The 55728-nt window shown below is 72.3% G+C and carries 52 protein-coding genes, 5 tRNA genes, 1 other RNA gene and 1 pseudogene; 32 read left to right on the top strand and 27 right to left on the bottom strand.

From position 1 onward, the window contains the following. Positions 1–177 precede the first annotated feature (177 nt). Positions 178–426, top strand: coding sequence for a DUF3073 domain-containing protein (locus AB0N90_RS15775; RefSeq protein WP_085565502.1), 249 nt, complete (start codon positions 178–180; stop codon positions 424–426). Positions 427–519: 93 nt separating this feature from the next. Here the strand turns inward: AB0N90_RS15775 and purM are convergent, their stop codons facing one another. From purM to AB0N90_RS15755, 4 genes are all read right to left on the bottom strand, one after another. Continuing rightward, positions 520–1587 carry a phosphoribosylformylglycinamidine cyclo-ligase gene (gene purM / locus AB0N90_RS15770; RefSeq protein ID WP_086806504.1) on the bottom strand — a complete coding sequence of 356 codons (1068 nt, stop codon included), beginning with the start codon at positions 1585–1587 and terminating at the stop codon, positions 520–522. A gap of 34 nt (positions 1588–1621) precedes the next feature. Then, positions 1622–3151, bottom strand: a complete 1530-nt coding sequence (purF, locus tag AB0N90_RS15765; RefSeq protein WP_085565504.1) for an amidophosphoribosyltransferase — start codon at positions 3149–3151, stop codon at positions 1622–1624. 203 nt (positions 3152–3354) lie between these two features. Then, positions 3355–3801 carry an META domain-containing protein gene (locus AB0N90_RS15760; RefSeq protein ID WP_365196654.1) on the bottom strand — a complete coding sequence of 149 codons (447 nt, stop codon included), beginning with the start codon at positions 3799–3801 and terminating at the stop codon, positions 3355–3357. Positions 3802–3849: 48 nt separating this feature from the next. After that, positions 3850–4647 carry a sterol carrier family protein gene (locus AB0N90_RS15755; protein WP_365196653.1) on the bottom strand — a complete coding sequence of 266 codons (798 nt, stop codon included), beginning with the start codon at positions 4645–4647 and terminating at the stop codon, positions 3850–3852. Between the two features lie 105 nt (positions 4648–4752). Here AB0N90_RS15755 and AB0N90_RS15750 point away from each other — a divergent pair, with 105 nt between their 5' ends. Continuing rightward, positions 4753–5337, top strand: a complete 585-nt coding sequence (locus AB0N90_RS15750) for a Uma2 family endonuclease (RefSeq protein WP_365196650.1) — start codon at positions 4753–4755, stop codon at positions 5335–5337. 60 nt (positions 5338–5397) lie between these two features. On the opposite strand, the gene purL is transcribed toward AB0N90_RS15750, so the two are convergent. Genes purL through purS form a run of 3 tightly spaced genes read right to left on the bottom strand, consistent with a single transcriptional unit; the run spans position 5398 to position 8602 of the window. Next, entirely contained in the window at positions 5398–7656 is a 2259-nt protein-coding gene (purL, locus tag AB0N90_RS15745) for a phosphoribosylformylglycinamidine synthase subunit PurL (protein WP_365196649.1), read from the bottom strand. Next, positions 7653–8333: a phosphoribosylformylglycinamidine synthase subunit PurQ gene (gene purQ / locus AB0N90_RS15740; RefSeq protein WP_361671715.1), complete on the bottom strand. Its 681-nt coding sequence runs from the start codon at positions 8331–8333 to the stop codon at positions 7653–7655. The genes purL and purQ overlap by 4 nt, the downstream gene beginning before the upstream one ends. Continuing rightward, positions 8330–8602, bottom strand: a complete 273-nt coding sequence (gene purS / locus AB0N90_RS15735; protein ID WP_037650676.1) for a phosphoribosylformylglycinamidine synthase subunit PurS — start codon at positions 8600–8602, stop codon at positions 8330–8332. The genes purQ and purS overlap by 4 nt, the downstream gene beginning before the upstream one ends. A gap of 310 nt (positions 8603–8912) precedes the next feature. Here purS and AB0N90_RS15730 point away from each other — a divergent pair, with 310 nt between their 5' ends. The 8 genes from AB0N90_RS15730 (at position 8913) to AB0N90_RS15695 (ending at position 13632) form a co-directional block, all read left to right on the top strand. Next, positions 8913–9230 (top strand): Lsr2 family protein, encoded by a 318-nt coding sequence (locus AB0N90_RS15730; protein WP_145488531.1) that lies wholly within the window; start codon positions 8913–8915, stop codon positions 9228–9230. A 179-nt stretch (positions 9231–9409) separates the two neighbouring features. After that, positions 9410–9481, top strand: a tRNA-Gly gene (locus tag AB0N90_RS15725). An 82-nt stretch (positions 9482–9563) separates the two neighbouring features. Beyond that, positions 9564–9639, top strand: a tRNA-Gly gene (locus tag AB0N90_RS15720). A 135-nt stretch (positions 9640–9774) separates the two neighbouring features. Continuing rightward, positions 9775–10749 (top strand): ABC transporter ATP-binding protein, encoded by a 975-nt coding sequence (locus AB0N90_RS15715; protein WP_365196646.1) that lies wholly within the window; start codon positions 9775–9777, stop codon positions 10747–10749. A gap of 47 nt (positions 10750–10796) precedes the next feature. Continuing rightward, positions 10797–11600 (top strand): ABC transporter permease, encoded by an 804-nt coding sequence (locus AB0N90_RS15710; RefSeq protein WP_365196644.1) that lies wholly within the window; start codon positions 10797–10799, stop codon positions 11598–11600. An 8-nt stretch (positions 11601–11608) separates the two neighbouring features. Then, positions 11609–12922: a sensor histidine kinase gene (locus AB0N90_RS15705; protein ID WP_365196642.1), complete on the top strand. Its 1314-nt coding sequence runs from the start codon at positions 11609–11611 to the stop codon at positions 12920–12922. Next, a complete protein-coding gene (locus AB0N90_RS15700) occupies positions 12919–13533 on the top strand; it encodes a response regulator transcription factor (protein ID WP_365196639.1) in 615 nt (204 codons plus the stop codon). Before AB0N90_RS15705 ends, AB0N90_RS15700 begins: the two co-directional genes overlap by 4 nt. Before the next feature lie 23 nt (positions 13534–13556). Next, positions 13557–13632, top strand: a tRNA-Gly gene (locus AB0N90_RS15695). A 44-nt stretch (positions 13633–13676) separates the two neighbouring features. Here AB0N90_RS15695 and AB0N90_RS15690 read toward each other — a convergent pair. The 6 genes from AB0N90_RS15690 to ffs all read right to left on the bottom strand — a co-directional run bounded on the left by AB0N90_RS15690 (position 13677) and on the right by ffs (position 22787). Beyond that, a complete protein-coding gene (locus AB0N90_RS15690) occupies positions 13677–14576 on the bottom strand; it encodes a phosphoribosylaminoimidazolesuccinocarboxamide synthase (protein WP_361671727.1) in 900 nt (299 codons plus the stop codon). Between the two features lie 92 nt (positions 14577–14668). Next, positions 14669–16165, bottom strand: coding sequence for a N,N-dimethylformamidase beta subunit family domain-containing protein (locus AB0N90_RS15685; RefSeq protein WP_365196637.1), 1497 nt, complete (start codon positions 16163–16165; stop codon positions 14669–14671). A 202-nt stretch (positions 16166–16367) separates the two neighbouring features. Further along, positions 16368–18206, bottom strand: coding sequence for a hypothetical protein (locus AB0N90_RS15680; protein WP_365196635.1), 1839 nt, complete (start codon positions 18204–18206; stop codon positions 16368–16370). A 330-nt stretch (positions 18207–18536) separates the two neighbouring features. After that, complete coding sequence (gene purD, locus AB0N90_RS15675) at positions 18537–19793, bottom strand: phosphoribosylamine--glycine ligase (protein ID WP_365196632.1); 1257 nt, start codon at positions 19791–19793, stop codon at positions 18537–18539. Between the two features lie 511 nt (positions 19794–20304). Next, positions 20305–22635 carry a DNA polymerase III subunit gamma and tau gene (locus tag AB0N90_RS15670; RefSeq protein WP_365196629.1) on the bottom strand — a complete coding sequence of 777 codons (2331 nt, stop codon included), beginning with the start codon at positions 22633–22635 and terminating at the stop codon, positions 20305–20307. Positions 22636–22690: 55 nt separating this feature from the next. After that, an RNA gene (gene ffs, locus AB0N90_RS15665) (signal recognition particle sRNA small type) lies at positions 22691–22787 on the bottom strand. A gap of 72 nt (positions 22788–22859) precedes the next feature. Between ffs and AB0N90_RS15660 the strand changes: the two genes are divergently transcribed. Both AB0N90_RS15660 and AB0N90_RS15655 read left to right on the top strand, forming a co-directional pair. Further along, positions 22860–22947, top strand: a tRNA-Ser gene (locus AB0N90_RS15660). A 174-nt stretch (positions 22948–23121) separates the two neighbouring features. Next, positions 23122–24819, top strand: a complete 1698-nt coding sequence (locus AB0N90_RS15655) for a DUF4041 domain-containing protein (protein ID WP_365196626.1) — start codon at positions 23122–23124, stop codon at positions 24817–24819. On the opposite strand, the gene AB0N90_RS15650 is transcribed toward AB0N90_RS15655, so the two are convergent. The 4 genes from AB0N90_RS15650 to AB0N90_RS15635 are packed head-to-tail and all read right to left on the bottom strand — an operon-like array spanning position 24809 to position 28764. After that, complete coding sequence (locus tag AB0N90_RS15650; RefSeq protein ID WP_365196623.1) at positions 24809–25570, bottom strand: SDR family oxidoreductase; 762 nt, start codon at positions 25568–25570, stop codon at positions 24809–24811. The two genes, AB0N90_RS15655 and AB0N90_RS15650, sit on opposite strands and share 11 nt — an antisense overlap. Continuing rightward, entirely contained in the window at positions 25567–26043 is a 477-nt protein-coding gene (locus tag AB0N90_RS15645; protein WP_365196621.1) for a cupin domain-containing protein, read from the bottom strand. Before AB0N90_RS15645 ends, AB0N90_RS15650 begins: the two co-directional genes overlap by 4 nt. A gap of 43 nt (positions 26044–26086) precedes the next feature. After that, positions 26087–26674 carry a GNAT family N-acetyltransferase gene (locus AB0N90_RS15640; protein ID WP_365196619.1) on the bottom strand — a complete coding sequence of 196 codons (588 nt, stop codon included), beginning with the start codon at positions 26672–26674 and terminating at the stop codon, positions 26087–26089. Then, the gene (locus AB0N90_RS15635) at positions 26671–28764 is read right to left on the bottom strand and encodes a penicillin acylase family protein (protein WP_365196616.1); all 2094 of its coding nucleotides are present in this window, start codon (positions 28762–28764) and stop codon (positions 26671–26673) included. Before AB0N90_RS15635 ends, AB0N90_RS15640 begins: the two co-directional genes overlap by 4 nt. Before the next feature lie 96 nt (positions 28765–28860). On the opposite strand from AB0N90_RS15635, the gene AB0N90_RS15630 reads away from it, so the two are divergent. Together AB0N90_RS15630 and AB0N90_RS15625 are read left to right on the top strand one after the other, a co-directional pair. Then, positions 28861–29454: an HhH-GPD-type base excision DNA repair protein gene (locus AB0N90_RS15630; protein WP_365196614.1), complete on the top strand. Its 594-nt coding sequence runs from the start codon at positions 28861–28863 to the stop codon at positions 29452–29454. A gap of 89 nt (positions 29455–29543) precedes the next feature. Next, entirely contained in the window at positions 29544–30239 is a 696-nt protein-coding gene (locus AB0N90_RS15625; protein WP_365196611.1) for an HdeD family acid-resistance protein, read from the top strand. Positions 30240–30315: 76 nt separating this feature from the next. Here the strand turns inward: AB0N90_RS15625 and AB0N90_RS15620 are convergent, their stop codons facing one another. Continuing rightward, on the bottom strand, positions 30316–31923 hold the full coding sequence (locus AB0N90_RS15620; protein ID WP_365196608.1) for a helicase HerA-like domain-containing protein: 1608 nt from the start codon (positions 31921–31923) through the stop codon (positions 30316–30318). A gap of 132 nt (positions 31924–32055) precedes the next feature. Here AB0N90_RS15620 and AB0N90_RS15615 point away from each other — a divergent pair, with 132 nt between their 5' ends. Both AB0N90_RS15615 and AB0N90_RS15610 read left to right on the top strand, forming a co-directional pair. After that, positions 32056–32352 (top strand): type II toxin-antitoxin system VapB family antitoxin, encoded by a 297-nt coding sequence (locus AB0N90_RS15615; RefSeq protein ID WP_003986294.1) that lies wholly within the window; start codon positions 32056–32058, stop codon positions 32350–32352. A gap of 151 nt (positions 32353–32503) precedes the next feature. Next, positions 32504–33154, top strand: a complete 651-nt coding sequence (locus AB0N90_RS15610; protein WP_361671780.1) for a LytR C-terminal domain-containing protein — start codon at positions 32504–32506, stop codon at positions 33152–33154. 79 nt (positions 33155–33233) lie between these two features. On the opposite strand, the gene upp is transcribed toward AB0N90_RS15610, so the two are convergent. Further along, positions 33234–33869, bottom strand: coding sequence for a uracil phosphoribosyltransferase (gene upp, locus AB0N90_RS15605; RefSeq protein ID WP_361671782.1), 636 nt, complete (start codon positions 33867–33869; stop codon positions 33234–33236). A 94-nt stretch (positions 33870–33963) separates the two neighbouring features. On the opposite strand from upp, the gene AB0N90_RS15600 reads away from it, so the two are divergent. The 9 genes from AB0N90_RS15600 (at position 33964) to AB0N90_RS15560 (ending at position 39435) form a co-directional block, all read left to right on the top strand. Next, positions 33964–34167, top strand: a complete 204-nt coding sequence (locus AB0N90_RS15600; RefSeq protein WP_361671785.1) for a hypothetical protein — start codon at positions 33964–33966, stop codon at positions 34165–34167. A gap of 322 nt (positions 34168–34489) precedes the next feature. Then, positions 34490–35029 carry a hypothetical protein gene (locus tag AB0N90_RS15595; protein ID WP_361672654.1) on the top strand — a complete coding sequence of 180 codons (540 nt, stop codon included), beginning with the start codon at positions 34490–34492 and terminating at the stop codon, positions 35027–35029. 68 nt (positions 35030–35097) lie between these two features. Next, the gene (gene tadA / locus AB0N90_RS15590; RefSeq protein WP_361672657.1) at positions 35098–35529 is read left to right on the top strand and encodes a tRNA adenosine(34) deaminase TadA; all 432 of its coding nucleotides are present in this window, start codon (positions 35098–35100) and stop codon (positions 35527–35529) included. Between the two features lie 45 nt (positions 35530–35574). After that, a tRNA-Ser gene (locus AB0N90_RS15585) sits at positions 35575–35659 on the top strand. Positions 35660–35814: 155 nt separating this feature from the next. Beyond that, entirely contained in the window at positions 35815–35994 is a 180-nt protein-coding gene (locus AB0N90_RS15580; RefSeq protein WP_037650636.1) for a hypothetical protein, read from the top strand. A gap of 10 nt (positions 35995–36004) precedes the next feature. Beyond that, positions 36005–36298: a Dabb family protein gene (locus AB0N90_RS15575; protein ID WP_361671787.1), complete on the top strand. Its 294-nt coding sequence runs from the start codon at positions 36005–36007 to the stop codon at positions 36296–36298. Between the two features lie 164 nt (positions 36299–36462). Continuing rightward, positions 36463–37317 carry an RNA polymerase sigma factor SigF gene (locus AB0N90_RS15570; RefSeq protein ID WP_128790781.1) on the top strand — a complete coding sequence of 285 codons (855 nt, stop codon included), beginning with the start codon at positions 36463–36465 and terminating at the stop codon, positions 37315–37317. Between the two features lie 403 nt (positions 37318–37720). Beyond that, positions 37721–38635: an RNA polymerase sigma factor SigF gene (locus AB0N90_RS15565; RefSeq protein ID WP_365196605.1), complete on the top strand. Its 915-nt coding sequence runs from the start codon at positions 37721–37723 to the stop codon at positions 38633–38635. A gap of 38 nt (positions 38636–38673) precedes the next feature. Continuing rightward, the gene (locus AB0N90_RS15560) at positions 38674–39435 is read left to right on the top strand and encodes a hypothetical protein (RefSeq protein WP_365196603.1); all 762 of its coding nucleotides are present in this window, start codon (positions 38674–38676) and stop codon (positions 39433–39435) included. Positions 39436–39471: 36 nt separating this feature from the next. Here AB0N90_RS15560 and AB0N90_RS15555 read toward each other — a convergent pair whose 3' ends face one another. After that, a complete protein-coding gene (locus tag AB0N90_RS15555; protein ID WP_037650629.1) occupies positions 39472–39675 on the bottom strand; it encodes a hypothetical protein in 204 nt (67 codons plus the stop codon). A 207-nt stretch (positions 39676–39882) separates the two neighbouring features. Here AB0N90_RS15555 and AB0N90_RS15550 point away from each other — a divergent pair, with 207 nt between their 5' ends. The 3 genes from AB0N90_RS15550 (at position 39883) to AB0N90_RS15540 (ending at position 43879) form a co-directional block, all read left to right on the top strand. After that, entirely contained in the window at positions 39883–40377 is a 495-nt protein-coding gene (locus tag AB0N90_RS15550) for a MarR family transcriptional regulator (RefSeq protein ID WP_085565537.1), read from the top strand. Positions 40378–40390: 13 nt separating this feature from the next. Continuing rightward, the gene (locus tag AB0N90_RS15545; RefSeq protein ID WP_365196600.1) at positions 40391–42955 is read left to right on the top strand and encodes an MFS transporter; all 2565 of its coding nucleotides are present in this window, start codon (positions 40391–40393) and stop codon (positions 42953–42955) included. Positions 42956–43057: 102 nt separating this feature from the next. After that, a complete protein-coding gene (locus tag AB0N90_RS15540) occupies positions 43058–43879 on the top strand; it encodes a YceI family protein (protein ID WP_136100581.1) in 822 nt (273 codons plus the stop codon). A gap of 66 nt (positions 43880–43945) precedes the next feature. Here AB0N90_RS15540 and AB0N90_RS15535 read toward each other — a convergent pair whose 3' ends face one another. Beyond that, positions 43946–44644 (bottom strand): GAF and ANTAR domain-containing protein, encoded by a 699-nt coding sequence (locus tag AB0N90_RS15535; RefSeq protein WP_232989065.1) that lies wholly within the window; start codon positions 44642–44644, stop codon positions 43946–43948. A 186-nt stretch (positions 44645–44830) separates the two neighbouring features. Here AB0N90_RS15535 and AB0N90_RS15530 point away from each other — a divergent pair, with 186 nt between their 5' ends. Then, positions 44831–45301 carry a PPOX class F420-dependent oxidoreductase gene (locus AB0N90_RS15530; RefSeq protein WP_365196597.1) on the top strand — a complete coding sequence of 157 codons (471 nt, stop codon included), beginning with the start codon at positions 44831–44833 and terminating at the stop codon, positions 45299–45301. Between the two features lie 42 nt (positions 45302–45343). On the opposite strand, the gene AB0N90_RS15525 is transcribed toward AB0N90_RS15530, so the two are convergent. The 4 genes and pseudogenes from AB0N90_RS15525 to AB0N90_RS15510 all read right to left on the bottom strand — a co-directional run bounded on the left by AB0N90_RS15525 (position 45344) and on the right by AB0N90_RS15510 (position 51372). Further along, positions 45344–46099: a TetR/AcrR family transcriptional regulator gene (locus AB0N90_RS15525; RefSeq protein WP_365196595.1), complete on the bottom strand. Its 756-nt coding sequence runs from the start codon at positions 46097–46099 to the stop codon at positions 45344–45346. 154 nt (positions 46100–46253) lie between these two features. Further along, positions 46254–48527 (bottom strand): glycosyltransferase family 39 protein, encoded by a 2274-nt coding sequence (locus AB0N90_RS15520; protein WP_365196592.1) that lies wholly within the window; start codon positions 48525–48527, stop codon positions 46254–46256. A gap of 35 nt (positions 48528–48562) precedes the next feature. After that, positions 48563–49813, bottom strand: a pseudogene (locus AB0N90_RS15515) (bifunctional glycosyltransferase family 2/GtrA family protein); the annotation flags it as partial. A gap of 14 nt (positions 49814–49827) precedes the next feature. Further along, positions 49828–51372: a HAMP domain-containing sensor histidine kinase gene (locus AB0N90_RS15510; protein ID WP_365196749.1), complete on the bottom strand. Its 1545-nt coding sequence runs from the start codon at positions 51370–51372 to the stop codon at positions 49828–49830. Here AB0N90_RS15510 and AB0N90_RS15505 point away from each other — a divergent pair. Next, complete coding sequence (locus AB0N90_RS15505; protein ID WP_365196759.1) at positions 51344–51586, top strand: hypothetical protein; 243 nt, start codon at positions 51344–51346, stop codon at positions 51584–51586. The two genes, AB0N90_RS15510 and AB0N90_RS15505, sit on opposite strands and share 29 nt — an antisense overlap. Here AB0N90_RS15505 and AB0N90_RS15500 read toward each other — a convergent pair. After that, on the bottom strand, positions 51570–52307 hold the full coding sequence (locus AB0N90_RS15500) for a response regulator transcription factor (protein WP_037650620.1): 738 nt from the start codon (positions 52305–52307) through the stop codon (positions 51570–51572). The two genes, AB0N90_RS15505 and AB0N90_RS15500, sit on opposite strands and share 17 nt — an antisense overlap. 101 nt (positions 52308–52408) lie before the next feature. Beyond that, positions 52409–53281: a DUF2797 domain-containing protein gene (locus tag AB0N90_RS15495; protein WP_365196589.1), complete on the bottom strand. Its 873-nt coding sequence runs from the start codon at positions 53279–53281 to the stop codon at positions 52409–52411. A 235-nt stretch (positions 53282–53516) separates the two neighbouring features. Here AB0N90_RS15495 and AB0N90_RS15490 point away from each other — a divergent pair, with 235 nt between their 5' ends. Both AB0N90_RS15490 and AB0N90_RS15485 read left to right on the top strand, forming a co-directional pair. Then, positions 53517–54695 (top strand): hypothetical protein, encoded by a 1179-nt coding sequence (locus AB0N90_RS15490; protein ID WP_365196586.1) that lies wholly within the window; start codon positions 53517–53519, stop codon positions 54693–54695. A gap of 194 nt (positions 54696–54889) precedes the next feature. Beyond that, positions 54890–55399, top strand: coding sequence for a hypothetical protein (locus tag AB0N90_RS15485; protein ID WP_365196584.1), 510 nt, complete (start codon positions 54890–54892; stop codon positions 55397–55399). Positions 55400–55728: the final 329 nt, after the last annotated feature.

Genomic DNA, 55728 nt, shown 5'->3' with positions numbered 1-55728 from the left:
AGGGCGCCTCGAAGGTTCTGTGCACACGCGCGTGCTGCGGGCGACGTACCGTATGGGCGCGGGCTCAGGTACCGTGGAAGCCCTACGGACCGGCCTCTCCACGGAGAGTCCGATCCAGATCATGAACGCGTGTCAGACTCTGGGGCCGTCGAGCCCCGTCACCGAGGGGGTCGAGCCATGGGGCGCGGCCGGGCCAAGGCCAAGCAGACAAAGGTCGCCCGCCAGCTGAAGTACAACAGCGGTGGGACTGACCTGTCACGTCTGGCCAGTGAACTGGGCGCATCAACTTCGAACCAGCCGCCGAACGGCGAGCCTTTCGAGGACGATGACGATGACGAGGACGACCTTTACTCCCGTTACGCCGACCTCTATGAGGACGACGATGACGAGGACGACGGTCCCTCACAACACCGTCGCGGCGCTTGACCTTGCACTGAGCACCAGTCCGGTCGGTGGCACAGCCACCGACCGGCTTCTGTGCTACCCGCGAGCAGGTCTCGCGGGCACCACACCGGGGCATCAGTTCGCGTAGTCCCCCACCAGCTCCGCGCCGCTGTCCTTGTCGCCACGCTCGGTGATCTCGCCGGCCACCCAGGCTTCGACGCCCCGGTCGGCCAGCGTCGCGAGGGCCACCTCGGTGGATTCCTCGGGGACGATCGCCATCATGCCGACGCCCATGTTCAGCGTCTTCTCCAGCTCCAGGCGCTCCACGTTCCCGGTCCTGCCGACCAGGTCGAAGATCGCGCCCGGGGTCCAGGTGGTGCGGTCGACCACGGCGTGCAGGTCGTCCGGGATCACCCGGGCCAGGTTGGCCGCGAGTCCGCCGCCGGTGATGTGGCTGAAGGCGTGCACATCGGCCGTGCGGGTCAGCGCCAGGCAGTCCAGCGAGTAGATCTTGGTGGGCTCCAGCAGCTCCTCGCCGAGGGTGCGGCCGAGTTCGGCCACCTCCGACTCCAGGGCCAGGCCCGCCGTGTTCAGCAGGACGTGGCGGACCAGGGAGTACCCGTTCGAGTGAAGCCCGGAGGCCGCCATGGCGATCACGGTGTCACCCTTGCGGATGCGATCCGAGCCGAGCAGCCGGTCGGCCTCCACGACGCCCGTACCGGCGCCCGCGACATCGAAGTCGTCCGCGCCGAGCAGGCCCGGGTGTTCGGCCGTCTCACCGCCGACCAGGGCGCAGCCGGCCAGTACACAGCCCTCCGCGATGCCCTTGACGATGGCGGCGACCCGCTCGGGGTGGACCTTGCCGACACAGATGTAGTCGGTCATGAACAGCGGCTCGGCGCCGCACACCACGATGTCGTCCATGACCATGGCGACCAGGTCGTGGCCGATGGTGTCGTAGACGCCCAGGCGGCGGGCGATGTCCACCTTGGTGCCCACGCCGTCCGTGGCGGAGGCGAGCAGGGGGCGCTCGTAGCGCTTGAGCGCGGAGGCGTCGAAGAGTCCGGCGAAGCCGCCGATGCCGCCGAGGACCTCGGGACGCCGGGTCTTCTTGACCCACTCCTTCATCAGCTCGACGGCGCGGTCGCCCGCCTCGATGTCGACGCCCGCCGCTGCGTAGCTGGCACCAGTTGTCTCAGACATGACTGTGAGAGCTTTCGTGTCGTACTGCGGGGTGTTACGGGCGGCGGATCGCGTCGGCCGCGGCCGTTTCGGCGGGACCGGCCGCCAGCTCGGTCTCCAGCAGCTGCTTGCCGAGCAGTTCCGGATCCGGCAGCTCCATCGGGTACTCGCCGTCGAAGCAGGCGCGGCACAGGTTCGGCTTCGCGATGGTGGTCGCGTCGATCATGCCGTCGATGGAGATGTAGGAGAGCGAGTCGGCGCCCAGGCTGGTGCCGATCTCGTCGATCGTCATGCCGTTGGCGATCAGCTCCGCGCGGGTGGCGAAGTCGATGCCGAAGAAGCAGGGCCACTTCACCGGCGGCGAGGAGATGCGGATGTGCACCTCGGCGGCGCCCGCCTCGCGGAGCATGCGCACCAGGGCCCGCTGGGTGTTGCCGCGCACGATCGAGTCGTCCACGACCACCAGGCGCTTGCCCTTGATGACTTCCTTGAGCGGGTTCAGCTTCAGCCGGATGCCCAGCTGGCGGATGGTCTGCGAGGGCTGGATGAACGTACGGCCCACATAGGCGTTCTTCACCAGTCCCGCGCCGAACGGGATGCCCGAGGCCTCCGCGTAGCCGATGGCGGCCGGAGTGCCCGATTCCGGGGTCGCTATCACCAGGTCGGCCTCGACCGGGGCCTCCTTGGCGAGCCGGCGGCCCATCTCCACCCGGGAGAGGTACACGTTCCGGCCGGCGATGTCGGTGTCCGGGCGGGCCAGGTACACGTACTCGAAGACACAGCCCTTGGGCTTTGCTTCCGCGAATCGCGAGCTGCGCAGGCCGTTCTCGTCGATGGCGACGAACTCGCCCGGCTCTATCTCGCGGACGAAGCTGGCGCCGCAGATATCCAGGGCGGCGGACTCGGAGGCGACCACCCAGCCGCGCTCCAGGCGGCCGAGGACCAGCGGGCGGATGCCCTGGGGGTCACGGCCGGCGTAGAGGGTGTGCTCGTCCATGAAGACGAGCGAGAAGGCGCCCCGGACCTGCGGGAGGACCTGATGGGCGGCCTCCTCGACGGTCAGCGGCTTGCCGTCCTCGTCGACCTGGGCGGCGAGCAGCGCCGTCAGCAGGTCGGTGTCGTTGGTGGCCGCGACCCGGGTGGAGCGGCTGTTGTTCTCGTTCGGGAGTTCGGCGACCATCTCGGCGAGCTGCGCCGTGTTGACCAGGTTGCCGTTGTGGCCGAGCGCGATCGAGCCGTGCGCGGTGGCGCGGAACGTCGGCTGGGCGTTCTCCCACACGGAGGCGCCGGTGGTCGAGTAGCGGGCGTGTCCGACCGCGATATGACCCTGGAGCGATCCGAGAGAGGTCTCGTCGAAGACCTGGGAGACCAGGCCCATGTCCTTGAAGACGAGGATCTGGGAGCCATTGCTGACCGCGATTCCCGCGGATTCCTGACCCCGGTGCTGGAGGGCGTAGAGCCCGAAGTACGTGAGCTTTGCGACCTCTTCACCCGGAGCCCAGACACCGAAGACGCCACACGCGTCCTGGGGGCCTTTCTCTCCGGGGAGCAGGTCGTGATTGAGTCGACCGTCACCACGTGGCACGGCACCGAGTGTAGGCGAGATCGACCACTGGTCCGAATTGGGGATACCCGGTCGTAACGGCCGGACGGTTTCCGGATCACCTTGTCGCTTTCCACGTCTGCGCAGGTCAGCGCGGCGTGTCCGGCGTCACTCGGGGATTTCTCCGGCCACCCGCGACTTCCCGCGGGGCGGTTTGGCCGTATGCGTGAGTGAGGTGTCGCACATCATTCTGGTGTGCTGCGGGTGAGGTTGACGTGGTCTCCGTGACTGGTGGTGAGCGTGAGCTTGCCGTGGTCGGGGGTGCCGGTGAGCGCCTGGCCGCCGAGCAGCCCGCCGAGCAGCCGCTCGAACGCCATCCGGGCGTCGTCGCAGGCCATCTTGGTGGTACGCAGCGGCCCGAAGGCGACACGGTCGCCGTGCAGGGTGACGGAGACGCTGAAGCTGTTGCAGCCGAGGTTGCCCGCGGCGGTTCCGTCGTCGCGGACGAGCAGCCGGGCGGAGGCCGGCGCGGGGTGGGTGGCGCCCTCGGCGGTGACGCTCACGACGCGCCACTCGACGCCGGTCAGGGGTTCGTCCACGGTCACCGCTCCACTGTGCGCGGGCGCGGCGCCGCAGGCCACCGCCAGGGGGAGGAGAAGGGCGAGGAGGGCGGGCGCTTTGGTCCGTTTCATACCGTTACGACGGTCGGCCGTCGTCACGGGTTCCCTCGGTCCTCCCCCTCAGGACATGACCGGCAGCAGCCCGCCGATGTCGGCCCGCTCCCCGCTGGCGCTGACCTTGGCGTCCTCCACGGCCGTCCGCCAGTCCGTCCGCCCGGTGGCGAGCCGTACCCAGGTCAGCGGATCGGTCTCCACCACATTGGGCGGGGTGCCGCGGGTGTGCCGGGGCCCCGCCACGCACTGCACCACGGCGTACGGCGGCACGCGCACCTCGGTGGAGCCGCCGGGCGCCTTCGCGGCGAGCGCGTCGGCGAGCAGCCGGGTGGTGGCGGCCAGCGCCTGCCGGTCGTACGGCACGTCGAGCCCCGGCACGGCCGCGTTCAGGTCGTCGGTGTGCACGACGAGTTCGACGGCCCGGGTGACCAGGTAGTCGTCCAGGGACAGGACACCGGCGTTGGTCGGCAGCAGCCGACTGCCGGGGTGCTCGGCGAGAAGGCCGCGCAGCGAGGCGTCGATGTCCGCGAGGTAGGCGTCGAGGTCGGGGTGCTCGGCGGTGAGATCCCGGGTGAACGCGTCGATGGCGGCGGAGTTGACGGCGGTCGCGAACGGCCAGTCGAGCAGCACGGCGTCCGCCGTGGCCGGCTCGGGCTGTGCGAGCGCCCGCTGTACGGCCGTCGCCGCCATCCCGATGTGCACGACCAACTCCCGCACGGACCAGCCCCCGAGCCGGGTCTCCCCCGCCAACTGCTCCTCGCTCAGCCCCCGTACGGCCTCCCGCACCGCCCCGAACTGCCCGAGGACCGCGGCACGGGTCCGGACGGGATCGTACGTACGGGCACGCTTCTTGGCCGGGGACATGGGGCGAGCTTATGCGCACTCACCCGTGTGGGTGAGCACGTACAGAATCCGCGCGGTGCCACCGGGGGCGGGCAACACTGGCTTCCGCCTGGAAGGGGGCGCGGTATGACGGGCAGGGGCGGGCGCACGCCGCAGATGTCGGTGCGGGAGTTCGAGGAGATCGCCGCCGCCGCTCCGGAGACGGTCACATTGGAGTTCCTCGGCGGGCGGCTCGAAGTGAAGAAGGGGGCGGACGGCGACCGCGGCACCGTCCTGTGCCGGCTCCGCAGACGTTGTCTCCAGGTCGCGCCGGAGCTGGACCTGTACCAGGGGCAAGGGCTCCGGGTGGAGGAGCGGCGGGAGGGCAGGGCGCGGCCCGATGCCGTGCTCGTACCGAGAGGCCACTTCGCGGGGCACGGCGCGTGGGCCGAGCCCGAGGGAGTGCTCATGGTCGTCGAGGTCACCTCGTACGACCCGGACACCGACCGGCGGGACCGGCACGAGAAGCCGACCGCGTACGGGCAGTCCGGTATCCCCGTGTACCTGCTGATCGACCGGGACTCCTGCACCGTCACCGTGCACAGCGGACCGGACCGGCAGGTCGGCGGCTACCGCGACCTCCACGTCGCCAAGTTCGGCGAGAAGGTCTCCCTGCCCGGTCCGGTCGGCTTCGGGCTGGACACGGAGATCCTGAAGAACTACGTCCGCTGAACCATCGCGAGAATCCCCCGCCCGGAACCTGAATCCGGGCGGGGGAGATCGGTTCCGTGCCTACGCCAGCAGGGACGGGATCGTGTTCTCGTGGGCCTCGCGCAGGTCGGCCAGGGGGAGGGTGAACTCGCCCTGGATCTCCACCGAGTCGCCGTCCACGACACCGATGCGGGTGGCCGGGAGGCCGCGCGCGCCGCACATGTCGTTGAAGCGGAGCTCCTCCGAGCGGGGGACGGCCACCAGGGCGCGGCCGGCCGACTCGGAGAGGAGGAAGGTGAAGGCGTCCAGGCCGTCCGGGACGACCAGACGCGCGCCCTTCCCGCCGAGCAGGGCCGACTCGACCACGGCCTGGATCAGACCGCCGTCGGACAGGTCGTGCGCGGAGTCGATCATGCCGTCGCGGGAGGCGGAGATCAGGATCTCGGCCAGCAGCCGCTCACGCTCCAGGTCGACCACCGGAGGCATACCGCCCAGGTGGTCGTGGATCACCTGGGACCAGGCCGAGCCGCCGAACTCCTCGCGGGTGTCGCCGAGGAGGTAGAGCAGCTGCCCCTCCTCCTGGAAGGCGACCGGGGTACGGCGGGCGACATCGTCGATCACACCGAGGACCGCGACGACCGGCGTCGGGTGGATCGCCGCCTCGCCCGTCTGGTTGTAGAGCGAGACATTGCCGCCGGTCACCGGGGTGCCCAGCTGCAGACAGCCGTCCGCGAGACCGCGTACCGCCTCCGCGAACTGCCACATCACCGCCGGGTCCTCGGGCGAGCCGAAGTTCAGGCAGTCCGAGACCGCGAGCGGCTTCGCGCCCGTCGTGGCCACGTTCCGGTACGCCTCCGCCAGCGCCAGCTGCGCGCCCGTGTACGGGTCCAGCTTGGCGTAACGGCCGTTGCCGTCCGTCGCGATGGCGACGCCCAGGCCGGACTCCTCGTCCACCCGGATCATGCCGGAGTCCTCGGGCTGCGCCAGCACCGTGTTGCCCTGCACGAAGTGGTCGTACTGCTGCGTGATCCACTTCTTGGACGCCTGATTCGGGGACGCCACCAGCTTCAGGACCTGCTCGCGCAGCTCCTCGGAAGTCGCCGGGCGCGGCAGCTTGTTCGCGTCGTCGGCCTGGAGCTCGTCCTGCCAGGAGGGGCGCGCGTACGGCCGCTCGTAGACCGGGCCGTCGTGCGCGACCGTGCGCGGGGCGACGTCGACGATCTTCTCCCCGTGCCAGAAGATCTCCAGCCGGTCGCCGTCGGTCACCTCACCGATGACGGTGGCGATGACGTCCCACTTCTCGCAGATCTCCAGGAAGCGCTCGACCTTCGCCGGCTCCACGACCGCGCACATGCGTTCCTGCGACTCGCTCATGAGGATCTCCTCGGGCGAGAGCGTCGAGTCGCGCAGCGGGACGTCGTCCAGGGTCACGCGCATGCCGCCGGAGCCGTTGGACGCCAGCTCGCTGGTCGCGCAGGAGAGTCCGGCCGCGCCCAGGTCCTGGATGCCGACGACCAGCTTCTCCCGGAACGCCTCCAGGGTGCACTCGATGAGCAGCTTCTCCTGGAAGGGGTCGCCGACCTGCACCGCGGGCCGCTTCGAGGGCTTCGCGTCGTCGAACGTCTCGGACGCGAGGATCGAGGCGCCGCCGATGCCGTCGCCGCCGGTCCTGGCGCCGTACAGGATGACCTGGTTGCCCGCGCCGGAGGCCTTGGCGAGGTGGATGTCCTCGTGCCGCATCACACCGATGGCACCGGCGTTGACCAGCGGGTTGCCCTGGTAGCAGGCGTCGAAGACGACCTCGCCGCCGATGTTGGGCAGGCCCAGGCAGTTGCCGTAGCCGCCGATGCCCGCGACCACGCCCGGCAGGACGCGCTTGGTGTCGGGGTGGTCGGCGGCGCCGAAGCGCAGCGGGTCGACCACCGCGACCGGGCGGGCGCCCATCGCGATGATGTCGCGGACGATGCCGCCGACGCCGGTGGCCGCGCCCTGGTAGGGCTCCACGTACGAGGGGTGGTTGTGCGACTCGACCTTGAAGGTGACCGCGTAGCCCTGGCCGACGTCCACCACACCGGCGTTCTCGCCGATGCCGACGAGCAGCGCGTCCGACTCGGGCGCCTTCTCGCCGAACTGGCGCAGATGGACCTTGGAGGACTTGTACGAGCAGTGCTCGGACCACATGACCGAGTACATGGCGAGTTCCGCGCCGGTCGGGCGGCGGCCGAGGATCTCCACCACCCGCTCGTACTCGTCCTTCTTCAGGCCGAGTTCGGCCCAGGGCAGCTCGACGTCGGGGGTCGCGGCCGCGTGCTCGACCGTGTCCAGAGGCGTGCGGCTCATGCGTTGACCAGCTTCTTGAGGATCGAGGTGAAGAAGGGGAGGCCATCGGTGCGGCCCGAACCGATCAGCGGCTCGACGGCGTGCTCGGGGTGCGGCATCAGGCCGACGACATTGCCCGCCTCGTTGGTGACGCCCGCGATGTCGTTGAGCGAGCCGTTCGGGTTGAAGCCCACGTAACGGAAGACGACACGGCCCTCCGCCTCCAGCTTGTCGAGCGTGTACGGGTCGGCGACGTACCGGCCGTCCATGTTCTTCAGCGGGATGTGGATCTCCTGGCCCTGGCGGTAGTCGCCGGTCCAGGCCGTCTCCGCGTTCTCCACCCGCAGCTTCTGGTCGCGGCAGATGAAGTGGAGGTGGTCGTTGCCGAGCATCGCGCCGGGCAGCAGATGGGCCTCGGTGAGGACCTGGAAGCCGTTGCAGATGCCGAGGACCGGGAGGCCGGCCTTCGCCTGCTCGATGAGCGTGTCCATGACCGGCGAGAAACGGGAGATGGCGCCGGCGCGCAGATAGTCGCCGTAGGAGAAACCACCGGGCAGGACCACGGCGTCGACCTGCTTGAGGTCCTTGTCCTTGTGCCAGAGGGCGACCGGTTCGGCGCCCGCGAGACGGATCGCGCGCTGGGTGTCCCGGTCGTCCAGGCTTCCCGGGAAAGTGACGACGCCAATACGAGCGGTCACTTCGCCGCCTCCGCGACTTCCGCGCCCTCTTCCACCTTGACGGTGAAGTCTTCGATCACCGTGTTGGCAAGGAAGGATTCCGCGAGATCACGGATGCGGGCGAGCGCGGCCTCGTCGACCGGGCCGTCAACTTCCAGTTCGAAACGCTTTCCCTGACGGACGTCCGAGATCCCTTCGAATCCCAGGCGCGGCAGCGCACGCTGGACCGCCTGGCCCTGGGGGTCGAGGATCTCCGGCTTGAGCATGACGTCGACTACGACGCGTGCCACTGGCACTCCCGATGTGTGGTGCTGAGCAGGTTCCTTCAGACTACCCGCACAAAATTTCTACGCGGGTAGAGTTGGAGGAAACTACGTGAGGCGCATCACGATCGGGTGTCGGAGCCCGGTGGTCGTGAAAAGTTCTGGGAAAGTTCGACGGGCCGCCCGCAACCCCTATTGCGTTCGGACACGCGGACGGATTTAGTCGGGCTTCACTTTGCATTGCCGGGCACTGTACAAATGAATTGGCAATAGCCGATACTCGGCACGTCAACGCCGGTGAGCTGTATCGACGTGCCGCACGAAGGGACCGATATTCGTGGCGCAAAAGGTCGTGGTCACTCTCTTTGACGACATCGACGGCTCGGAAGCGGCGGAAACGATCGCCTTCGGACTCGACGGCAAGTCGTACGAGATCGACCTGAACGAAACCAACGCCAAGAAACTGCGCAAGGCGCTCGCGCCGTACGTCGAGGCCGGCCGCAAGCGGTCGCGCTCCGGCAAGGCGTACAAGCAGACCGAGGTGGCCCCCGACCCGGCGGCCGTGCGCGCCTGGGCCCAGGCCAACAAGATGGACGTGCCCGCGCGCGGGCGCATTCCCAAGAAGGTCTACGAGGCGTTCAGCAGCGCGCAGTGAGGCGTGCCGGGCCCGCGAAGGGGCGGCGTCCAGGGTCCGTCAGCGGGCCCTGGACGCCGTGCACTTGGGGCGCCGGGACGGCCGGCCGGGGAGCCGACTTGCGCTACCCCCCTGCTGATCAGCTAATGTCTGAGACACGCCGAGGGGCGAGGCCGAAAAGCCGAAACCCCGAGGACCGTGCGGGTGTAGTTCAGTAGTAGAACATCCCCCTTCCAGGGGGAAGGCGCAGTGTGCGATTCCTGTCACCCGCTCTGGCATCGGCCGTCCCGACCACTCTTGTGGATCAGGTAGGCTGGTGCTCGCACCGATCGGTGGGAGCCGGTCGGAGGCAGTGCGGACGTAGCTCAGTTGGTAGAGCGCAACCTTGCCAAGGTTGAGGTCGCGAGTTCGAGCCTCGTCGTCCGCTCCAAGGAAAACCCCGGTCTTCGCGACCGGGGTTTTTTCGTGCTCTCCTCGAAGTGACTTCCGAACCGCTGACATTTGTCATGCCGGCCGATGACACCACGCACTGCCGGCCGCCCCCGGACGCCGGGACGCTGAGGGCATGGACATCGACGGGCACGAGCGGGTGATCGAGGCCACCGGCCTCACCCGTGTCTACGGCGGCGGATCCGGCGGATTCGAGGCCGTACGCGGAATCAGCTTCTCCGTGGCGCGCGGGGAGATCTTCGCGCTGCTGGGCACCAATGGCGCGGGCAAGACCTCCACCGTGGAACTTTTGGAGGGACTCGCCGCGCCGACCCGCGGCGAGATCAGGGTCCTCGGCCGCGATCCCTACCGGGAACGGGCCGCCGTACGCCCCCGCACCGGTGTGATGCTCCAGGAGGGCGGCTTCCCCGCGGAGCTGACCGTCGCCGAGACCGCGCGGATGTGGGCGGGCTGCACCAGCGGCGCCCGGCCCGCGGCGGAGGTGCTGGCACGGGTGGGACTCGGGGACCGGCTCGGGGTACGGGTCAAGCAGCTGTCCGGCGGCGAACGGCGCCGGCTCGACCTCGCGCTCGCCCTGCTCGGCGACCCCGAGGTGCTCTTCCTGGACGAGCCGACGACCGGCCTGGACGCCGAAGGCCGCCGGGACACCTGGGAGTTGGTGCGCGCGCTGCGGGACGCCGGGACGACCGTGCTGCTCACCACGCACCATCTGGAGGAGGCCGAGGGCCTGGCCGACCGGCTCGCCATCCTGCACGCGGGCCGCATCGCCGCGGCGGGCACCCCCGCCGAGGTCACCGCGGGCCGCCCCGGCCGGATGACCTTCCAGCTGCCCGAGGGCCACCACCTCGGCGATCTGCCCCCGCTGGCCGCCCTCGGCGTCTGCGGCCAGGAGCACGAGGGCCGGACCGTACGGCTGCACACCACCGACCCCCAGCGCACCGCCGCCGGCATCCTCGCCTGGGCCGACCGCACGGGCCTGCGGCTGCCCGCCCTCGAGGTGCGCTCGGCCTCCCTGGAGGAGGCGTTCCTGGGGATCGCGGGGCGCGACAGCGGGCTCGGTCAGGGGCTCGGTCAGGGGGTGGCGGCGTGAGCGGGACGGCAGCTGGGCGGACGTACGCGAGCGGGGGAGGGAACGGCATGAGCGAGGTCGTACGGACGTCTGCGGGACAGCGGTCGAGGACGTCGGCGGGACAGCGGTTGGGAGCGCTCGGGCGGGCCGAGCTGGCGCTGCTCGGGCGGAACCGGGGGGCCGTGGTCACCGCGCTGCTGGTGCCGCTCGCACTGCCGTTCACCGTGCGCGGGGCGTACAGCCGACTCGAACTGAAGGCGCACGGGGTGAGTGCCGGCATCGCGATGCTGACGGCCGCCATCGGCTTCTCCTTCCTCTTCGCCGTCTACACCGCGCTGGTCGGCGCGTTCGTCGCCCGCCGCGAGGAACTCGTCCTCAAGCGGCTGCGCACCGGCGAGCTCTCCGACGCCGAGATCCTCACCGGCACCGCCCTGCCCGCCGTCGGACTCGGCCTCGCCCAGATCCTGGTGCTGTCCGTCGGCTGCGCCCTGCTGCTGCACACCGGCCCGCCGAAGGCGCCCTGGCTGATCCTGCCGGGGCTGCTGTCCGGGCTCGTGGTGAGCGCCGCGCTCGCCGCCGTCACCGCGTCGTTCACCAGGACCACCGAGAGCGCCCAGGTGACCGCACTGCCCCTGCTCCTCGTGTCCATGTTCGGCTCCGGGATCACGGTTCCCGCCGCGGTCCTGCCCGACCGGATCGCGTCCCTGTGCGCGCTGCTCCCGCTGTCCCCGGCGATCCGGCTGGTCGAGGCGGGCTGGACCGGGCGGCCGAGCGGCCCGGGGACACCGGCCGCCCTGGCCACCGCGCTGGCCTGGACCGTGGTGGCGGTGTTTGCTGTACGACGGTGGTTCCGCTGGGAACCACGGCGCTGAGGACGGGGGTGCGGCGCGTGCTGGGGCGGATGCGGGGCTGGCAGCGGCGGTACTGGGGCGAGCGGAGCAAGGCGGAGCGGGTCGAGTTCCAGAGCGTGGTCACCTGGAACGCCACCGTCTGGTTGTTCCCGCTGAGCTGGCTGCTGCCCCCGATCACGATCGGCCTCCACCGGCACCCCGGAGCCCTCGCGCTCGGCGTCCTGCTGATCGCCGTCGGTCTGCTCCAGTGCCTGGTCGCCTGCCGGCTCACCCGCCCGGCGCTCGACCACTACCTCGGCCGGTCCGAACTGCCCGCGCGGGCCCACCGCGGCCCGGCCCTGCTGCTCGCCCTGGCCCTCGCCCTGCTCGTGACGCTCGTCGCGCTCGGCAGACTCAACGGGCCCACCAGCCGGATGGTGCTCGGCGCGGTGCTGGTGTCCTTCGGCATGACCTACGCGTTCACCGTCCCCGTGGCGGTGTTCCTGCGCCGGTCCGCCGCCCTGTCGGCGCTGCTCGTGGTCGTCCTGCTGCTCGCCCACCCCAGCGGCCTCGGTGCGGCGGCGACCGCGCTGGCCGTCGCCTTCGCCACCGCCTTCACCCTGCTGGCCGCCCGCTGCGGTGCCTGGACCCTCGCGGTGCTCTGGGAGGCCGAGCGCGGCCGGGAGATCCAGGCCCGGCTCGCGGTCGCCGAGGAGCGGCTGCGGTTCGGGCGCGATCTGCACGACGTCCTCGGGCGGAACCTCTCCGTGATCTCCCTCAAGAGCGAACTGGCCGTCCAACTGGCCCGGCGGGGACGGCCGGAGGCGGTGGAGCAGATGATCGAGGTGCAGCGGATCGCGCAGGAGTCCCAGCGGGAGGTGCGGGCCGTCGTGCGTGGTTACCGTGAAGCCGATCTGGGGGCCGAACTCGCGGGCGCGCAAGGCGTGTTGGAGGCGGCCGGGATCGGCTGCGAGGTGCGCGCGGAGCCGGCCGGGCTGCCCGCCGAGGTGCAGTCGGCGCTCGGCTGGGTGGTGCGGGAGGCGACCACCAATGTGCTGCGGCACGGGGACGCGCGGCGGTGCGCGGTGGGGCTGGCGATACGGGAGGGAGTGGTGGTGCTGACGGTGGAGAACGACGGGGTACGGGCCGCCGCGACTCGTACGAGCGGCGGGTCGGGGCTCGCCGGGCTGCGGGAGCGCCTCGCGGCGGTGGGCGGGACGCTGGCGGCCGATATCGCGGGTGAGGACGGGTTCCGGCTGGTGGCCGAGGTGCCGTTGCCGAAGGGCGCGCCGATGCCGGACGAGGCGCCGCTGTCGGACGAGGCGCCGCGAGGGGCGCGGGAAGTGAGTGACGTCACGTCATGAGTGATCCGGTACGGCTGCTGCTCGCCGACGACGAGCATCTGATCCGGGGCGCGCTGGCCGCCCTGCTCTCGCTCGAAGACGATCTGCTGGTGGTCGCGGAGGCGGCCACCGGGCCCGAGGCGCTGGCGATGGCGCGGGCGCACGCCCCCGATGTGGCGGTGCTGGATCTCCAGATGCCGGGCGCGGACGGTGTGAGGGTCGCCACATCGCTGCGCGCCGAACTGCCCGGCTGCCAGGTGCTGATCGTCACCGGCCACGGTCGGCCCGGGCATCTGAAACGGGCGCTCGCGGCGGGGGTGCGCGGGTTTGTGCCGAAGACCGTCAGCGCGCGGCAGCTCGCCGAGATCATCCGGACCGTGCACGCCGGAAACCGTTATGTGGACCCGGAATTGGCGGCCGACGCGATCTCCGCGGGGGACTCCCCGCTGACCGCCCGGGAGGCGGAGGTGCTGGAGCTGGCCGCCGACGGGGCGCCGGTCGCGGAGATCGCCGAGCGGGCCGCACTGTCCCCCGGGACCGTGCGCAACTACCTCTCCTCGGCCGTCACCAAGCTCGGCGCCGAGAACCGGCATACGGCAGTGCGTCTCGCCCGCGAGCGGGGTTGGGTATAGTAGCTGTCGCGCCACGGCGCACTGCGGACGTAGCTCAGTTGGTAGAGCGCAACCTTGCCAAGGTTGAGGTCGCGAGTTCGAGCCTCGTCGTCCGCTCCAGAGAAAGACCCCGGTCCATCGGACCGGGGTCTTCTTCGTGTGCCCTAGGACCAGCTGGTGCCGGTGAGACGCTCGTACGCCTCCACGTACTTGGCGCGGGTGGCGTCCACGACGCGCTGCGGCAGCGCCGGCGGGGGCTGCTCGCTCCTGCGGTCCCAGCCGGACTCCGCGGAGGTCAGCCAGTCGCGCACGAACTGCTTGTCGTACGACGGCTGCGCGCGCCCCGGCTGCCACTGGTCGGCCGGCCAGAAGCGGGAGGAGTCCGGGGTGAGGACCTCGTCGGCGAGGACGAGGGTGTCGCCGTCGAAACCGAACTCGAACTTGGTGTCCGCGAGGATGATGCCCCGCTCGCGGGCGATGTCACGGGCCCGGGAGTAGACGGCGAGGGTGGCCTGGCGCAGCTGGGCGGCGGTCTCGGCGCCGACCTGGCGGGCGACCTCCTCGTACGAGACGTTCTCGTCGTGCTCGCCGACCTCGGCCTTGGTGGCCGGGGTGAAGATCGGGGCGGGCAGCTCGGAGCCGTCGACGAGGCCCTCGGGCAGGGCGAGGCCGCACACCGTCCGGGACTTCTCGTACTCCGCCAGGCCCGAGCCGGTGAGGTAGCCGCGGGCCACGCACTCGACCGGGACCATCTTCAGGGACGTGCAGATCAGGGTCCGGCCCGCCCAGTCGGCGGGGGCGCCGGCGGGCAGTTCCTCGGAGATCACATGGTTCGGGGCCAGGTCGCGCAGCTGGTCGAACCACCACAGGGACAGCCGGGTGAGGACGCGGCCCTTGTCGGGGATCTCCGTGGGGAGCACCCAGTCGTAGGCGGACATGCGGTCGCTGGCGACCATCACGAGGTCGCCCGCCTCGTTCCGGTACAGGTCCCGCACCTTTCCGGTGTGCAGGTGCACCAGGCCCGGAACCTCGATCGGCTCGGGCTTTTCTACGAATCCGGACACGGTTCCTCCCCGTGGTTCTGTCCAACTGCCTCGATTCTCCCTTATGGGGGCGGTCGGTTTTGGCCAGGGGTCGTCCGGGGCCGGGAGGCGGCTCAGTCGCGTTTGCAGATGCGGTCCAGGAGGTTGGCCGTGGCCCGCTGGATACGGGGGTCCACATGGCCGGGGCGGTCCAGGGCCGGGGACCAGGCGAAGGTGCCGGAGGCGAACACCCAGGCGCCGGACGGGGCCCGGTACAGGGAGGTCTCCTGGTGGCGCACGGTGCCGCCGGTGTCGGTGTAGGGGGAGTGGGCGAGCAGGATGCGCTCGTCGTGCGCGGGCAGCGCGGTGCGCGGGAAGTACCGGTCGGCCTCGCCCGCGACCAGGCCCGGGATCTCGTCGTTCTCATGCGCGCCGGTGGCCTCCCACAGCCAGTGCCGGGCGTTGCGCACGATCAGCGGGCGCGGTTCGGGGACCCGGCCCGCGTACTGGATGCCGATCAGCTCCTGTTCGGGGCGGTCGACCTCCCGCCACAGCACCGGCTTGCCGGGGCCCTTGCGCTTGCGGCAGGTCAGCAGCCGGTCCGGCGTCCCGGACGGCGAGGCCCCCAACTCGACCTGCCAGTACATGGTGTTGGCGGAGAGGAAGACCAGCGAGGTGCCGTGGTCGCGGGCCCGCTCGGCGGCGCGGCGCATGGGCCCCGTCCAGTACTCGTCGTGGCCGGGGAAGATCAGGCCCCGGTAGCGGGTGGGGTCGACCCGGCCGGCGTGCAGATCGCGGGCGTCGGCGTAGGCGAGGTCGTAGCCGTAGCGCTCGGCCCAGCGGATGACGTCGTAGGCGTGCCCGACGTGCAGCGGCAGGCCCGCGCCCGCGTACGGGCGGTCGAAGGAGACCGTGGTCGCCGCGTCCGCCTCGCCGAGCAGCGCGCCCTGTTCGTCCCAGGCGTGGTAGAGGCTGGCGCCGGTGTGCCCGTCCTCGGGGTACAGGTTGTACGCCTGCCAGGTCACGTCGGGCAGCAGCAGGAGCAGATCGGCCGGGCGGTCGTCGCGGACCGTGAACGGCACATGGGAGCGGTAGCCGTCGGCGGTGGTCAGTACGGCCACATAGGCGCCGACGCTCCAGTGCGAGGGCACCTGGAGGCGCCAGGACTGCCACCAGTGGTGGCAGGAGACCGTGCGGTCGGCGGTCAGCGGCGGGGACTGCACGATGCCGGACAGCCGGGGGCTGGTGGTGATCTTGGCGGCGCCGTCGCCCGCGTAGTGGCCGATCCGGTAGATGTCGACGGAGAACTCCTGCGGCGGGTCGACCGTGATGTGGAAGTCGATCGCCTCGCCGGGCGCGACCGCGCCGGTGGCGGTGAAGCCCTTGATCTGGCGGTGCACGTCGTCGGCCGAGCGGGGCCCGCCGGGTGAGGTGCGCGGCGCGGGGATGCGCGCGTCGCCCCGGGTGTGCTGCTGGGGTACGGCGTCCACGTACCAGGGCACGACGTGGCCGGTGTCGTCGAAGTAGGTCTCGCTGCCGCGCAGCCAGGGCACCGGGCCCAGGCCGAAGGGATCCGTGACGGCGTGCGCGATCGCTCCGGACTCCCAGCGGCGGATGTGGTCCGAGGCCATGGTCACTCCCCTCCCCGAGCCCCCCGATGTCCTGTGGGCGGGTGGTGCTCGCGGTGCTCGGCCGTGCTGTCGTATGTCGCATGCCTTTGCCAGGTGCGTGATGGTTCCAGCACATCACATAACGCACGGGCTCGGTCACTATTCGTTGCGAATTGACCTGAAGTGGAAGCCGAGGCTCCCGTTGGGCGAGGCGTCTCGGCTGTCAGACGAGGCGTATCGGCTTCTCGGGGCGTATCCCCGCGGCGGCCAGCCAGTCGCGCAGCGGGCCCGGGTCGCCCTCCTCGATCAGGCTCAGCACCCGGGGGGTCAGGTCGGCCGCCCGCTCGCCGTGCAGCAGCAGGGACGGGCCGTCCAGCCAGTCCAGCGCCGGGACCGCGCCCGCGGTGTCGACGGCGGCACAGCACACCATCGCCGTGACGTGGTCGGTCAGCAGTTCGCGGGCGGTACGCGGGGGCTGGAGGGGGACGAGGGGCAGCGCGCCGCCGTCCCAGAGGGTGCAGGGCGGGCTCTGGCCCGCGGCGGTGGCGCCGCGCGGCACGGCGTTCTCCTCCCGGGCCACCTCGGCACTGAGGCCGGCGGCGAGGAGGGCGCTGCGTTCGGTGCCCGGGTCGTCGTCCTCGTCGTCCTCGTAGGGGTCGCCGGCCGCCGTGAGACCGGCGTACGCGTCGATGTCCGCGTCGGTGCGGGCGGGGACGAGGGCGGCGCCGGGCGCGGTCGCCGCCGGGCCTGCGGGGTCCATGGGCTCGGTGGGCTCGCCGGCGGGGTCCGTCGGCTCGGTGAGGTGGTCCAGGATCCGGGCCAGGGTGGGGCCCGCGGTGTGCCGGGCGGGGCGGGGGCCGAGGGAGTCCAGGACGCGGTGCAGCCGGGCCGCGTCGGCGCGCCAGGTGCGGTCCACGACCTCCTCCGGATACGACTGCCAGTCCACCGGCGCCCAGTCGGCGCGGGGGCCCGCGGGACCGCCGTGGAAGAGGCGGGCGGCGAGCAGCGAGGTGGCTTCGTCCACGCTGCCGGGCTCCTCCAGCAGATCGCAGGCGGGCCGCTCGCCGAGGCGGGACGTGAAGCCCTCGGCCAGCCGGTCGCGCCGGGACAGCTCGGTGAGCGCGGCGACCACGCCCGCGTCCAGCCGGGAGGGCCAGCGGCCCATCCGCCAGGCGGGCAGTGCCACCCGGGTCAGCAGCCGGTCCCAGCCCGCGTACGCGAGCCCGACCTGCTCCTGGGCGACGATCCGCAGTCCGTAGTCCACCGTCTGCGCCCGCTCGGCGGCCGCCGCGGCGACCCCGCGCTCCATCTGCGCGGCGTGCTCACGGCAGGCGCCCAGCAGCAGCCGGGCCACCCGCCCGAGGACCGCGCAGGCCCCGCGGGCCAGCGGGCCACGCCGCGGCGTGGCGGCTATGGCCAGGGTGGCGTCGAGGCCGCGCACGAAGCGCCGGGCGGCGGCTATGTCGGGCTGTGCCGAAGGGCCCGTACCGGCGACGACCGGGGCGATCACGGCGCGCAGCTCACCGACCCGCATCCACCACAGGAACGGGGAGCCGATGACGAGGACCGGCGCGACGGGGACCCGGCGGGGGCGGCGCCCCTCACCCGGTATGTCCGCCGCACCGGGACCGGTCCGGGCGGGCGGGCCGTGCGCCGGGTGCGTGCGGTCCTCCAGCCAGCTGTCGCAGTCCGGGGTGAGGGCTATGGCGGAGGGCGCCGGGACCTCCAGCCGCTCGGCGAGGTCGCGCACCATCCGGTACAGGTCGGGGGCGGACTCCTCCGCGACGGGCACCGTGGGGGTCATGGCGGGACGGGCCCGGGCGATGACCAGGGCGATGCCGGCGGTGGCCAGCAGGACGAGGACCGCGAGGACGCCCACGGCCCAGCGGGCGGCGTCCCAGCCGGGGCCGACCAGATGACCGGTGGCCGCGCCGGCCAGCAGGATCACCTCGGCGGCCGCGGGCAGCACGGCCACGCCCAGGGCCCGGCCCCGGACCCGCAACACCGCGAGGGCCCGGGAACGCGCGGCCTGCGCGCCCGCTTCCACACCGATTCCGGTCACGTGCCGACCTCACCCCCTCCCCTGCCGATGCCGTGCTGTCCTGGTGCTGCTCACTCCCCCACTGTGGCATCCGTCACTGACAACGCAATGCCGGTGGGCCAAGTGCGCAGTGCCGATGAGCCATGTGCGCAATGCCGGTGTGCCAAGTGCCGGAACGCTTGCGCGGCACCCTAGTTGCGGCCCCGGCCCACGTCAGCCGGATGGGCGATTGCTCACTCGATGGAATGGCTTTGGTCAGAGCTGGGTGACAGACAGCAAAGATCAGGCCCCGGATTGCGGATCCGGGGCCTGTCGGGGTGAAACGGGAGCTGGGAGGCGTCGAGCGGACGCTCAGAGCGCCTCGGCGGCCGCCTTCGCCGCGATGTCCGTACGGTACTGCCCGCCGTCGAGCCGGATCCGGCCCACCGCCCGGTACGCCCGCTCGCGCGCCTCGGTCAGATCCTTGCCGGACGCGGTGACGGACAGCACGCGGCCGCCCGCGCTGACGACCGCGTCGCCGTCCTGCCGGGTGCCCGCGTGCAGCACATAGGCGTCCGGGGCGTCCTCGTCGGCCACCTCGGCCAGGCCGGTGATCGGGTCGCCGGTGCGCGGGGTGCCGGGGTAGTTGTGGGAGGCGACGACGACGGTGACGGCCGCGTCCTCGCTCCAGCGCAGCGGCGGCAGGTCGGCGAGATTGCCGGTGGCGGCGGCCATCAGCAGCCCGGCCAGCGGGGTCCGCAGCCGGGCCAGCACGACCTGGGTCTCGGGGTCGCCGAAGCGGGCGTTGAACTCGATGACCCGCACACCCCGGCCGGTGATCGCCAGACCGGCGTAGAGCAGCCCGGAGAACGGGGCGCCGCGGCGGCGCAGTTCGTCCACCGTCGGCTGGAGCACCGTGTGCAGCACCTCGTCGACCAGCTTCGGGTCGGCCCACGGCAGCGGCGAATAGGCGCCCATGCCGCCGGTGTTGGGGCCCTCGTCGCCGTCCAGGGCGCGCTTGAAGTCCTGGGCGGGCTGGAGCGGTACGACGGTCTCGCCGTCGGTGACCGCGAACAGGGACACCTCGGGGCCGTCGAGGAACTCCTCGATCACCACGCGCTCGCAGGCGGCCGCGTGCGCCTTGGCGGCGGCCAGGTCGGAGGTGACGACGACGCCCTTGCCGGCGGCGAGGCCGTCGTCCTTGACGACGTAGGGGGCACCGAAGGCGTCGAGGGCCTCGGCGACCTCGTCGGCGGTGGTGCAGACGTACGACCGGGCGGTCGGCACCCCGGCCGCGGCCATGACGTCCTTGGCGAACGCCTTGGACCCCTCCAGCCGGGCGGCCTCGCCGGACGGGCCGAACACCGGGATGCCGGCGGCGCGCACGGCGTCGGCGACACCGGCGACCAGGGGGGCCTCCGGGCCGACGACGACCAGCTCGGCACCGAGCCGCTGCGCCAGCGCGGTCACCGCGGCACCGTCGAGCGCGTCGACCTGGTGCAGCTCGGCGACCTCGGCGATGCCGGCGTTGCCGGGGGCGCAGTGCAGCGCGGTGACGTCGGGATCGAGGGACAGGGAGCGGCACAGGGCGTGTTCGCGGGCGCCGCTGCCGATGACGAGGACGTTCACGGGGTCAGCCTAATGGCAAGGTTGCCGAAGACTTGGGGGCGGGGAAGCCGTACGTTCCTACAAGGCGGTGGGGGTGGGGGGTCAAGGGGGGTGGGCTGTGCGTGTTCGGGCGCGGGGCGGTGGTGGCTGAGCGCGCAGTTCCCCGCGCCTGAGGGGGTTGCCCGGGGCGCGGCTGCAAGGGGCTGCTGATTGCGGCTGGGGGGCTGCGAGCCGTCGTCGGGTGCGGGGCCGTGATGGCTGAGCGCGCAGTTCCCCGCGCCCCTGAAGGGGTTGCCAGGGGGCGCGGCTTCGCAGGGCAGCCTGAATGCGGCTGAGGGGCCTGCGGGCCGTCGTCGGGTGCGGGAGCGTCGTGGCTGAGCGCGCAGTTCCCCGCGCCCCTGAGGGGGCTGCCCGAAGCCGTTGGCTTCAAAAGGCAGCCTGAATGCGGCTGGGGGCCGTGGCCCGTCGTCCAGTGCGGCAGCGTCGTGGCTGGGCGCGCAATTCCCCGCGCCCCTGAAAGTCGGCCGGTCGCTCACTCGTTGGTGAATTCCTCCACCACCGTGGCGCCCAGTTCGCGCATGATCAGGTCGTGGCCGGAGAGGGCGGATTCGTCCAGGTCGGGGTCGTCGTCCTCGGGGATGTCGTCCTCGGGGGAGACAGGGGGCGGCTCGGGGGCCGCGGGGCGCGGGGTCGCCGGGCCGGATGCCGGGGGGGTGGAGCCGCCCGACGCGGGGGCGGAGGGCTGCGGGGAAGGGGCGCGGGGCGCGGGTGAGGAGCCGTAGCCGCTGCCGGCGGGCGCGCCGCCACCGCCGTAACCGCCGCCGGGGGCACCCGAGCCGCCGCCGAACCCTGCGGAGCCGCCGCCCGGGGCCGGGGGCGCGGAGCCGCCGCCGGACGGGTCGATCAGCGACTCGATCTTCCACTGCACGTTGAACTGCTCGGCCAGCGCGGCCCGCAGCACGTCCTCGCTGCCGCTGCTCGCGAAGTTGTCACGGGCCCCGGCGTTCACGAAGCCCAGTTGGAGCGTGCTGCCGTCGAAGCCGGTGACCTGGGCGTTCTGGCTGAGCAGGATCCAGGTGAAGCGCCGGCGGTTCTTCACGGCCTCCAGGATGTTCGGCCAGAGCATCCGGGGGTCGAGACCACCGGCGGGGGCGGCCGCGGGGGGCTGGGGGGCCGAGGGGGCGGCGTGAGCCGGCTGGTCCGGCGTCCGGGGGGTGGCCGCGGGGGCCTGCTGCTGCGGAGCACCCGGCGCGGCGGCCGTGGGCCAGCCGCCGGGGCGTCGTCCGCCACCGGTGGGAGCGGCCGTGGGCCAGGCACCGGGGGCACCGGAGGCGGGGGCAGCCTGGGCGGCGGCCGGGGCCTGCTGCTCGGCGGGGACCGGAGCGGGCGCCACCGGAGCGGCGGGCTCGGGAGCGGGGGTGGGGGCAGGGGCGGAGGCAGGGGTGGGCGCGGGGGCGACCGGAGCGGCAGCCGGAGCCGCACCACCGACACCACCGACACCAGGCACACCACCGGCACCCGGAACCGGACCGGGACCGGAGCCGGGGCCGTTGCCAGGAGCCGCTCCGCCCGGTACCCCCCGCACCGCTGCCCGTGCCGCCGCCGGGCCGCCGCCGGGCGGGACCGTCGCGGCGGGGACGCCGCCGTGGGCCTCCGGGCCGGGGACGTAGCCCATGGCGGGGGCACCGGCGCCCGCGCTGAAGTTGACGCCGCGCTCGACCCGGTCGAGGCGGGCCATGAGGGAGCGCTCGTCGCCGTAGGCGGCGGGCAGCAGGACGCGGGCGCAGATGAGTTCGAGCTGGAGGCGGGGCGAGGTGGCGCCGCGCATCTCGGTGAGGCCCTGGTTGACCAGGTCGGCGGCGCGGCTCAGCTCGGCCGCGCCGAAGGTGGACGCCTGGGCCTGCATGCGCTCCAGGACGTCGGCGGGGGCGTCGATGAGCCCCTTGTCGACGGCGTCCGGCACGGCGGCGAGGATCACCAGGTCGCGGAGGCGTTCGAGCAGGTCGGCGACGAAGCGGCGCGGGTCGTTGCCGCCCTCGATGATGCGGTCGACGACCTCGAAGGCGGCCGCGCCGTCACCGGTGGCGAAGGCCTCGACGACGGAGTCCAGGAGGGAGCCGTCGGTGTAGCCGAGGAGGGCGGTGGCCATGGTGTACGTCACACCGTCCGCGCCCGCTCCGGCGAGGAGTTGGTCCATGACGGACATGGAGTCGCGGACGGATCCGGCGCCCGCGCGCACCACCAGGGGGAGCACGCCGTCCTCGACGGGGATGTCCTCCTTCTGGCACACCTCGCCGAGGTACTCCCGCAGGGTGCCGGGCGGCACCAGCCGGAACGGGTAGTGGTGGGTCCGCGAGCGGATGGTGCCGATGACCTTCTCGGGCTCGGTCGTGGCGAAGATGAACTTGAGGTGCTCGGGCGGCTCCTCGACGACCTTCAGCAGGGCGTTGAAGCCGGCCGACGTGACCATGTGGGCCTCGTCGATGATGTAGATCTTGTACCGGCTGCCCGCGGGGCCGAAGAAGGCCTTCTCGCGCAGTTCGCGGGCGTCGTCCACACCACCGTGGGAGGCGGCGTCGATCTCGATGACGTCGATCGAACCCGGTCCGTTGCGCGCGAGGTCCTGGCAGGACTGGCACTCGCCGCACGGGGTGGGGGTGGGGCCCTGCTCGCAGTTGAGGCAGCGGGCGAGGATGCGCGCGCTGGTGGTCTTCCCGCAGCCACGCGGCCCGCTGAACAGGTACGCGTGATTGACCCGGTTGTTGCGCAGCGCCTGCTGCAGCGGGTCGGTGACATGCTCCTGCCCGATGACCTCGGCAAAGGTCTCGGGACGGTAGCGGCGGTACAGCGCGAGAGACGACACGCTTACGAGGTTATAGGCGCGCACTGACAACCGGGCCCGCCGAAAGCCCCCGCAACGCAGACGCCCCCCACGCACCCGCCAGAGCCGACCTACCCTTGCTGCCTTCCGGCCCTGGGGGAGTTCAGTCAGATAGCGCCGCGTGAGGGGCTACGCAGAGAGTACCCGATCCGGGCCTGCGGGAACGAGTTCGCGAGCACCCTCCTCGGTCATGTAATGTTCCGACCGGAGGATTCGCCTAGAGGCCTAGGGCGCACGCTTGGAAAGCGTGTTGGGGGCAACCCCTCACGAGTTCGAATCTCGTATCCTCCGCCAGTGCCTCACCGGGCACGAAGTCGAAGGGCCCCACTGTTCGCAGTGGGGCCCTTCGACGTTGTGCGCTCCCCGGCCGCGTGCGATCACAAGAAGGTCACAAGGCGGAACAGGGGGACGCCCCGGTCGCCGATCGCCCGGAGAATCGCGCTCTGCGCATTTCACTGGGGGGTGGGAATGAGCGCTTATCGTTTCAATCCGCCGCCGGGCTGGCCCGTGCCGCCCGCGGGGTGGACGCCGCCTGTGGACTGGCGGCCCGATCCGTCGTGGCCGGCCGTTCCGGAGGGCTGGCAGTTGTGGGTCCCGGAGGACGGCCCCGCGCCCGGCACCCTTCCCGCCGGCCCCGCCACCAGCACCCTTGCCCTCGGCTCCGCGCCCGGCACCCCTCCCGTCGGCCCCGCACCCGGCACCCCGGCCGTCGGTTCCACCACCGGCGTCCCTCTCGTCGGCCCCGGGTCCGCGGTCCCCGCGCCGCGCAAGGGCCGGTTGTTCGGGCGGCGGCGGGCGGAGGCCGTCTCCGAGGCGGAGGAGTTGCGGGCCTGGATCGCGCGGACGCAGGGGCTGGACGCCGAGCGCGTCGCCGGTCTCGTACGGCAGGTCGAGGCGGAGGCCGCGGCCCTGCGGGAGAGGGCGGTCGCCGAGGCCGGTGACGAGGCCAGGGGGATCGTCGAGGACGCGCGGGCGACGGCGAAGGAGATCCTCGCCGACGCGCGGGAGGCGGCCAGGACGACGGAACGGCTGCGCACCGAAGCCGACCGGCAGCGCGCGGACGTCTCCGACGCCGAGCGACGGCTCGCCGAACTCCGGGCGCGGATCGTCAACGCCGACGAGACCGCCCTGCTCCAGGAGGCGGGGATCTACGCCTACCGGCATGTCCTCCAGGACGCGATCGCCTATCGCAGCCGCCTGGACACGCTCCGGGACGAGATCAAGTCGCTCACCCGCGCGGGCCGTGCCGTGCACGCCGCCACGGACTGGACGGTCAACGGCTCCAAGCGCGAGGGCCAGAAGATGGTCCGCGACTTCTCCAAGCTCATGCTGCGCGCCTACAACGCCGAGGCCGACTACGCGGTGCGGTCCATGCGGCCGTACCGGCTCGCCTCCCTCGTCGACCGGCTCTACAAGAGCCGCGAGACGATCGCCAAGCTGGGCGCCACCATGCACATCCGGATCAGCGACGAGTTCCACAACGCGCGGGTGCGCGAGCTGGAGCTCACCGCCGACTACCTCCAGAAGAAGGACGAGGAGAAGGAGGCCCAGCGCGAGGCGCGCGCCCGGGAGCGGGAGGAGGCGGCCGTGCAGCGGGAGCTGGACCGGCAGCGCGAGAAGCTGAACAAGGAACTCGGCCACTACCAGGCGGCGCTGGAGCGGCTGCGCGAGCGCGGCGACGCGGGCGGTGCCGCGGAGCTGGAGGCCAAGCTGGCCGAGATCGAGAACTCGCTCCAGGACGTCGAGTCCCGCGCCGCCAACGTCCGTACCGGCTATGTGTACGTCATCTCGAACATCGGCGCCTTCGGCGATCGCATCGTGAAGATCGGCATGACTCGTCGGCTCGAACCCCTCGAACGGGTCTACGAGTTGAGCGGTGCGGCCGTCCCCTTCCGCTTCGACGTGCACGCGCTGATCTTCAGCAAGGACGCGGTCGGCCTGGAGGCGGAGCTGCACCGGCACTTCGCGTCCCGGCGCGTCAACCAGGTCAACAGCCGCAAGGAGTTCTTCTACGCCACGCCGGTCGAGGTGCGCGACGCGCTGCACCGGTTCGCCGGGCAGCACCTGATCGAGTTCACCGAGGAGCCCCAGGCCCTGGAGTGGCGCGCGAGCAGGAACGGCGAAGCGGGCGGCACCGCGCGGCCGGGCGGAGCGCTCACCAGGTAGGCCGCGCCGACACACCGCCGTCCACGACCAGGTCGTGCCCGGTGATCCAGGAGGCGAGCGGCGAGGCCAGGAAGACGCAGGCGTCGGCGACGTCCTCGGGGCGGCCCAGGCGGCCGGTGGGGGCGGCGGTGAGCCAGCGGTGGACGCCGTCCGGCCAGGTGTCGCAGAGGCCAGGCCGGTCGATCAGGCCCGGGGAGACCGTGTTGACGCGGATGCCGCCCGGGCCGTACTCCAGGGCGGCCGCTCGGGCGTGCGTCACCACCGCCGCCTTGGCCGCGCCGTAGTGGGCGTGGCCGGGGGCGGGGTGCCCGGCCTCGATGGAGGCGATGTGGGTGACGGTGCCGCCGCCGTGCCCGCGCATATGGGCCGCGGCGGCCTGGGTGCAGGAGAAGACGCTGGTCAGGTCGGTGTCGACGACCGCGCGCCAGTCGGCGGCGGTCATCTTGGGCAGCGGCTGGACCGGCTGCGCGGCCGCGTTGTTGACCAGCGCGGTGAGCCGGCCGCCGGACCACTCCAGGGTGTCGTGGACCAGGCGGTGGCAGGCGTCCTCGTCGGTCAGGTCCGCGCGCAGCACGACCGCCCGGCCGCCCGCCGCCCGGATCCGGTCGGCGGTCTCCCCGGCCGCGGTGGTCGCCGTACGGCAGTGCAGGGCGACCGCCGCGCCCTGTTCGGCGAAGCGCAGCGCGAGGACGCGGCCGATGCCGCCGCCCGCGCCGGTCACCAGGGCGGTCTGTCCGTCGAGGAGGCTCATGGGCGGCACAGTTCCCTGATCCGGGCGGCCTCGGCGGGGTAACGCGCCGTGAGGTCCGCGGCGTCCCCGTGTTCGTAGTCCGCGTAGGTGAACCCGGGGGCCGTCGTGCACCCGAAGTGCGTCCAGGCGCCGCCCGGGGCCACCCGCGCCCCCATCCAGGTGCGGGCCGGGACGGTCAGCTGGACCTGCTGTCCGGCGCGCAGATCGGGGCCGAGGACGGCCGTGCGGGTGGTGCCGTCGGGGGCGAGGAACAGCAGGTCCAGCGGGTCGCCGAGGTAGAAGTGCCAGATCTCGGCGTAGGGGAGGCGGTGCAGGGCGGAGTAGTCGTCCGCCGTGAGCAGGGCCACGATGGCGGCGCCCGCGGGGCGGCCGTCCGCCCGCTCGGGCCCCTCCCAGGTGCGCCGGAACAGGCCGCCCTCGCGGGGGATCGGTTCGAGTCCGTAGTGCGCGATCAGCTCGTGCGGAGTCGTCACCCCCGGAAGGCTACCCCCGCGCCACCCCCGCTCTACCCGCGCTCTACCCGCGTTCCAGGAAGGCGAGTTGGGCGTGCTTCTCGGGCAGGTACACATCGGGGAGGTCCACCTCGGGCAGCACGACGGCGGGTCCGGGCACGAAGCCCTGGCGGACGAAGCGGGCGATCGCCTTGGCGTTGCGGACGTCCGGGTCGACCACCAGCCGCTGCCGGCCGAGGGCGGTCAGCGCGTACGTCGTCAGGACCGTGAGCAGCGCGGCGGACCAGCCGGGGCGGGCTCCGGCGGGGTCGGCGGGGGCGAGCAGGACATGCACGCCGAGGTCGCCGGGCCGCACGTCGTAGCACTCGCCGACGCGGTCGGCGGCGGGCTCGTACGTCTGGAACAGGGCGACCGGGGCGCCGTCCTTGGTGACCAGGTGGGCGTGGTGGGTGTCCAGGGTGGCCATATGGGCGTAGATCTCGGCGACCTGGTCGCGGCTGAGGCCGGTCATCCCCCAGAAGGCGGCGCGTTCCTCGCTCACCCAGGCGTGGATCACGTCCGCGTCGGCGGCGGGGTCCAGGGGACGGACGCGGACGGTGCCGAAGCCGTCGACGTGCTGTTCGTACGGCGTCTCGTGCGCGTCAGTGGTCATGCGGGGTGCTCCAGGGTGCGGTCGGGGGTGAGCCGGTTCCAGTCGGTGACGACGGGGGCGAGTTCGCCCCCGAGCCACAGGGGGAGTTGGTCGTGGTGGTGCGGGGTCCCGGGGACGCCGTCGGCGCCGAAGGGGACCACCCAGCGGCTGGCGTCCCGGTCGGCGAGGTCCCAGACCCAGCGGGCGGCGGGGCCGCGGGCGGCGCGGTCGGTGAGGCCGGGCACGGCGGAGGTGCACAGCACGCAGTCGTGGTCACCGGCCAGGCCGGGGGTGGCCAGGCCGTCCGGCAGGGCCCTCCAGGGGGCGAGGCGGTGGGTGTCCGACCAGGTGCCGGTGGGGGGTTCGGCGGCCACGGCCTCAAGTGCCCTGCGGACGAGGGCCGGCCGGTCGATGCCGTACAACTCCTCGGCGCGCAGCAGGTGTTCGAGGGCGAATCCGATGCGCGGGACGAGGGCCAGCCAGGGGCGCAGCGCCTCCGGGTATGCCGGGGGTTCGGTGAGCGGCGCGAACGCCGGTTGCGCCGTCAGGAGTTGGACGACCGCGCCGCGCAGCGCCGCGTAGACCGCCGCGTCGGTGCTGTCGGCGGCCATGCGGCGGTCCCAGGCGAGCAGGCGGTCGCGCAGCCGGGTCGCGGCCGGGGTGAGTCCGTCGAGCGCGGCGAGGTGGCCGAGGAGGGGCGCGGCGGAGGCGAGATGGGTGTCGGTGTGGATCGCGGCCATGTCCCCGGCGCTCCAGGAGCCCTCGGTGTCGAGGAGGTCGCGGATGCGGTCGGCGCGGTGCGGCGGGGCGAACTCCACGCCGAGGGGGGCGGCCGGGCCGCGCTGGTTGGCCATCACGGCGATGCCGTCCGGGACGGGGGCGTACGGCATCTCGTGCCAGCCGTGCCAGTCGTGGCCGGGGCGCCAGGCGGGCACCGGGTGCAGGCGGTTGGCGCGGGCGCGCAGCGGGACGCGCCCGGCGACCCGGTGCAGGGTGCCGCCGTCGGTGTCGGCCGCCTGGACGACGTTCACCGGCTCGGCCCAGGCGTCCAGGGCCCGGTCGACATCGGCGACGTTCCGCGCGCGCAGGAGCCCGAGCAGCGCGCCGAAGCCGAGGTCCTCCGTGACGCGGGGCGGGTACCGCAGGGCGAGCGCCCCGCCGTCGGCGCCGCCCTCCGGGTCGTACGACGCCTCCGGGCCCCCCGCGATCACCGGGCCCCGCTCCGTCTCGATCACCTCGACCTCGATCGGCGCCTCCCCCGCGACCTCCAGCGTCTCGGTGTGCGCGTGCGCCGGGTGCCAGTGCCCGTCCGGGCCCAGCGCCTCGACGGAGGAGCCCGCGCGGCGCAGGCGTTCGCGGTAGAGGTCCTGGTAGTCGGCCATGGCGTTGGTGATGCCCCAGGCGACCGCGCCCGCGTGGCCGAAGTGGGGCAGGCCGGGGATGCCGGGGACGGCGAGGCCGACGGCGTCGAACTCGGGGCAGGCCAGGCGGATCTGCTGGTAGACGCCGGGGTCCTCGATGAAGCGGTGCGGGTCGCCGGCGAGCAGCGGCAGGCCGGTGGCGGTGCGGGTGCCGGAGAGCAGCCAGCCGTTGCTGCCCGCGGTGCCGGGGCCGTCGGTGGCGAACAGGCCCACCGCGTCCGGGCCCAGGTGCCGGATCGCCTGCTCGCGCCAGAGCTTGGCCGGGAAGCCCGCGAAGAGGAGGTGGGTGGAGAGCCAGACGGCGAGCGGGGTCCAGGGCTCCCAGCGGCCCGGGGCGAGCGCGGTGCGGGCGAACTCCGGGGCGCGGCGGGCGCCGGCCGGCAGTCCCTCGTTGACGCCGTCGGCGTACGACCGTACCCAGCGTGCCGTCTCCGGGTCCCGGCTCTCCAGCGCGGCGAAGCAGCGGCGGGCGGTGTCGGCCAGGCGCGACCGGCGGGCGAGGACGTCCCAGGGGACCTCACCGGGGCCGAGGAAGGACGCCGACGTGCCCTGGGCGCGGTGCCGTTCGACCTCCAGCTGCCAGGCCCGGTCGAGCGCGGTGACCCGGCCCTGGGCGCGGGCCAGCGCATGCACGTCCGCCGCGCGCAGATGGGGAATGCCGAAGGCGTCGCGGTAGGTCTCGCTGGTCACCCCGAGCCCTCCAAATCTTAGGTAAGCCTTGCCTAATTTCCAACGGGGGGAATCGTACGCGACGCGCGATCGACCGCGACGCGGGATCATCGACCCATGGACGTCACCCTGCACCTCGCCCAGGACCCGGCGGCCGACGCGCTGCTCGGGCGCTCGCCCCTCGCCGCGCTCACCGGGATGCTGCTGGACCAGCAGGTCCCGATGGAGTGGGCGTTCAAGGGGCCGCGGACCATCGCCGACCGGCTCGGCGCCGAGGACCTGGACGCGCACGAGATCGCCGCGCGGGACCCGGAGGCGTTCGCCGCGCTGCTCTCCGAGAAGCCCGCCGTGCACCGCTACCCGGGCGCCATGGCCAAGCGCGTCCAGCAGCTGTGCCAGTACCTGGTCGAGCACTACGACGGGGACGCCGAGGCCGTCTGGCGGGGCGTCGGCAGCGGCGCCGAGCTGCTGAGACGCCTGGAGGACCTGCCGGGGTTCGGGCGGCAGAAGGCGCAGATCTTCCTCGCGCTGCTGGGCAAGCAGCTCGGGGTCGCACCGGCGGGCTGGCGCGAGGCGGCCGGCGCCTACGGCGAACCGGAGTCCTACCGGTCCGTCGCCGACATCACCGGACCGGACTCGCTCACCAGGGTGCGCGCCCACAAGCAGGAGATGAAGGCCGCGGCCAAGGCGGCGAAAGCGGCCCGCACATAGCCCCGGGAACAGGCCCCGCGGCAGCCCCCGGGTACACCTGGTGGCCCACCCGGGTGGCGGACCGGCCAAAGCCGCTCCGAGCATGGAGCATGACCGAGGCATCGCAGCACGGACCGGAACGGGGCCGTGAGTACGACGACCAGCGCGTCCACGGCGGCCGGCCGCCGGGCGCCCCGCACGAACCGCAGACGCGCCATGAGCGCCATGAGGCCGAACCGCCGGTCGAGGGGCCGCTGCACGCCCTGGCCAAGGCCGCCTGGCAGGTGGTCCTGGTCACCGGGATCGCCTCGCTGATCCTGGGCATCCTGGTCCTGGTGTGGCCGGGCCACTCCCTGGCCGTGGCCGGCGTCCTCTTCGGGCTCTACCTGCTGGTCAGCGGCGTCTTCCAGCTGACCGCGGCGTTCGGCACGCACCAGGCGACCTCGCTGCGGGTGCTGGCGTTCATCAGCGGCGCGCTGTCGATCCTGCTGGGCCTGCTCTGCTTCCGCGGGCCCATGCAGTCGATCCTGCTGCTCGCCCTGTGGATCGGCATCGGCTGGCTGATCCGCGGGGTCACCCACACCATGGCCGCGATCTCCGACCCCCGGATGCCCGCGCGCGGCTGGCAGATCGTGCTCGGCGTGCTGACGTTCGTCGCCGGGATCGTGCTGATCGACTCGCCCTTCCGGTCGGTGGCCGTGCTGACCCTGGTCGGCGGCATCTGGCTGGTCGTGGTGGGCATCACCGAGATCATCACCGCGTTCCGCATCCGCCACCGGGCGAAGCAGGTGCCGAGGACCGTCTGAGCCCCGCCCCTCTGAACCGCCGTACCGGACACGCTCACCGCCTCCGGTACGGCGGCCGGTCGTTCACCGTCGTCGTTCACCGTCTGCGGCGCGCGGTGCCGAACAGGGAGCGGGTGATCTCGCGGCCCAGCTGGGTGCCGACCGAGCGGGCCAGGGACTTGAACATCCCGCTGCCGACGACCTGTTCGACCAGCGTGGGATCCTCTTTCGCCGGGCGCTCGCGCGGGGCCTCGGGCGGCGCCGCCACCGGCGCGGCGGTCAGCTTCTCGTACGCCGACTCGCGGTCCACAGCCTGTGCATAACGGTCGTGCAGCGGCGAGTTCCGTACCGCGTCGTCCAGTTCGGCCGGGTCCAGCGGGCCCATCAGGGACTCGGGGGCGCGCAGCCGGGTGGCGGCGACGGGGGTGGGGGCGCCGTTCTCGCTGAGCACGGTCACCACCGCCTCGCCCGTGCCCAGGCCGGTGAGCAGTTCCTCCAGGTCGTACGGCGATCTCGGGAAGGTCCGCACGGTCGCCCGCAGCGCCTTCTGGTCGTCCGGTGTGAAGGCCCGCAGCGCGTGCTGGACGCGGTTGCCGAGCTGGCCGAGGACGTCGGCGGGCACGTCCTTCGGGGTCTGGGTGACGAAGAAGACGCCGACTCCCTTGGAGCGGATCAGCCGCACGGTCTGGGTGATCGAGTCCAGGAACGCCCTGGACGCGCCGTTGAACAGCAGATGCGCCTCGTCGAAGAAGAACACCAGCTTCGGCTTGTCGGCGTCGCCGATCTCGGGCAGGTCGTGGAAGAGGTCGGCGAGGAGCCACATCAGGAAGGTGGAGAACAGCTGCGGTCTGTCCTGTACGGCGGGGAGTTCGAGGACGGAGACGATGCCCCGGCCGTCGTCCGCCGTCCGCAGGAAGCCGGCCGTGTCGAACTCCGGCTCCCCGAAGAAGTCCGCCATGCCCTGCGCCTCGAAGGCGGTCAGGGAGCGCAGGATCACCCCGGCGGTGGCCGTGGAGAGCCCGCCGATGCCCTTCAGCTCGGGTCTGCCCTCGTCGGAGGTGAGGAAGGCGACGACCGCCCTGAGGTCCTTGAGGTCGATCAGCTCCAGGCCCTTGGTGTCGGCGTAGTGGAAGATCAGGCCGAGGGACTGCTCCTGGGTCTGGTTGAGCCCGAGCACCTTGGACAGCAGCACCGGGCCGAAACTCGTGACCGTGGCGCGCACCGGGATGCCGTGGCCGAGACCGCCGAGCGCGTAGAACTCCGCCGGGAACCCGGCCGGCGTCCAGCTCTGGCCGACCTCACCGGACCGCTGCCGTACCCGGTCGTTCCGCTGTCCGGGGCGCGCGATGCCGGACAGGTCGCCCTTGATGTCCGCGAGGAACACCGGCACCCCCTGGGCCGACAGCTGTTCGGCGATCAGCTGGAGGGTCTTGGTCTTGCCGGTGCCGGTGGCGCCCGCGACCAGTCCGTGCCGGTTGAGCATGGGCAGCGGGACGCGGATCGGGGCATCCGCGTGGCAGCCGCCGTCCCACAGCAGGGCGCCGAGGTCGAGGGCGGGTCCGGAGAAGGCGTATCCGGCGGCGATCCGCCGGGCCGGGTCGGGAAGTCCGGCGGGGTCCCGGGGGTCCGCGCCGGGGCCCGCGCCGCGGTCCGCTCCGGGGTCCGCACCAGGGTCTGCTCCGGGCGCTGCGTCTCGGTCGCTCATCCGGTCCCCTGTTCCCTCGCCACGGCCCCCGTTGCCGATCGACGGCATTTGTCCCGTTTGTGGAACCTTTTCAAGCGTCGCACTCCGGCGCCATGGCTGCGCCCGGAACGTCTGGGCCGGTAGGCTTTCCGTGTGATCTTCAAGCGCATCGGAAACGGCCGGCCGTACCCCGATCACGGCCGGGAAAGCACCCGGCAGTGGGCGGACGTCGCGCCGCGCCCGGTCCGCCTCGATCAGCTCGTGACGACCAAGCAGCAGCTGGACCTGGAAACCCTGCTCGCGGAGGACTCGACGTTCTACGGCGACCTCTTCGCGCATGTCGTGAAGTGGCAGGGCGATCTCTACCTGGAGGACGGCCTGCACCGCGCGGTGCGCGCGGCGCTCCAGCAGCGCCAGGTGCTGCACGCCCGGGTGCTCGAACTCGGCTGACCCGACCGGCTGACCCGACCGGTCGGCCGGCCCTCGCCGAGTGCGCCGTTCGGCCTTGTGGCGCCCGCGGATTGACCCTTTCGGGTTCCACTGAGCGCCCTCGACTGATCATCTAATAGGCATCCCTGCCCCGGCGCACTACGCTGCGTTCATGAGCATGCTGACTCCCCCCGGCATGGGCGGCAAATACCGGATCACGGGGACGAAGTACCCCCGGATGCGCCGGCCCCGGCGGCGAGGCCGGCTGGTCGCGACCGTACTGGCCTCCGTGTGCGCACTCGGTCTGCTCGGCTGGGGCACGCTGGAGCTCATCGACGTCTTCAGCGGGGGCGGATCGACCGCCGACGCCGCGAAGCGGTGCCCGGCCAAGGGCAAGGCCGACGCGGCGAAGGCCGCGACCGCGCACGGTGGGAAGGTGCTGCCCCCGCCCGGCCGCATCACCGTGAACGTCTTCAACGCCACCGCCCGCACCGGGCTCGCCAAGGACACCGCGGACCAGCTGAAGAAGCGCGGGTTCAAGATCGGTGACGTCGGCAACGCCGGTGCGGACTACGACAAGAAGGTGAAGGGCGCGGGAGTGGTCCTCGGGCCGACGTCCGCGGTCGACACGTCCCTGCCGGTGCTCGGCGCGCAGGTCGCGGGCGCGGAGCAGCGCCCCGACGGGCGCAAGGGCGCCACGCTCGACCTCATCCTCGGGGACGGGTTCAAGGGGCTGGTGAAGGCGGCGGACGCGGACAAGGCGGTGACCGCCCTGACCGCGCCCGTGACTGCCGTCGGCTCGCCGGAAAAGAAGGGGTGCTGAGGCTTCGTCGTCGGGTGCGGTTCCGACGTGGCTGATCGCGCGGTTCCCCGCGCCCCCACGGGGGCGCTGGAAACCCCCGCTACTCCGCCGCGCCGTACAGCCGGTCGCCCGCGTCGCCCAGGCCGGGGATGATGTAGCCGTGCTCGTTGAGGTGGTCGTCGACCGCGGCGGTCACCACCGTCACCGGCGTGCCCGCCAGTTCGCGCTCCATCAGCTCGACGCCCTCGGGCGCGGCCAGCAGGACCACGGCCGTGACGTCGTCCGCGCCGCGCCGGATCAGCTCGCGGATGGCGGCGACCAGGGTGCCGCCCGTGGCCAGCATCGGGTCGAGGACGTAGACCTGGCGGCCCGAGAGGTCCTCCGGCATCCGGGTGGCGTACGTGGAGGCCTCAAGGGTCTCCTCGTTGCGGATCATGCCCAGGAAGCCCACCTCGGCGGTCGGCAGCAGCCGGACCATGCCGTCGAGCATGCCGAGACCGGCGCGCAGGATCGGCACCACGAGCGGGCGGGGGCGGGCGAGCTTGACGCCGGTGGTGCGGGCGACCGGCGTGTTGATGTCGACGATCTCGGTGCGCACGTCCCGCGTGGCCTCGTAGGCGAGCAGGGTGACCAGTTCGTCGGCGAGCCTGCGGAAGGTCGCGGAGTCGGTGCGCTGGTCGCGCAGCGTGGTGAGCTTGTGAGCGACCAGGGGGTGGTCGACGACGTGGAGGCGCATGCCCATAACGGTACCTGCGCCCCGGACCGGTCCGCGCTGGCGTCAAACCGGCCGTCCGGGGCAGGGTGACAGGGACGGACTGGGGTGGTGTGACGTGTCTGACCTGCCTGATACTCCCGACGACGCGCACGGGTCCAGGGCCACGGGTCCCGAGGCCGAGGCCGAACGGCGCCGTCGCAGAGCCCGGTTCCTGCGCGAGCTGGCCGAGGCCCGTGCCCTGCGCGACCGGGTCCAGCCGCGACGCGCCAAGGCGGCCCGATTGCGCCACGCGATGCGGATGCGGACCTTCCGTTGGTGAGGCCGGGGCCATGAGCTGGGACCCCTGGGCAAGAAGCGGGTGAGGAAGATCGCCGGCCGGGCCGAAGTTTCCGCGGTGGGCGTGCGTGAGCGTCTCGCAAAGCCGCGTACGATCCGCAGGTGGCCGCAATGAGAGCGCTGGTGACTCTGTGACGATTCACGCTCGAAACCGCCAGACACAGGGAGCCGAAGACGTCCCCTGAACGCCTTGTTTCTGCCACGATTCCGAGTGGGTGGGGCTCGGAGCCCAGCTCTCCCCGCCCAAAGAACCTCCGCCGGGGGGACCCCCAACCGGCACGCCTATGACCAGTGGGAGAGTCACGGTGTACTTCGCCGCACTGCTCGCGCGCACCGAAGACGGGTGGAAAGCGAGCGACACAGAGCTCGACGATGTGGAGACCCTGTCGGACCTGGCCGACCTGGCCCGTGAATCCTCTCCCGAGGAGGACACGGTGCTCGTCCTGATCGAGCAGGAGGACGCGTGGTTCGGCGTCGTCCGCGTGGACGGGGAGGAAGACCCCCGCATCTACGTCTCGGACGCGGCCGCCGCCGCCCGCAGCGCCTACGGCGAGCTGCTGCTCACCGATGAGCTGCTGGGCCGGGAGCCCGGCGCCGCCGACGGCCCCGACCTGGACGAACTCGACCTCGACGGCACCGAGGACGGCGAGTCCGAGGCCGACGACGACGGGGACGAGGAGGGCGGCACCGGCGACGCGGTGCCGCACAGCCCGGTCGGCGACAGCGAGATCCTCGACGACCTGGGCATCAGCGAGAAGGAACTGCGCTCCCTGGACGCCGAGGACGCGCTCGGTTCCATCGCCGAGGCCCTGGGCGCCTCGGAGGTGCTGGAGACCGTCCGCTGACCGCGGGAGGACCGGTGGGCGACACCCGTGCGGCGCCGGACCCGGTGCGCGACCCCTGGCGGGACGCGATGCGGCTCGCCCTGGCCGAGGCCGAGGCCGCCGTCCGGGGCGGGGACGTACCCGTAGGCGCCGTCGTCCTGTCCCCGGACGGTACGACGGTGCTCGCCACCGGGCACAACGAGCGCGAGGCCACCGGCGATCCCACGGCCCACGCGGAGGTCCTGGCGATCCGGCGGGCCGCCGCGCGCCTCGGCGAGTGGCGGCTGACCGGCTGCACGCTCGTGGTCACCCTGGAGCCCTGCACCATGTGCGCGGGCGCGCTGGTGCAGTCCCGGGTGGACCGGGTGGTCTACGGCGCCCGGGACGACAAGGCGGGCGCCGCCGGCTCGCTGTGGGACGTGCTGCGCGACCGGCGGCTCAACCACCGCCCGGAGGTCGTCGAGGGCGTCCTCGCGGGGGAGTGCGCCGCCCTGCTCACGGCGTTCTTCCGGGATCGCTGAACACCGATTTCGAACCATGCCCCACCGTGCTGTAAGGTCTCCCTCGGTAGCGTGTCCGAGCGGCCGAAGGAGCTCGCCTCGAAAGCGAGTGTGGCGCAAGTCACCGAGGGTTCAAATCCCTCCGCTACCGCTTCCGAAAGGGCCTCGTCGCAAGACGGGGCCCTTTCCGCATACGCCCAAATCGCCTTGCGCGGCGGGCCGTTGGTCCCCGATAAAGGGGTGAACGTTACACTCGCCGCCGGCAGGCAGGGGCCCATCGGGCCATGGACACACGGGAGGGCCGCGGTGGCGGTGAACGCCAAGAAGATCGTTCTGTACGCGCTCGTGGTCTTCGTGCTGTACGTGATCATCACGGACCCGGCCAAGGCGGCCAGCTATGTCCAGATAGGGTTCGAGGGCATATCGGACGCGGCCAGGGCCATCGGTGACTTCATGACCTGGGCCGCCAACGGAGGAAAGAACTGAGGTACTCCGCATGATCCGCCACCTGGTCCTGTTCAAGCTCAACGAGGGCGTCGAGCGCGACGATCCGCGGGTCGCGGCGGGCGTGGCGGCCTTCCGGGCGCTGCCGGAGCGGATCGAGGAACTGCGTTCCTGGGAGTGCGCCTGGAACATCACCGACCGGCCGATCGCCTACGACTTCGCGATCAACTCGGCCGTCGAGGACACCGGTGCCCTCCAGCGCTATCTGGAGCACCCGGCCCACCAGGCGGGCGTCGCCCTGTGGCGCGAATTCGCCACGTGGGTGATCGCGGACTACGAGTTCTAGGCCCCCTTCCCGCCGAGCTCTCCCGAAGCCTCCCGCCGTGCAGGCGGGGGGCTTTCGTGCGTTCCACGCCCCAACTTGTCAATGTTTGAACACAACACGGCGTTATCCGGTGCTTGCACACAGTGCACATGTCTTGTGATGCTATGACCGCTTTTGACGGATGATTGACCGAAGAGGTGGCGTTGACCGTGCCGGCCAGTACTGCGCCGCCCCAGGAGGAGGCCCCCGTCCCCGCCTCTGTGCCCCCAGGGAAACGCCGCGGCGCGGACACCCGGGCCCTGACCCAGGTGCTCTTCGCCGAGCTGAAGGAGCTCGCCCCCGGCACTCCGGAGCACAACCGCGTGCGGGGCGCGCTGATCGAGGCGAACCTCCCGCTCGTGCGCTACGCCGCCGCCCGCTTCCGCTCCCGCAACGAGCCCATGGAGGACGTGATCCAGGTCGGCACCATCGGCCTGATCAACGCCATCGACCGCTTCGACCCGGACCGGGGCGTGCAGTTCCCGACCTTCGCCATGCCGACCGTCGTGGGCGAGATCAAGCGGTACTTCCGGGACAACGTCCGCACCGTGCACGTACCGCGCCGGCTGCACGAGCTGTGGGTGCAGGTCAACAGCGCCACCGAGGACCTGACCACGCTGCACGGCCGTTCCCCCTCCACCGCCGAGATCGCCGAGCGGCTGCGGATCAGCGAGGAGGAGGTGCTCAGCTGCATCGAGGCGGGCCGCTCGTACCACGCCACCTCCCTGGAGGCCGCGCAGGAGGGCGACGGGCTGCCCGGACTGCTGGACCGCATCGGCTACGAGGACCCGGCCCTGGACGGCGTGGAGCACCGCGACCTGGTCCGCCATCTCCTGGTCCAACTCCCCGAGCGCGAACAGCGGATCCTGCTGCTGCGCTACTACAGCAACCTCACCCAGTCGCAGATCAGCGCGGAACTCGGCGTCTCCCAGATGCATGTCTCGCGGCTGCTCGCCCGCAGCTTCCAGCGGCTGCGCTCGGCGAACCGCATCGACGCGTAACCGGTGACCACAACCGGGCCGTGGTCACGGCCGCCCCACAAGCGGTCCTCCGTATAACAGAGCCCCGGGCGCATACCGGGCAAGTCGGTGGTCGCACAGTGGGCGCACCGAAGCACACACCCGAACAGCTCTGCATCGCAAACCCGATCGAGCGCTCACCGCCGCGAGCGATTCGCTCACCAGGGCTGTTTCCTGAGTTGAGGACCCGAAAGCCCGTCAGACCCCTTTTATCCAGCGGTGATTCGGATCTTCCGTGTCGACATGTCTCTACAGCGCGTTGCCGACATGTGACATTCTGCGGAAGACGCGTTTGCCGGGGCCTCGGCACCGGTATTCAGGTGAAGGCTGCGTTGCTCGACTCGACGGCGCGGCCGCGACCGTCCCGCGACCCGAAGGGGGTGGCATGTCCGCAGAACAGGGCAGCTCGAAAGTGCTGACGCCCGCGAAGAGCGAGGCGGCGCCCAAGGAGCTCGACGCACTCGACGTCCTCGACGGCATCGAGGTCGTCACGTCCCTCGACGCCGTGCCGGCCCCGGCCACCCCGCCGACGGGCGAGGCCATCGACACCCGCACCCTGTCCCGCTCCCTGTTCCTGCGCCTGGCCGCGCTGGACGAGAACAGCCCCGAGCGCGCCTACGTCCGGGACACCCTGATCGAGCTGAATCTGCCGCTGGTCCGCTACGCGGCGGCGCGCTTCCGCTCGCGCAACGAGCCGATGGAGGACATCGTCCAGGTCGGCACCATCGGCCTGATCAAGGCGATCGACCGCTTCGACTGCGAACGGGGCGTGGAGTTCCCGACGTTCGCGATGCCCACGGTGGTCGGCGAGATCAAGCGCTTCTTCCGCGACACCTCCTGGTCGGTGCGGGTGCCGCGCCGCCTCCAGGAGCTGCGCCTGGCCCTCACCAAGGCCAGCGACGAGCTGTCGCAGAAGCTGGACCGCTCCCCCACGGTGACCGAACTGGCCGCCGTCCTCGGTGTCTCCGAGGAGGACGTGGTCGACGGCCTCGCGGTCGGCAACGCGTACACCGCCTCCTCGCTGGACTCCCCGGCCCCGGAGGACGACGGCGGCGAGGGCTCCCTGGCCGACCGGCTGGGTTACGAGGACACCGCCCTGGAGGGCGTGGAGTACCGCGAGTCCCTCAAGCCGCTGCTGGCCAAACTCCCGCCCCGGGAGCGGCGGATCATCATGCTGCGCTTCTTCGCCAACATGACGCAGTCGCAGATCGGCGAGGAGGTCGGCATCTCCCAGATGCATGTCTCCCGGCTGCTCACCCGGACCCTGGCCCAGCTGCGCGAGGGTCTGATCTCGGACTGAGGGTTCCCATCTGACGGAGCGTCAGCCACCATGGCCGGATGCTTCGTCACGGGACGCCACGCACGACGACATGGTCACCCGGCCGCCGGCGCGCCCTCGCGGGAGCCTCGGCGGCCGTCGTGTGCCTGGGCGCGGCCCTCGGGGCGTGCGCCGGTTCGGGCGGCGGGGGCGGCTATGTGGCGGTGGGCGGCGCGGGGCGGCCGGGCCCGGTCGACGCGAGCCCCACGGGATCGGTGACGATGGTCCCGCTGGACGGACCGAAGGGCGGGCGGACGACTTCTCCGGACACCGCCGACCCCCCGTCGGGCACCACCGGCTCCGGACCCGGTCCCGCGCAGGCCGACGGCAGCCCCGTACCGAGCAGCACGCCGGACCCGCCCTCCCCGACCGGCACCACCACAGGCGCGGGTGCGAGCCCGGGTGCGGGTGACGGTCGTACGACTCCCGCTCCCGCCCCACCGGACCCGACCCCCGCCCCCACCGCGCCGCCCGCGCCCGCCGCCCTCTCCTGGGGAGAGCCGGTGACGGCGGACGGGGATCAGCGGTGGTGCCAGAAGGTGACCGTGGACTTCCGGAACTCCGGGGGCACGGCGGTGCGTTCGGGGTCGGTGACGTTCGCGACGCACGTCATCGGGGCGCTCGGCATCGACTGGTCGACCGTGCGGACGTCCGAGGCGCTGCCGGTGCCGATCGGCGCCGGGGCGCACACGGGCCACACCTGGACGGTGTGCCTCGACGCCTGGCGCGTGCCACTCGGCATGCACATCGAGACGCGGGACCTGTCCGTCCAGTGGAAGTGATCGCCGGAGAAGGGGTGCCTCCTCCGGGTGCGCCGGTTACTTCAGCGCGAGCCAGGCGACACCGGCCACGACCACGAGGGCCACGATGACGCCGATGATCACGCCGACGCGCGGACCGGAGGAAGAGGGGGCGGCCGCCTGCTGCTGACGCCCCTGCGGAGCCTCGTCGACGAAGGCGCGGAACATCTGAGTGCTGCCGGCAGGGTCGTAATTGCCCTGGGGGCCCTGGGTGTTAGCCATGAGCCGAGACCTTAGCGAAGACGGGCCGGGGCACCCAAGTGGGGGGCCACCGGGACAGACGGGGACACCCTTCGCGCACCTCCCTGCATATTCACATCCGCAACGCTATGCCTTTGCCAAGGTTTTACGCAGGCAACCCTCCACTTATTTGCCTGTAGCAACCAATGGCCCTTATGGTTGCCCTAAGCAACGAATACGGGAGGTGTGATGGCCGAGCATGCGCAGTTTGACGAGCTTGCGCGTCAGCTCAGCGCCGTCGGCGCCGTGAAACGGGACCTCGTACGGGTACTGCCCCCCGAGTGCCCCGGGGGCTCGGCCGCCGTGCTGACGCTGCTCGGCCGACACGGCGACATGCGCATGAGCAAGCTCGCGGAGCTGCTGGCCGTCGATCTGTCGGTGACCAGCCGGCACGTCGCGCATGTCGCCGCACGCGGCTGGATCGAACGGCACCCGGACCCGGCGGACAAGCGCTCGCGCATCCTGCGCCTGACGCCCGCGGGCCAGGCGCAGCTGGACGAGCTGTCCCGGCGGACCTCTCAGCTGCTCGCCGAGCGGCTCGGTGACTGGACCGACGACGAGGTCGGCCAGCTCATCCGGCTGATGACCCGCCTGCGCTCGTCGTTCGGCGACTGCCGGTCCCCCGCGGCCCGGCCGCCCACCCCCGTAGTCGAAGAGACCACCCGTACACCCGCAAGCACGTAAGAAAAGGAAGCCCATGGCAACGACCACACCAGCCGGTGTGCGGGCTCACGCCAAGCACGGGGGAGGCTCCTCGGCGGGCGACGCCCCGATGTCCCACCGCCAGATCATGGAGGCGCTCTCCGGCCTGCTGCTGGGCCTGTTCGCCGCCATCCTGTCCTCCACGATCGTCACCAACGCACTGCCGACGATCATCAAGGACCTCGGCGGCGGCCAGTCCGCGTACACCTGGGTCGTCACCGCGGCCCTGCTGGCGATGACCGCCTCCGTGCCCCTGTGGGGCAAGCTGTCCGACCTGATGAGCAAGAAGGCGCTCGTCCAGATATCCCTGGTCATCTACGTGGCCGGCTCGATCATCGCCGGTCTCGCGCAGAACCCGGCGATGCTGATCACCGCCCGGGTGGTCCAGGGCCTCGGCGCCGGCGGTCTGTCCGCCCTGGTGCAGGTCATCCTGGCCGCGATGATCGCCCCCCGCGAGCGCGGCCGGTACTCCGGCTACACCGGCGCCACCTTCGCCGTCGCCACCGTCGGCGGCCCGCTGCTCGGCGGTGTCATCACCGACACCAGCTGGCTCGGCTGGCGCTACTGCCTGTTCGTCGGCATCCCCTTCGCGCTGATCGCGCTGGTCGTCCTCCAGAAGACCCTGCACCTGCCGCTCACCAAGCGCGAGGTCAAGGTCGACTGGCTCGGCGCCTTCTTCATCACCGCGGCCGCCTCGCTGCTGCTGATCTGGGTGACCTTCGCCAACGACAAGTACGACTGGCTGTCCTGGCAGACGTACGTGATGGTGGGCGGCACGCTCCTGCTCGCGGTGGCCTTCGTCTTCACCGAGACCAAGGCGGCGGAGCCGATCATCCCGCTGCGCCTGTTCCGCAACCGCACGATCTCGCTGGCCTCGGTGGCCTCGCTGTTCGTCGGTGTCGGCATGTACTCGGGCACCGTCTTCTTCTCCCAGTACTTCCAGCTGGCGCGGGACAAGTCCCCGACCATGTCCGGTGTGATGACCATCCCGATGATCGGTGGTCTGTTCATCTCCTCCATGGTCTCCGGGCGGATCATCTCCAACACCGGACGCTGGAAGAACTGGCTGGTCGCCGGCGGTCTGTTCCTCACCGCGGGGCTGTCCCTGCTCAGCCTGATGCGCTACGACACCCCCTACTGGCAGCTGTCCATCTACATGGCGCTCCTGGGCATCGGCGTCGGCATGATGATGCAGAACCTGGTGCTCTCCACGCAGAACCAGGTCGCCCCGAAGGACCTGGGCGCCGCCTCCTCCACGGTGAGCTTCTTCCGCTCCCTCGGTGGTGCGGTCGGCGTCGGCGTGCTCGGCTCGGTCATGTCGGACCGGATCAGCCACTACGCCGCGAACAGCATCGGCGAGCTCAGCCCGAAGGCCCGGATGGCCGCGGCCCAGGCCGTCGGCGGCGGCGAGCTGCCCGACATGAACAGCCTGCCCCTGCCGATCCGTCATTGGCTGGAAAGCGCCTACGGGCACGGCATCGCCGACGTCTTCCTCTACGCGGCGCCCTGCGCCCTGGTCGCCTTCGTCGTGGTGATGTTCATCAAGGAGGTCCCGCTGCGGACGACCGGCGCGCTGACCCAGGCCGCGCAGGAGAAGACGGGGACCGTGGAGAACACGCTGGAGAGCACTGTGGAGAACACCATGCGGAACGTGCCCGGTGAGCCCGAGCAGGAGCAGGTGCCCAGCCTGACCGCGCCCGCTCCGGTGCTCGGCGCCACCGAGGCGCTGGCCACCGCCACCGCGAGCGCGGCCCCGATGACGGCCGTGGCGACCATCGCCGAGCCCGGTTCGGGCGGCGACGGCACCCCGGTGCACGGCTTCGTCCGCGGCGCCGAGAGCGCCCCGGTCCCCCAGGCCGCGGTCACCCTGATCTCGCTGGCCGGCCGCCAGCTGGGCCGCTCCGTCGCCCAGGCCGACGGCTCCTACGCGCTGGCCGCCCCCGGCACCGGCAGCTATGTCCTGATCGCCGCCGCCGACGGCTACCAGCCGCAGGCCTCCACCGTCGTGGTGGGCGAGGAACCGCTGTCGTACGACATCCTGCTCAGCGGCACCAGCGGGCTGACCGGTGTGGTGCGGGCGAGCGGGAGCGCGCTGCCGGTCAAGGACGCCATGGTGATCGTCACCGATGTGCGCGGTGACCTGCTGGCCACCGCCGCCACCGGGGAGCAGGGCGAGTTCGGCTTCACCGACCTGGTGCCCGGACCGGTGACCGTCGCCGTCAACGCGGGCGGTTTCCGGCCGCGCGCCCTGCCCGTCGAGGTGGCCGCCGCCGGTATCACCCGGGTCGGCGTCGACCTGGACGCCGGCGCCCGCCTCCAGGGTGTCGTCAAGGCCCCGCACGGACCGCTGGCCGACGCCCGGGTGACCCTGGTCGACCAGGCCGGAAACGTGGTCGGCAGCGCCACCACGGGTACGGACGGCGCGTACGCCTTCACCGACCTGGACAGCGGCGACTACACCGTCATCGCGACCGGCTACCCGCCGGTGGCGACCGCGCTGACCGTCACCGGCACCGGTGCCGACGGTCACGACATCGAACTCGCCCACCCCGGCGAGTAGTTCCACCCGGCCCGTGGCAGGGCACGCTCCGAGCGGAGCTGCCCGGCGCCACGGGCCGGTTTCTCATGACCTATTTGCATGGCCTCGCAGGGAGAAAACGGGATGGGACTGACCGCGAAGATCCGTACGCGGGACGGGTGGGCCGTGTCGCACGCGGTCGTCACGGTGACCGACATGACCGGTACGCAGGTGCTGCGGGCCGAGGCGGACGCCGAGGGGGCCGTACGGGACACCACCGAGCTGGCCCCGGGGGCGTACACCGTGATCGTGACCGCCGTCGGGTACGCGCCGGCCGCGTCCAGCGCGATCGTCACCGCGAGCGGCCGCGCCGAGATCGGCGCCGTGACCCTGGCCCGGCAGGGCGGCACCGAGCTGCCCCCGCCCGGCCCCTGGACCATCGACCCGGCGCACTCCTCGGTCGCCGCGGTCGCCCAGCACCTGGGGATCTCCAGCGTGCACGGCCGGTTCACGGAGTTCGGCGGCACCATCGAGATCGCGCCGGACGACATCGCCAAGTCCCGGGTGGAGGCGGTGATCAGGGCCGGGTCGATCGACACCGGCAACGGCATGCGCGACACGCATCTGCGCTCCGGTGACTTCCTCGACATCGAGAACCACCCGGAGATCACCTACCGCTCCACCGGGCTGACCCAGGCCGGTTCGGACCGCTGGACCGTGCACGGCGAACTCGCCCTGCACGGCGTGGTCCGCGAGGTGGACCTGGACCTCGCCTACCTCGGCACCGGCGCCGACCCGTGGGGCGGCACCCGCGCCGCCTTCCGGGCCACGGCGGAGCTGCACCGCGAGGACTTCGCGATGAACTACAACCAGGTCCTCCAGGCCGGTATCGCCGCCATCGGCACCACGCTGAAGGTCCAGCTGGACATCCAGGCGGTGCAGGGGGACAGCCTGCCGACCGGCTGATCCACGGCACGGGAAGAGCCCGCCGACCGGATGCCGGCCGGCGGGCTCTTCCGTGCGCTGCGCCGGCTAGTTGTCCGTCGCGCCCACGATGCGCCGGGCCAGATCGCGGAGCTTCACGTTCTCCCGCTGGGAGGCGCGCACCAGGCTCTCGAAGGCGGCCTGGGCGTCGATGTCCAGGCGTTCCATCAGGATGCCGGTGGCCTGCCCGATCAGGTCCCGGGTGTGCATGGCCGCGGTCAACTGCTCGCGTACCGTCACGGAGTTCAGGGCGAGGCTCACATGCGCGGTGAACAGCCGGCCGAGCCGGGCCGCCGCCTCGTCGAAGGCGCCGGGCTCCCGGGAGTAGGCGGTGAGCACCGTCAGCCGGCGCCGGTCGGCGCGCAGCCGCATCGACAGCACCGAGCGCAGCTCCTGCGGTTCGCCGTCCGCGCCGCCGCTGTCCGCCACCCGCACCACCGGCGCGTCCCACAGGCGCTCCCAGTGCGGCAGGTCGGGGGTGCCGGCCGCGCGCACGATGTCATGGCTCCAGGCGACCGTGCGCCGGCTCTCCCCCCGCTCGATCTCGCAGACCCCGGCGTGTTCGGCGCCGGGCAGCAGATGCACCGCGAGCCGGACCGCGGTGTCGAGGGTGGCGCCGGGGGAGGCGCTCTCGTGCAGCTCGCGGGCGGCCGCCGTCAGGGCCTCGGCCAGATCGAGGGCGCCGGGGGAACGGGTCGCCTCGACGACGTCGTACGCGGAAAAGTCGTACGAGGGGGAGTCGGGCACAGAAAAGTCGGACGCAGCCACCACGAACCTCTCGGATGACATGACCGTGCGGCCATGCGCAGGAGAGCTCCGCAGCACATTCCCGACTGCGAGCACAGGACAGAAGAACTTTAGCTGCTCCATTGCGGTGAAGTGACCTTCCTCCGGTGCCGCTCGCGGCGGCCGGGAGCGTTCTAGGCTGCGGCCATGGCACCCAACATCGCGACGAACACCCGTGTCTCCCTGGCCGAGCTGCTGGACTTCGTACGACCCCGCCACCGGGCGCTGCTGATCACCCGCCGCGCCGACGGCTCCCCGCAGGCCTCCCCGCTGACCTGCGGGGTGGACGACTCGGGCCGGATCGTGGTCTCGACGTACCCGGAGCGGGCCAAGACCCGCAACGCCCAGAGGGATCCGCGGGTGAGCCTGCTCGTGCTCAGCGACGACTGGAACGGCCCCTGGGTGCAGGTCGACGGCACCGCCGAGGTCGTCGGCGCCCCCGACTCGGTGGAGCCGCTGGTCGAGTACTACCGGAACATCGCCGGTGAGCACCCCGACTGGGACGAGTACCGGGCGGCCATGCGCAAGCAGGGCAAGTCGATCATCCGGGTGACGCCCGAGCGCTGGGGGCCGGTGGCGACCGGGGGGTTCCCGGCGCGGCTGGTCGGCGGGGAGTGAAGGACCGGCGGGGGCTCCGGTCCCCTTCGGGTCGGGGAGGGCTCAGCCCCGTTCGACCATCGCCTCGATGCCCGCGATCAGCAGGTCCAGGGCGAAGGTGAAGTCACGGCCCATCAGCTCGGCGACCGTGCCCCGGCCGCGGGCCTCCATGATCTGCCGGGACTCCTGCACGAAGTCCGCGGTGTGCGGGTCCTGCCGGACCGAGTTCCTGGCCTGCTGGTAGTAGTCGTCCGCGGTCAGCCCGGAGTCCGCGATCCGGCCCATGAACTGGGCCTCCTTCGTGCCGAAGCCGTACACGAACTGGAAGACGGCCGAGATCGCGCCCATCACCCGGTGCGCGGGCAGCCCGGAGCGGCCGAGGGTGCGCTGCACGCTGCGGGAGAAGTCCAGCGAGTGGGGGCCGATGTTCAGGTACTGGCCGGCCAGCCGGGACAGCCAGGGGTGGCGCACCAGCAGGCCCCGGTACTCGGCGGCCAGCGCCCGCAGCCGCTCCCGCCAGTCGGCCGCGTCGTCCTCGGCGGGCAGGCGCAGTTCGCCGTAGGCCGCGTCCAGGGCGAGTTCGAGCAGGTCGTCCTTGGTGTCGACGTACCAGTACAGGGACATCGCGCTGACGTTCAGCTCGCCGGCGAGGCGGCGCATGGAGAACTTGGCGAGGCCCTCGGCGTCCAGGAGGCGCACGGACGCGGCGGTGATCCGCTCCCGGTCGAGACCGGAGGGCTGTCCGCCGCGACCGCCGCGCCGGGGCTTCTCCTGGAGCCACACGCTGTCCCGCGCCGTCCGCCCCGCCGTCTTCGCCACCGGCGCACCTTCCTCTGTTTCCGGCCAGTCGGAGCCCATCGAGGCCACTGCCCGGGAGGCCAGGGGTCGGCCGGCGCGGGGGCGCGGGCCCGCATCCCTGAGCCGTTACCCACATCCCCCGGCTCTTAGGCGCGGCCCGCTCCGCCGTTTCCTCTCAGTTTCCTGTGCGCTGGGTGAGGTCGTAGAAGGTGGCCGAGCCCACGGTCACCTTCTTGAAGTTGCTCTGGACCCAGGAGCTGATCTGTGAGCCGGTGCCGCTGTCGCCACCGCGCCCGGCGCCCTCGCCGCCGCGGCCCATGCCACCGCCCCTGCCACCGCCGTCGATGAAGTAGTGGATCCGGCCGTCGGCCACGTACTTCTTGAACTGGGCGAGCGTCGGGGACGGGTCGGTGCCGTTGAAGCCGCCGATCGCCATCACCGGGTCACCGGTGGCGAGCTGGTAGCTGGCCGCGTTCTGCGAGCCGATGGACGCGGCGACCCAGGTGTACCGGGAGGCGTCCTTCTTCAGCAGCTTCTTGGCCGCCGAGCCGACCTGGGTGCCGTTCAGCAGACCGCCGAAGCCGCCGGCGCCGCCGCCCTCACCGGTCCGGGCACCGCCCGGGAAGCCGCCGGCGAGGTCGCCGCCGAGGCCCGGGAACCCGTTCCCGTTCTGCCCGCCCGGCATGCCCTGACCACCGGGCATTTCCTGGCCGCCGGGCATTCCCTGGCCGCCCGTCGACCCCTGGCCGCCGGGCATGCCGCCGCCGCCGAAGCCGCCCGGCATGCCCTCGCCGCCGAACCCGCCCTTCGCGCCGCCGGACCGGCCGCCCGGGAACCGGCCGCCGCCGAAGCCCATCATGCTCGCGCCCGCCGGGCCCGCCGTCGGGATGGCGCCCTCGTGCCCGGTGTCCACCGTGCTCAGGGTGTAGGCGGTGGGACCGGCCAGCGCGGCGATGACGGCCACGGCCGCCGCACCGAGCGCGAGCGGCCGGGTGAGGCGCCCGGCGAAGATGATCCCGAGGGCCGCCACCAGGCCGCCGACCAGGACCAGCCACTTCAGCCAGGGCAGATAGGTGGGCGTGCGGTTGAGCAGCACATACCCCCAGGCCGCGGCCGCCACCACGGAGGCGGCGAGCGCGAGCGCCGCCCACACCCGCCCGCGCCGCTCCCACAGCAGCCCGGCGCCCATGCCGATGACGGCGGCCAGGTAGGGGGCGAGGGCCACGGTGTAGTACTGGTGGAAGATGCCCGCCATGTAGCTGAACACCGCCATGGTGGTCACCAGGGAGCCGCCCCAGACCAGGAGCGCGCCGCGGGTGACCGAGGTACGCCGGTACCGCCGGGTCGCCACCAGCCCCGCGACCAGCAGGATCAGCGCGGCGGGCAGCAGCCAGGAGATCTGGCCGCCGACCTCGGAGTTGAACATCCGGTCCCAGCCGGTCGACCCCCACATCCCGCCGCCACCGCCGGGACCGCCGCCGCCGGGGGCCCCGCCCCCGCCGACGCTGCCGGTCTCCTCGCCGTTCAGCCGCCCGAACCCGTTGTAGCCGAAGGTCAGTTCCAGGAAGCTGTTGTGCTGCGAGCCGCCGATGTAGGGGCGGGACGCGGCCGGCCACAGCTCGACGATCGCCACCCACCAGCCCCCGGACACCACCAACGCGAGGGTGGCGGCGGCCAGTTGGCCGAGGCGCTTCTTCAGCGGGACCGGCGCGCACACCGCGTACACCACGGCGAGCGGCGGCAGGATCAGGAACGCCTGGAGCGTCTTGGCGAGGAAGGCGAGACCGATCGCGGCCCCGGCCCACACCAGCCACCTGGTCCGGCCGTCCTCCAGCGCCCGTACGACGAGGTAGCAGGCCCCCGACATCAGCAGGGCCAGCATGGCGTCCGGGTTGTCGAACCGGAACATCAGCGCCGCGACCGGGGTGAGCGCGAGCACCGCGCCCGCGAGCAGACCGGCCGCGGGGCCGCTCCGGCGGCGCACCGCGGCGTACACGACGGCCACGGTCGCCACGCCCATCAGCACCTCGGGCGCGAGGATCGCCCAGGAGTTCACGCCGAAGATCCGCACCGACAGCTCCATCGGCCACAGCGAGGCCGGGGGCTTGTCGACGGTGATGGCGTTGCCCGCGTCCAGCGAGCCGAAGAACAGCGCCTTCCAGGACTTGCTGCCCGCCTGGACGGCCGCCGCGTAGAAGGAGTTGGCGTAGCCGGAGGCGCTCAGGTTGTACAGGTAGAGCAGCAGGGTCGCGGCGAGCAGCCCGAGGAAGGCGGGGCGTGCCCAGCGGGGGTCCTCGGGGCGGCCGCGCCACAGGCGGTGCGGGAGGGAGGGCGGCCGGGACGCGGCTTCCGGTGCGGCCGCCGGGGGCGGTGATCCTGGCGGGCCCCAGCCGGTCGTGCCGTCCGGCCCCTCGTTCGCGTCGGGCGGGCGGTCGTAGGAGGTGCTCATCGGGACCCTTCGGGGGCGTCGGTGTCGTACGGCTGCCGCTGGTCCGGGAACACCCAGGCGCGGAAGAGCAGGAACCGCAGTACGGTCGCGGCGAGGTTGGCGGTGACGAGGACCGCCAGTTCGGTGGAGTGCGCGGGACGGCCGCCGGCCGCGTCGAGGGCGGCCAGGGAGCCGCTGGTCAGGGCGAGTCCGATGGCGAAGACCACCAGGCCCTGCGCCTGATGGCGGACCGCGCCGCCCCGGCCGCGCACCCCGAAGGTGAGCCGGCGGTTGGCGGCCGTGTTGGCGACGGCCGAGACCAGCAGCGCGAGACCGTTGGCGAGCTGCGGCCCGCAGAACTCCCGGAAGCCGCTGTAGAGCAGCAGATAGCAGAGGGTCGACAGGACGCCGATCGCGCAGAAGCCGATCAGCTGCCGGGCCAGGCCCTTCGGCACCCCGGTCAGCTCGCGGTCGCGCGGGTCGTCGCCGAACGGCCGGGCGAGCAGGTCGAGCGGCAGCGAACCGGTGGCGAGCGCCCGGCCGATCCGCCAGACGCCCTTGAGGTCGTCGGTCGCGGTGCGCACGATGTGCACGGTGGAGTCGGGATCGTCCACCCAGTCGACCGGCACCTCGTGGATCCGCAGCCCGGCCCGCTCGGCGAGCACCAGCATCTCGGTGTCGAAGAACCAGCCGGTGTCCTCCACCAGCGGCAGCAGCACCCGGGCCACATCGCCTCTGATCGCCTTGAAGCCGCACTGCGCGTCCGAGAAGCGGGCCTGGAGCGAGCCGCGCAGGATCAGGTTGTACGCCCGGCTGATCAGCTCGCGCTTGGGGCCGCGCACCACCCGGGAGGAGCGGGCCAGCCGGGAGCCGATCGCGAGGTCCGAGTGACCGGAGATCAGCGGTGCGACCAGCGGCAGCAGGGCGTTGAGGTCGGTGGAGAGATCGACGTCCATATAGGCGAGGACCGGCGCCTCGGACGCGGACCACACGGTGCGCAGCGCCCGGCCGCGGCCCTTCTGCTCCAGCCGTACGACGCCCACCCCGGGCAGCTCGGCCGCCAGCCGCGCCGCGACCAGGGGGGTGGTGTCGGTGGAGGCGTTGTCCGCGATCGTGATGCGGAAGGCGTAGGGGAAGGTGCGCGTCAGATGCTCGTGCAACCGGCGGACACACGGCTGGAGGTCCTGTTCCTCGTTGTAGACGGGGATCACCACGTCCAGGACGGCCCTGCCGGCGGCCGAGACCGGCAGGTGCTCCCGGGCCGGCAGCGTGCCGGGGGGCGAGTCGGGAGAAGAGTCGGTTCGCATGGAACCGACTCTTGTCAGGTGCCCTGTCGCATCGATGTGGTGATGCTGTGGTACGGCTGTGAGTGTGAAGTGGCTTGATATGCAGGGGAGTTGGTGTCATCCAAGCAATCGGGGCCGGGGACGGACCGGGTGCCGAGCGCGGGCAGGCGCAGGGTGAACACCGTCCTCCCGGGCGCGCTCTGCACGCTCACCGAGCCGTCGTGCGCCGTCGCCACGGCCTGCACGATGGCGAGCCCGAGCCCGGTGGAGCCGGTGGCCCGCGTCCGCGCCGAGTCCCCGCGCGCGAACCGCTCGAAAACATGCGGCAGCAAATCAGCGGGAATTCCCGGCCCGTTGTCCTCGATGTCCACGCACACCCAGGGCCCCTGTCTGCGCACCCGCGCGGTGACGGTCGTACCGGGCGGGGTGTGGCGCTGGGCGTTGGCCAGCAGGTTGACCAGGACCTGCTGGAGCCGGGCGGAGTCGGCGCGGACCGGTGCGGGTTCGTCGGGCAGCGCGAGCCGCCACTCGTGGTCCCGGCCGGCCGCGCGGGCGTCGCTGACGGTGTCCACGACGAGCGGCACCAGATCGGTCCGCCCGAACTCCAGGGGGCGGCCGGCGTCCAGGCGGGCGAGCAGCAGCAGGTCCTCCACCAGCAGGGTCATCCGTCCGGCCTCGGACTCGATCCGCCCGAGGGCGTGCCGGGTGTCGGGGCCGACCTGTTCATGGCCGCGCCGGGTCAGTTCGGCGTAGCCGCGGATGGAGGACAGGGGGGTGCGCAGTTCATGGCTGGCGTCGGCGACGAACTGCCGTACCCGCGTCTCGCTCTGCTGCCGGGCCTCCAGGGCGCCGTGCACATGGTCGAGCATCCGGTTCAGCGCGGCGCCGACCTGCCCGACCTCGGTGTGCGGATCGCACTCGGCGTCCGGGACGCGCTCGCTGAGGTTCACCTCGCCGGTGTGCAGGGTCAGTTCGGAGACGCGGGTGGCGGTGGCGGCGACCTTGCGCAGCGGGCGGGTGGCCACGCCGACGATGACGGTCCCGGCGAGGCAGGCCGCGAGCAGCCCGGCGGCGGTGACACAGACCTCGACGAGGATCAGGGTGTTGATGATGCCGTCGGTGTCGTCGGTCGGTATGGCGACGTAGAAGGAGCCGTTGGGCCCGGTGACGTACTCGGCGCGGTAGCTGCCGAGGCCGGGCAGGTCGAGGGTGTGCGCACGGAGGTCCTCGGGCACGGTGCCGAGGGCCGTGAGCTGGTCCCCGTCGAGATCCTGGGCGCTCATGTACGGCGCGGACTTCGACTTGCGGCCCACCTTGCCCTCGGTCGCGGTGCCGTCGCTCACCACGGCCACGACCGTGTACTGCGGCTGCGGGCCCAGGGCGACGAACTGGTCCAGCCCGATGCCCGCGGGTGCCTGTGCGCCGGCCGGCACGCCGGGCCCCTTGCCCTGCCCCGGCGGGGCGAAGACACCGGAGGCCCGCTTGCCGACCTCGTCCAGCCGGCCGTCCAGCTGCGCGTACAGATGCGAGCGCAGGGCCAGGGTCGTCACGGTGCCGATCACCGCGCAGACGACGGCGATCAGGACGACGGAGGCGACGACGAGACGGGTGCGCAGGGTACGGGGGGAGGAAGTCCGCGGGGAGCGGATCCGGGGGGAGCTGGGCGAGGCGGAGCTGGGCGAGGCGGAGCTGGGCGAGGCGGAGCTGGGCGGGCGCGGGGTGGACCCGCGCGCCGGGCTCGACCGGGGTGCGGGTCGGGGCCCGGACGGTCCGCTCATCACACGGCGGGCTTGATCAGGTAACCGGCGCCGCGCCGGGTGTGGATCATCGGCTCGCGTCCGGCGTCGAGCTTCCGGCGCAGGTACGAGATGTACAGCTCGACCACGTTGGCCTGGCCGCCGAAGTCGTACGACCAGACGCGGTCCAGGATCTGCGCCTTGCTGAGCACGCGCCGCGGGTTGCGCATGAGGAAGCGCAGCAGCTCGAACTCGGTGGCGGTGAGGTGGATGGAGTCGCCGCCCCGGGTCACCTCGTGGCTGTCCTCGTCCAGGGTGAGGTCGCCGACGACGAGCACGGACTCGGAGCGCCGGTCGGTCGCCCCGGACCTGCGGATCAGTCCGCGCAGCCGGGCGACGACCTCCTCCAGGCTGAACGGCTTGGTCACATAGTCGTCGCCGCCCGCGGTGAGCCCGGCGATCCGGTCCTCCACCGCGTCCTTGGCGGTGAGGAACAGCACGGGCACGTCCGGCAGTTCACGGCGCAGCCGGCCGAGGACGGCCAGTCCGTCCATGTCCGGCAGCATCATGTCGAGGACGACGGCGTCGGGGCGGAACTCGCGGGCCGTCTGGAGGGCCCCCTGACCGTCCGTCGCGCTTCTGATCTGCCAGCCCTCGTAGCGAAGGGCCATGCTCAGCAGTTCGGTGATCGACGTCTCGTCGTCGACCACCAGCACGCGGACGGGGCTCCCGTCCGGCCTCAGCAGTTCGGTGCGCCCCTGGGGCGAGGTCGTGGTCATGGCGGCCACACTGTCGGGGCCCTCTGAGAGGAGTGTTTCACCAGTCTTGGTTTTTCCTGAGAAACACACAGCCACCACTCAGACAACGCCTGGGTGACCCCTCAGAACAGCCCATCCTGCTCCTGGGGGAACTCACGTACGGGCAGGGCGAGTTCATCGCCTTCCCTCAGCATGGGCACGAGTCCCCACCCCCGTATCAGCCGGGTGTCGAGCACGACGACCCCGCGGCCGCGCACCGCCAGATGAAGATCGGGTCCGGCGGCCGCGACCAGCTCCCCGCCGACGGCACCACCGGGGACGAGCTCGGTCACCTCACCGAAGGCGGCGGGTACGCCTTCGAGCCCGAAGGCCCGCACCTGGTCGACGACCTCGCAGGGCTCGGCCCGCAGCGACTCCGGCCACCGGTCGAGCGCGACGGCCCGCCGGTGCAGCGCGCGCACCTCGGCCGCCCGCTCCTCCGCCGTCCCCGGCAGTCTCGCCCGCACCGCCCGCTTCTCGGCGTACGCGATCCGGTCCGGCACCCCCAGCGCGGCCCGCAGCATCTCCTCGGTACGCCGCGCCGCCATCAGGGGCCCGGTCCCGAGCCAGCTGAAGCAGATCGCGCCCTGCTCCAGCAACCGCGCCGGCCCCCGCTCGACGGCCGTGATGCCGACCTTGACCAGGCCGGGTCCGAACCAGGCGAGATACACCCGGTACGGCCGGGGGTCGTCGGCGATCGTGTCGGCGGCCACGGAGTGCGCCCGGTCGAGCCGCGCGCACTCCTCACACCGGGCGCCGGTGCCGCGCCCCGGCACGACCGCCCGCACCGGGCACGCGTGCCCCCGCGCCCCCACGCAGATACGCCCGCCCCCCTCCGGCACGGCGAACCCGACCCGCTTCCCCCACGCCAGCGCGCTGCCCCGCCCGCCCTCCCAAGCGAGCACGAGCCCGTCGCCGGACCAGCGAAGCCCGGAGCATCTCCACATCTGTGCCATCACTCATGAGGGTAGGGGGTGGGTCTGACAGCGGCGGGGGAGGCGGGGACGGGATGCGGTGGGCGAAGGCCCGAGGCCGCGATGCCCTGCATCCGGCACCGCACGGGGCCACCGGTGGGCGGCGGTGGGCGCCGGAAAATCCGAGCGTCGCCGTCGGGGCGCGGGATAGCCTCCCCTGGCGTCTCCCCTGGCGTCTCTCCGGGAGCCGGTTCCGCGAGCGTGGGAGGTACCAGCGTTGGCAGGCCGTTCCGCCGCCGCCCGCCCGGCCGGGCTCGTCGGGCTTCTTCTCGCCCTGGCGGCCTCGGAGTTCGGGGACAAGCTGGTGCAGGTGGCGTACGCGCTGATCGCGGTGCGCGCGGGTTCGACGACCTTCCTCGCCGCCGTACTGGCCGCCCAGACGATCCCGGTCCTGGCCCTGACGCCACTCGTCAGCTCCCGGGGGTGGATCCGCTCGCGGACGGCGTGGCGGGCCGGGCTGATCGGGCAGGTGGCGGCGTTCGCCGTCGCGGCCGCGGTGGCGGACCACCGGATCGCCGTCCTGGCCTGCATTCTCGTCGCCGCGTCCTGCGAGGCCCTGACGATGCCGTTCTCCCGCTCTCTCCTGCACGCCCTCAGCGACGGGCGGCAGGCCGAGCTGGCCAGGTGGTGGAGCGTCTCGAAGGCGGGGGCCGGCGCCGCGGGCATGGTGCTGGCCGGTGCGGTGGTGGCCCTGTCCGGTGCGGAGTCGGCCTTCGCCCTGAACGCCGTCACCTTCCTGCTGGTGCTGGCCGTGGCCTGGTCGCCGCGGATCCCGGAGGAGGGTACGACCGGCAGCCGTAGCGCCACCGCGGGGTTCGGCCGCCTGCTGGCCCCGGGCGCGTTCGGCCCCCTCGGCCTCCTCTGCGTGACCGCCATGCTGATCACCACCAGCCTGGAGGGCGTGTCGGGCCCCTTCATGCTGGCCCGGACGCCGGGTTACGACGCCCACGGGCTCGGCGTGGTGATGGCCTGCTGGGCCGTGGCCTCCATGATCGCGGCGGCGGCAACCCCCCGCCGTGTCACCGGCATTCGCGCGCTCCTCCCTCTGTCCAACCTGCTGGTGGCCCTCGCGATCGGTCTCCCGAGCCTCGGTCTCCCCTTCTGGTCGGCCACCGTCGCCTTCGCCCTGGGCGGCATCGGGAACGGCGTCTTCAACCTCCTCCTCACCCGTGTCATCTGGTCGGGTGTCCCGGCCGCGGGCCAGCCCCATGCCTGGGCCGCGTTCAACTGGCTCCTGAACGCCTCCCTGTTCCTGAGCTTCGCGGTGGGCCTCTTCCTCCACCCCCGGCACACCCCGGCCCTCCTGGCGACTGCCGCGGCGCTCTGCCTCGTCGCGGGCTGCGCCTATCTGTCGGCCCTGGCCCGGACCCGCAAGGCGGCCCGCGTCATCGCCTGAGCCGGGGACGACCGCCGTTTCACCGGCTTACCGCTCATCGCCGAATGAACGGCGGCACTCGGCGGAGAGGGTGACGCTCGCGGCAACACAGATTACTTGTGCATGGTGCGGCCCACCGAATGTGCCACTTTGACTGTGACGCTGCTCCGCACGATATTCGAGCCCCGCGGCTCGGAACCCGAGGGGAAAGAACCTTGCGCAGAATCCAGCGAATTCTGATCGCCGCCATCGCAGTGGGAAGCTTCACCGCTGCGGGCATGGGAGTTGCCTATGCGGGCGACTCGAACAGCCACAACTCGAACAGCTACAACGGTCCGATGTACACGTTCCTCGGACTCAACCTCCTGGGCGGCCAGACTCCGCAGACCCCCCAGACCCCTCAAACGCCGCAGACCCCCCAGACGCCGCAGACTCCTCAGACCCCGCAGCGCATCGACCCCGGGCAGTCGACCGAGGGACGGGGCGGCCAGGGCACCGCGCAGACCCCGAACACCCCCAACACACCGAATACTCCGAACACTCCGGGTGGCGGCGCCAACACTCCGAACACGCCTAACACCCCCAACACTCCGAATACCCCCAACACGCCCAACACCCCGAATACCCCTAACACTCCGAACACGCCCAACACCCCGAATACGCCCAACACCCCCAACACTCCCAACACCCTGGGCCTTCTAAGCCTTCTGAATGCCTTGCTGTAGTCGGCGGGTGGGGCGTTGCATCGGCCCCTGGATGCCGAGGTGATCGGCGATTCGGTGAGCCGGGTCTTGGGCGGCTGTTTCGTCAGCCGTCGAGGCGCCCAGACATGAGGAAGCCGCGCAAACGCTGCTGCGCGGCTCCATCATGCTGTTGAGCGATGTCAGCCTGGCGTGTTCGGGGTGTTGGGTGTGTTGGGCGTGTTCGGAGTGTTCCCGCCGCCACCCGGGGTGTTCGGAGTGTTGGGCGTGTTCGGAGTGTTCGGGGTGTTCCCGCCGCCACCCGGGGTGTTCGGAGTGTTGGGCGTGTTCGGAGTGTTCGGAGTGTTCCCGGC

It is taken from the genome of Streptomyces sp. NPDC093018 (genome assembly GCF_040684035.1).
Taxonomy (GTDB): Bacteria; Actinomycetota; Actinomycetes; order Streptomycetales; family Streptomycetaceae; genus Streptomyces; species Streptomyces murinus.
The sequence above is the reverse complement of the archived record's forward strand: the minus strand, read 5'-3'. Positions and strand labels throughout refer to the sequence as shown.

What these genes read in the sequence shown, in the direction of transcription:
- AB0N90_RS15775 (WP_085565502.1), top strand. Translation starts at nt 178, where the DNA reads ATGGGGCGCGGCCGGGCCAAGGCCAAGCAGACAAAGGTCGCCCGCCAG.
- purM (WP_086806504.1), bottom strand. Translation starts at nt 1,587, where the DNA reads ATGTCTGAGACAACTGGTGCCAGCTACGCAGCGGCGGGCGTCGACATC.
- AB0N90_RS15760 (WP_365196654.1), bottom strand. Translation starts at nt 3,801, where the DNA reads ATGAAACGGACCAAAGCGCCCGCCCTCCTCGCCCTTCTCCTCCCCCTG.
- AB0N90_RS15755 (WP_365196653.1), bottom strand. Translation starts at nt 4,647, where the DNA reads ATGTCCCCGGCCAAGAAGCGTGCCCGTACGTACGATCCCGTCCGGACC.
- AB0N90_RS15750 (WP_365196650.1), top strand. Translation starts at nt 4,753, where the DNA reads ATGACGGGCAGGGGCGGGCGCACGCCGCAGATGTCGGTGCGGGAGTTC.
- purL (WP_365196649.1), bottom strand. Translation starts at nt 7,656, where the DNA reads ATGAGCCGCACGCCTCTGGACACGGTCGAGCACGCGGCCGCGACCCCC.
- AB0N90_RS15715 (WP_365196646.1), top strand. Translation starts at nt 9,775, where the DNA reads ATGGACATCGACGGGCACGAGCGGGTGATCGAGGCCACCGGCCTCACC.
- AB0N90_RS15710 (WP_365196644.1), top strand. Translation starts at nt 10,797, where the DNA reads ATGAGCGAGGTCGTACGGACGTCTGCGGGACAGCGGTCGAGGACGTCG.
- AB0N90_RS15700 (WP_365196639.1), top strand. Translation starts at nt 12,919, where the DNA reads ATGAGTGATCCGGTACGGCTGCTGCTCGCCGACGACGAGCATCTGATC.
- AB0N90_RS15685 (WP_365196637.1), bottom strand. Translation starts at nt 16,165, where the DNA reads ATGGCCTCGGACCACATCCGCCGCTGGGAGTCCGGAGCGATCGCGCAC.
- AB0N90_RS15655 (WP_365196626.1), top strand. Translation starts at nt 23,122, where the DNA reads ATGAGCGCTTATCGTTTCAATCCGCCGCCGGGCTGGCCCGTGCCGCCC.
- AB0N90_RS15650 (WP_365196623.1), bottom strand. Translation starts at nt 25,570, where the DNA reads ATGAGCCTCCTCGACGGACAGACCGCCCTGGTGACCGGCGCGGGCGGC.
- AB0N90_RS15640 (WP_365196619.1), bottom strand. Translation starts at nt 26,674, where the DNA reads ATGACCACTGACGCGCACGAGACGCCGTACGAACAGCACGTCGACGGC.
- AB0N90_RS15630 (WP_365196614.1), top strand. Translation starts at nt 28,861, where the DNA reads ATGGACGTCACCCTGCACCTCGCCCAGGACCCGGCGGCCGACGCGCTG.
- AB0N90_RS15625 (WP_365196611.1), top strand. Translation starts at nt 29,544, where the DNA reads ATGACCGAGGCATCGCAGCACGGACCGGAACGGGGCCGTGAGTACGAC.
- AB0N90_RS15620 (WP_365196608.1), bottom strand. Translation starts at nt 31,923, where the DNA reads ATGAGCGACCGAGACGCAGCGCCCGGAGCAGACCCTGGTGCGGACCCC.
- AB0N90_RS15610 (WP_361671780.1), top strand. Translation starts at nt 32,504, where the DNA reads ATGAGCATGCTGACTCCCCCCGGCATGGGCGGCAAATACCGGATCACG.
- upp (WP_361671782.1), bottom strand. Translation starts at nt 33,869, where the DNA reads ATGCGCCTCCACGTCGTCGACCACCCCCTGGTCGCTCACAAGCTCACC.
- tadA (WP_361672657.1), top strand. Translation starts at nt 35,098, where the DNA reads ATGCGGCTCGCCCTGGCCGAGGCCGAGGCCGCCGTCCGGGGCGGGGAC.
- AB0N90_RS15575 (WP_361671787.1), top strand. Translation starts at nt 36,005, where the DNA reads ATGATCCGCCACCTGGTCCTGTTCAAGCTCAACGAGGGCGTCGAGCGC.
- AB0N90_RS15565 (WP_365196605.1), top strand. Translation starts at nt 37,721, where the DNA reads ATGTCCGCAGAACAGGGCAGCTCGAAAGTGCTGACGCCCGCGAAGAGC.
- AB0N90_RS15560 (WP_365196603.1), top strand. Translation starts at nt 38,674, where the DNA reads ATGCTTCGTCACGGGACGCCACGCACGACGACATGGTCACCCGGCCGC.
- AB0N90_RS15555 (WP_037650629.1), bottom strand. Translation starts at nt 39,675, where the DNA reads ATGGCTAACACCCAGGGCCCCCAGGGCAATTACGACCCTGCCGGCAGC.
- AB0N90_RS15550 (WP_085565537.1), top strand. Translation starts at nt 39,883, where the DNA reads ATGGCCGAGCATGCGCAGTTTGACGAGCTTGCGCGTCAGCTCAGCGCC.
- AB0N90_RS15545 (WP_365196600.1), top strand. Translation starts at nt 40,391, where the DNA reads ATGGCAACGACCACACCAGCCGGTGTGCGGGCTCACGCCAAGCACGGG.
- AB0N90_RS15540 (WP_136100581.1), top strand. Translation starts at nt 43,058, where the DNA reads ATGGGACTGACCGCGAAGATCCGTACGCGGGACGGGTGGGCCGTGTCG.
- AB0N90_RS15530 (WP_365196597.1), top strand. Translation starts at nt 44,831, where the DNA reads ATGGCACCCAACATCGCGACGAACACCCGTGTCTCCCTGGCCGAGCTG.
- AB0N90_RS15520 (WP_365196592.1), bottom strand. Translation starts at nt 48,527, where the DNA reads ATGAGCACCTCCTACGACCGCCCGCCCGACGCGAACGAGGGGCCGGAC.
- AB0N90_RS15500 (WP_037650620.1), bottom strand. Translation starts at nt 52,307, where the DNA reads ATGACCACGACCTCGCCCCAGGGGCGCACCGAACTGCTGAGGCCGGAC.
- AB0N90_RS15495 (WP_365196589.1), bottom strand. Translation starts at nt 53,281, where the DNA reads ATGGCACAGATGTGGAGATGCTCCGGGCTTCGCTGGTCCGGCGACGGG.